56 protein-coding genes (2 of these 56 only partly in view) are annotated in these 55,667 nt (G+C 74.9%); 23 read left to right on the top strand and 33 right to left on the bottom strand.

The window, feature by feature from the left end; all coding sequences use genetic code 11:
* Positions 1 to 887: the 3' portion of an RNA polymerase sigma factor gene (locus QSK03_RS10140; protein ID WP_285651161.1), read on the top strand. The gene continues 871 nt to the left of window position 1, outside the view; the window shows 887 of its 1,758 coding nt (coding positions 872-1,758); the start codon falls outside the window, past its left edge; its stop codon occupies positions 885 to 887.
* A 105-nt stretch (positions 888 to 992) separates the two neighbouring features.
* Here QSK03_RS10140 and QSK03_RS10135 read toward each other — a convergent pair whose 3' ends face one another.
* The 6 genes from QSK03_RS10135 to QSK03_RS10110 all read right to left on the bottom strand — a co-directional run bounded on the left by QSK03_RS10135 (position 993) and on the right by QSK03_RS10110 (position 4,057).
* Positions 993 to 1,652: a hypothetical protein gene (locus QSK03_RS10135; protein ID WP_285651159.1), complete on the bottom strand. Its 660-nt coding sequence runs from the start codon at positions 1,650 to 1,652 to the stop codon at positions 993 to 995.
* Positions 1,653 to 1,799: 147 nt separating this feature from the next.
* Positions 1,800 to 2,150 carry a hypothetical protein gene (locus QSK03_RS10130; protein ID WP_285651157.1) on the bottom strand — a complete coding sequence of 117 codons (351 nt, stop codon included), beginning with the start codon at positions 2,148 to 2,150 and terminating at the stop codon, positions 1,800 to 1,802.
* An 84-nt stretch (positions 2,151 to 2,234) separates the two neighbouring features.
* Complete coding sequence (locus tag QSK03_RS10125) at positions 2,235 to 2,576, bottom strand: hypothetical protein (RefSeq protein WP_285651154.1); 342 nt, start codon at positions 2,574 to 2,576, stop codon at positions 2,235 to 2,237.
* The gene (locus tag QSK03_RS10120) at positions 2,573 to 3,307 is read right to left on the bottom strand and encodes a hypothetical protein (RefSeq protein ID WP_285651152.1); all 735 of its coding nucleotides are present in this window, start codon (positions 3,305 to 3,307) and stop codon (positions 2,573 to 2,575) included. The genes QSK03_RS10125 and QSK03_RS10120 overlap by 4 nt, the downstream gene beginning before the upstream one ends.
* Before the next feature lie 141 nt (positions 3,308 to 3,448).
* Positions 3,449 to 3,760, bottom strand: a complete 312-nt coding sequence (locus QSK03_RS10115; RefSeq protein WP_285651150.1) for a putative T7SS-secreted protein — start codon at positions 3,758 to 3,760, stop codon at positions 3,449 to 3,451.
* A 6-nt stretch (positions 3,761 to 3,766) separates the two neighbouring features.
* The gene (locus QSK03_RS10110) at positions 3,767 to 4,057 is read right to left on the bottom strand and encodes a hypothetical protein (RefSeq protein ID WP_285651148.1); all 291 of its coding nucleotides are present in this window, start codon (positions 4,055 to 4,057) and stop codon (positions 3,767 to 3,769) included.
* Between the two features lie 62 nt (positions 4,058 to 4,119).
* Here QSK03_RS10110 and QSK03_RS10105 point away from each other — a divergent pair, with 62 nt between their 5' ends.
* From QSK03_RS10105 to QSK03_RS10080, 6 genes are all read left to right on the top strand, one after another.
* Positions 4,120 to 4,554, top strand: a complete 435-nt coding sequence (locus QSK03_RS10105) for a DUF3293 domain-containing protein (protein WP_285651146.1) — start codon at positions 4,120 to 4,122, stop codon at positions 4,552 to 4,554.
* A gap of 32 nt (positions 4,555 to 4,586) precedes the next feature.
* Positions 4,587 to 4,991 (top strand): nitroreductase family deazaflavin-dependent oxidoreductase, encoded by a 405-nt coding sequence (locus tag QSK03_RS10100; protein WP_285651144.1) that lies wholly within the window; start codon positions 4,587 to 4,589, stop codon positions 4,989 to 4,991.
* The gene (locus QSK03_RS10095; protein ID WP_285651143.1) at positions 4,991 to 5,722 is read left to right on the top strand and encodes a uracil-DNA glycosylase family protein; all 732 of its coding nucleotides are present in this window, start codon (positions 4,991 to 4,993) and stop codon (positions 5,720 to 5,722) included. The genes QSK03_RS10100 and QSK03_RS10095 overlap by 1 nt, the downstream gene beginning before the upstream one ends.
* A 2-nt stretch (positions 5,723 to 5,724) precedes the next feature.
* Positions 5,725 to 6,309: a nucleoside/nucleotide kinase family protein gene (locus QSK03_RS10090; RefSeq protein ID WP_285651142.1), complete on the top strand. Its 585-nt coding sequence runs from the start codon at positions 5,725 to 5,727 to the stop codon at positions 6,307 to 6,309.
* A 35-nt stretch (positions 6,310 to 6,344) separates the two neighbouring features.
* Positions 6,345 to 7,409: an EcsC family protein gene (locus QSK03_RS10085; RefSeq protein ID WP_285651141.1), complete on the top strand. Its 1,065-nt coding sequence runs from the start codon at positions 6,345 to 6,347 to the stop codon at positions 7,407 to 7,409.
* A gap of 125 nt (positions 7,410 to 7,534) precedes the next feature.
* A complete protein-coding gene (locus tag QSK03_RS10080; RefSeq protein WP_285651140.1) occupies positions 7,535 to 8,218 on the top strand; it encodes a hypothetical protein in 684 nt (227 codons plus the stop codon).
* A gap of 147 nt (positions 8,219 to 8,365) precedes the next feature.
* Here QSK03_RS10080 and QSK03_RS10075 read toward each other — a convergent pair whose 3' ends face one another.
* Positions 8,366 to 12,910: a PDDEXK-like endonuclease domain-containing protein gene (locus QSK03_RS10075; RefSeq protein WP_285651138.1), complete on the bottom strand. Its 4,545-nt coding sequence runs from the start codon at positions 12,908 to 12,910 to the stop codon at positions 8,366 to 8,368.
* 176 nt (positions 12,911 to 13,086) lie between these two features.
* On the opposite strand from QSK03_RS10075, the gene QSK03_RS10070 reads away from it, so the two are divergent.
* The 5 genes from QSK03_RS10070 (at position 13,087) to QSK03_RS10050 (ending at position 16,249) form a co-directional block, all read left to right on the top strand.
* A complete protein-coding gene (locus QSK03_RS10070; protein WP_285651137.1) occupies positions 13,087 to 14,268 on the top strand; it encodes a DUF2786 domain-containing protein in 1,182 nt (393 codons plus the stop codon).
* 14 nt (positions 14,269 to 14,282) lie between these two features.
* Complete coding sequence (locus QSK03_RS10065) at positions 14,283 to 14,717, top strand: hypothetical protein (RefSeq protein ID WP_285651136.1); 435 nt, start codon at positions 14,283 to 14,285, stop codon at positions 14,715 to 14,717.
* An 18-nt stretch (positions 14,718 to 14,735) separates the two neighbouring features.
* On the top strand, positions 14,736 to 15,197 hold the full coding sequence (gene soxR, locus QSK03_RS10060) for a redox-sensitive transcriptional activator SoxR (protein WP_285651134.1): 462 nt from the start codon (positions 14,736 to 14,738) through the stop codon (positions 15,195 to 15,197).
* 66 nt (positions 15,198 to 15,263) lie between these two features.
* A complete protein-coding gene (locus QSK03_RS10055; RefSeq protein ID WP_285651133.1) occupies positions 15,264 to 15,674 on the top strand; it encodes a VOC family protein in 411 nt (136 codons plus the stop codon).
* Entirely contained in the window at positions 15,671 to 16,249 is a 579-nt protein-coding gene (locus QSK03_RS10050) for a TetR/AcrR family transcriptional regulator (RefSeq protein WP_285651131.1), read from the top strand. The genes QSK03_RS10055 and QSK03_RS10050 overlap by 4 nt, the downstream gene beginning before the upstream one ends.
* On the opposite strand, the gene QSK03_RS10045 is transcribed toward QSK03_RS10050, so the two are convergent.
* On the bottom strand, positions 16,233 to 17,117 hold the full coding sequence (locus QSK03_RS10045; RefSeq protein WP_285651130.1) for an ABC transporter substrate-binding protein: 885 nt from the start codon (positions 17,115 to 17,117) through the stop codon (positions 16,233 to 16,235). The genes QSK03_RS10050 and QSK03_RS10045 overlap by 17 nt on opposite strands.
* A 64-nt stretch (positions 17,118 to 17,181) precedes the next feature.
* Positions 17,182 to 17,535, bottom strand: coding sequence for a nuclear transport factor 2 family protein (locus QSK03_RS10040; RefSeq protein WP_285651129.1), 354 nt, complete (start codon positions 17,533 to 17,535; stop codon positions 17,182 to 17,184).
* A gap of 70 nt (positions 17,536 to 17,605) precedes the next feature.
* On the opposite strand from QSK03_RS10040, the gene QSK03_RS10035 reads away from it, so the two are divergent.
* Both QSK03_RS10035 and QSK03_RS10030 read left to right on the top strand, forming a co-directional pair.
* Complete coding sequence (locus QSK03_RS10035) at positions 17,606 to 18,475, top strand: LysR family transcriptional regulator (RefSeq protein WP_285651127.1); 870 nt, start codon at positions 17,606 to 17,608, stop codon at positions 18,473 to 18,475.
* 17 nt (positions 18,476 to 18,492) lie between these two features.
* Complete coding sequence (locus tag QSK03_RS10030) at positions 18,493 to 19,260, top strand: EI24 domain-containing protein (protein WP_285651125.1); 768 nt, start codon at positions 18,493 to 18,495, stop codon at positions 19,258 to 19,260.
* Here QSK03_RS10030 and QSK03_RS10025 read toward each other — a convergent pair.
* The 7 genes from QSK03_RS10025 to QSK03_RS09995 form a co-directional block, all read right to left on the bottom strand.
* Positions 19,233 to 20,504, bottom strand: a complete 1,272-nt coding sequence (locus tag QSK03_RS10025) for a DUF2399 domain-containing protein (RefSeq protein ID WP_285651124.1) — start codon at positions 20,502 to 20,504, stop codon at positions 19,233 to 19,235. The genes QSK03_RS10030 and QSK03_RS10025 overlap by 28 nt on opposite strands.
* 11 nt (positions 20,505 to 20,515) lie before the next feature.
* Positions 20,516 to 21,001, bottom strand: a complete 486-nt coding sequence (locus tag QSK03_RS10020; RefSeq protein ID WP_285651122.1) for an SRPBCC domain-containing protein — start codon at positions 20,999 to 21,001, stop codon at positions 20,516 to 20,518.
* Positions 20,982 to 21,374, bottom strand: coding sequence for an ArsR/SmtB family transcription factor (locus tag QSK03_RS10015; protein WP_352231969.1), 393 nt, complete (start codon positions 21,372 to 21,374; stop codon positions 20,982 to 20,984). The genes QSK03_RS10020 and QSK03_RS10015 overlap by 20 nt, the downstream gene beginning before the upstream one ends.
* Positions 21,375 to 21,472: 98 nt before the next feature.
* Positions 21,473 to 22,633, bottom strand: a complete 1,161-nt coding sequence (locus tag QSK03_RS10010) for a TIGR02678 family protein (RefSeq protein WP_285651120.1) — start codon at positions 22,631 to 22,633, stop codon at positions 21,473 to 21,475.
* On the bottom strand, positions 22,630 to 24,135 hold the full coding sequence (locus QSK03_RS10005) for a TIGR02677 family protein (RefSeq protein ID WP_285651119.1): 1,506 nt from the start codon (positions 24,133 to 24,135) through the stop codon (positions 22,630 to 22,632). The genes QSK03_RS10010 and QSK03_RS10005 overlap by 4 nt, the downstream gene beginning before the upstream one ends.
* Positions 24,132 to 28,289, bottom strand: a complete 4,158-nt coding sequence (locus tag QSK03_RS10000) for a TIGR02680 family protein (RefSeq protein WP_285651117.1) — start codon at positions 28,287 to 28,289, stop codon at positions 24,132 to 24,134. The genes QSK03_RS10005 and QSK03_RS10000 overlap by 4 nt, the downstream gene beginning before the upstream one ends.
* 24 nt (positions 28,290 to 28,313) lie before the next feature.
* A complete protein-coding gene (locus QSK03_RS09995; protein ID WP_285651115.1) occupies positions 28,314 to 29,213 on the bottom strand; it encodes a phosphotransferase in 900 nt (299 codons plus the stop codon).
* Positions 29,214 to 29,231: 18 nt separating this feature from the next.
* Here QSK03_RS09995 and QSK03_RS09990 point away from each other — a divergent pair, with 18 nt between their 5' ends.
* Positions 29,232 to 29,963, top strand: coding sequence for a YaaA family protein (locus QSK03_RS09990; RefSeq protein WP_285651114.1), 732 nt, complete (start codon positions 29,232 to 29,234; stop codon positions 29,961 to 29,963).
* A 103-nt stretch (positions 29,964 to 30,066) separates the two neighbouring features.
* On the opposite strand, the gene QSK03_RS09985 is transcribed toward QSK03_RS09990, so the two are convergent.
* The 3 genes from QSK03_RS09985 to QSK03_RS09975 all read right to left on the bottom strand — a co-directional run bounded on the left by QSK03_RS09985 (position 30,067) and on the right by QSK03_RS09975 (position 32,798).
* On the bottom strand, positions 30,067 to 30,885 hold the full coding sequence (locus tag QSK03_RS09985; RefSeq protein WP_285651113.1) for a serine hydrolase domain-containing protein: 819 nt from the start codon (positions 30,883 to 30,885) through the stop codon (positions 30,067 to 30,069).
* 27 nt (positions 30,886 to 30,912) lie between these two features.
* Complete coding sequence (locus tag QSK03_RS09980; RefSeq protein WP_285651111.1) at positions 30,913 to 31,836, bottom strand: serine hydrolase; 924 nt, start codon at positions 31,834 to 31,836, stop codon at positions 30,913 to 30,915.
* Between the two features lie 95 nt (positions 31,837 to 31,931).
* Positions 31,932 to 32,798: a mechanosensitive ion channel family protein gene (locus QSK03_RS09975; RefSeq protein ID WP_285651109.1), complete on the bottom strand. Its 867-nt coding sequence runs from the start codon at positions 32,796 to 32,798 to the stop codon at positions 31,932 to 31,934.
* Positions 32,799 to 33,003: 205 nt separating this feature from the next.
* Between QSK03_RS09975 and QSK03_RS09970 the strand changes: the two genes are divergently transcribed.
* Together QSK03_RS09970 and QSK03_RS09965 are read left to right on the top strand one after the other, a co-directional pair.
* Positions 33,004 to 34,359: a calcium:cation antiporter family protein gene (locus tag QSK03_RS09970; RefSeq protein WP_285651108.1), complete on the top strand. Its 1,356-nt coding sequence runs from the start codon at positions 33,004 to 33,006 to the stop codon at positions 34,357 to 34,359.
* Between the two features lie 20 nt (positions 34,360 to 34,379).
* Entirely contained in the window at positions 34,380 to 35,327 is a 948-nt protein-coding gene (locus tag QSK03_RS09965; RefSeq protein ID WP_285651106.1) for a hypothetical protein, read from the top strand.
* A gap of 349 nt (positions 35,328 to 35,676) precedes the next feature.
* On the opposite strand, the gene QSK03_RS09960 is transcribed toward QSK03_RS09965, so the two are convergent.
* From QSK03_RS09960 to QSK03_RS09945, 4 genes are read right to left on the bottom strand one after another with little or no spacing between them, the layout of a single operon-like run.
* Positions 35,677 to 36,909, bottom strand: a complete 1,233-nt coding sequence (locus tag QSK03_RS09960) for an ABC transporter ATP-binding protein (RefSeq protein WP_285651105.1) — start codon at positions 36,907 to 36,909, stop codon at positions 35,677 to 35,679.
* A gap of 4 nt (positions 36,910 to 36,913) precedes the next feature.
* Entirely contained in the window at positions 36,914 to 37,747 is an 834-nt protein-coding gene (locus tag QSK03_RS09955) for a carbohydrate ABC transporter permease (RefSeq protein WP_285651103.1), read from the bottom strand.
* 2 nt (positions 37,748 to 37,749) lie between these two features.
* Positions 37,750 to 38,691 carry a carbohydrate ABC transporter permease gene (locus tag QSK03_RS09950; protein ID WP_285651100.1) on the bottom strand — a complete coding sequence of 314 codons (942 nt, stop codon included), beginning with the start codon at positions 38,689 to 38,691 and terminating at the stop codon, positions 37,750 to 37,752.
* Positions 38,688 to 39,989, bottom strand: coding sequence for an extracellular solute-binding protein (locus QSK03_RS09945; RefSeq protein ID WP_285651094.1), 1,302 nt, complete (start codon positions 39,987 to 39,989; stop codon positions 38,688 to 38,690). Before QSK03_RS09945 ends, QSK03_RS09950 begins: the two co-directional genes overlap by 4 nt.
* Positions 39,990 to 40,185: 196 nt before the next feature.
* Here QSK03_RS09945 and QSK03_RS09940 point away from each other — a divergent pair, with 196 nt between their 5' ends.
* Both QSK03_RS09940 and QSK03_RS09935 read left to right on the top strand, forming a co-directional pair.
* On the top strand, positions 40,186 to 41,235 hold the full coding sequence (locus QSK03_RS09940) for a LacI family DNA-binding transcriptional regulator (RefSeq protein WP_285651092.1): 1,050 nt from the start codon (positions 40,186 to 40,188) through the stop codon (positions 41,233 to 41,235).
* A complete protein-coding gene (locus QSK03_RS09935) occupies positions 41,232 to 42,524 on the top strand; it encodes a DUF4032 domain-containing protein (RefSeq protein WP_285651089.1) in 1,293 nt (430 codons plus the stop codon). The genes QSK03_RS09940 and QSK03_RS09935 overlap by 4 nt, the downstream gene beginning before the upstream one ends.
* Before the next feature lie 14 nt (positions 42,525 to 42,538).
* Here QSK03_RS09935 and QSK03_RS09930 read toward each other — a convergent pair whose 3' ends face one another.
* The 3 genes from QSK03_RS09930 to QSK03_RS09920 all read right to left on the bottom strand — a co-directional run bounded on the left by QSK03_RS09930 (position 42,539) and on the right by QSK03_RS09920 (position 45,791).
* Positions 42,539 to 44,176, bottom strand: a complete 1,638-nt coding sequence (locus QSK03_RS09930) for a glycoside hydrolase family 13 protein (protein ID WP_285651087.1) — start codon at positions 44,174 to 44,176, stop codon at positions 42,539 to 42,541.
* 32 nt (positions 44,177 to 44,208) lie between these two features.
* Positions 44,209 to 44,676: a hypothetical protein gene (locus QSK03_RS09925; RefSeq protein WP_285651085.1), complete on the bottom strand. Its 468-nt coding sequence runs from the start codon at positions 44,674 to 44,676 to the stop codon at positions 44,209 to 44,211.
* 80 nt (positions 44,677 to 44,756) lie between these two features.
* A complete protein-coding gene (locus tag QSK03_RS09920; RefSeq protein WP_285651082.1) occupies positions 44,757 to 45,791 on the bottom strand; it encodes an alpha/beta fold hydrolase in 1,035 nt (344 codons plus the stop codon).
* Positions 45,792 to 45,898: 107 nt separating this feature from the next.
* On the opposite strand from QSK03_RS09920, the gene QSK03_RS09915 reads away from it, so the two are divergent.
* Positions 45,899 to 46,306 (top strand): HNH endonuclease, encoded by a 408-nt coding sequence (locus QSK03_RS09915; RefSeq protein WP_285651079.1) that lies wholly within the window; start codon positions 45,899 to 45,901, stop codon positions 46,304 to 46,306.
* On the opposite strand, the gene QSK03_RS09910 is transcribed toward QSK03_RS09915, so the two are convergent.
* The 5 genes from QSK03_RS09910 to QSK03_RS09890 all read right to left on the bottom strand — a co-directional run bounded on the left by QSK03_RS09910 (position 46,303) and on the right by QSK03_RS09890 (position 50,667).
* Positions 46,303 to 46,935, bottom strand: a complete 633-nt coding sequence (locus QSK03_RS09910) for a TenA family protein (protein ID WP_285651076.1) — start codon at positions 46,933 to 46,935, stop codon at positions 46,303 to 46,305. The genes QSK03_RS09915 and QSK03_RS09910 overlap by 4 nt on opposite strands.
* Positions 46,936 to 47,142: 207 nt before the next feature.
* Entirely contained in the window at positions 47,143 to 47,973 is an 831-nt protein-coding gene (locus QSK03_RS09905) for an aldo/keto reductase (RefSeq protein ID WP_285651073.1), read from the bottom strand.
* 49 nt (positions 47,974 to 48,022) lie between these two features.
* Entirely contained in the window at positions 48,023 to 49,591 is a 1,569-nt protein-coding gene (gene asnB, locus QSK03_RS09900) for an asparagine synthase (glutamine-hydrolyzing) (protein ID WP_285651070.1), read from the bottom strand.
* Positions 49,592 to 49,714: 123 nt separating this feature from the next.
* Positions 49,715 to 50,332 (bottom strand): NUDIX hydrolase, encoded by a 618-nt coding sequence (locus QSK03_RS09895; protein ID WP_285651067.1) that lies wholly within the window; start codon positions 50,330 to 50,332, stop codon positions 49,715 to 49,717.
* Positions 50,329 to 50,667 (bottom strand): DUF3024 domain-containing protein, encoded by a 339-nt coding sequence (locus tag QSK03_RS09890; protein ID WP_285651065.1) that lies wholly within the window; start codon positions 50,665 to 50,667, stop codon positions 50,329 to 50,331. The genes QSK03_RS09895 and QSK03_RS09890 overlap by 4 nt, the downstream gene beginning before the upstream one ends.
* Positions 50,668 to 50,815: 148 nt before the next feature.
* Between QSK03_RS09890 and QSK03_RS09885 the strand changes: the two genes are divergently transcribed.
* Genes QSK03_RS09885 through QSK03_RS09875 form a run of 3 tightly spaced genes read left to right on the top strand, consistent with a single transcriptional unit; the run spans position 50,816 to position 52,798 of the window.
* A complete protein-coding gene (locus QSK03_RS09885; RefSeq protein WP_285651062.1) occupies positions 50,816 to 51,325 on the top strand; it encodes a hypothetical protein in 510 nt (169 codons plus the stop codon).
* Positions 51,326 to 51,343: 18 nt separating this feature from the next.
* Positions 51,344 to 51,925, top strand: a complete 582-nt coding sequence (locus tag QSK03_RS09880; protein WP_285651060.1) for a peroxidase-related enzyme — start codon at positions 51,344 to 51,346, stop codon at positions 51,923 to 51,925.
* 9 nt (positions 51,926 to 51,934) lie between these two features.
* Positions 51,935 to 52,798 carry an NAD(P)-dependent oxidoreductase gene (locus QSK03_RS09875; RefSeq protein WP_285651059.1) on the top strand — a complete coding sequence of 288 codons (864 nt, stop codon included), beginning with the start codon at positions 51,935 to 51,937 and terminating at the stop codon, positions 52,796 to 52,798.
* 42 nt (positions 52,799 to 52,840) lie between these two features.
* Here the strand turns inward: QSK03_RS09875 and QSK03_RS09870 are convergent, their stop codons facing one another.
* Both QSK03_RS09870 and glxA read right to left on the bottom strand, forming a co-directional pair.
* Positions 52,841 to 53,830: a glycoside hydrolase family 6 protein gene (locus QSK03_RS09870; RefSeq protein WP_285651056.1), complete on the bottom strand. Its 990-nt coding sequence runs from the start codon at positions 53,828 to 53,830 to the stop codon at positions 52,841 to 52,843.
* A 262-nt stretch (positions 53,831 to 54,092) separates the two neighbouring features.
* Positions 54,093 to 55,667 carry the 3' portion of a radical copper oxidase GlxA gene (glxA, locus tag QSK03_RS09865; protein WP_285651053.1) on the bottom strand. Its footprint extends 384 nt past the window's final position, so 1,575 of the gene's 1,959 nt are visible here — the last part of the coding sequence; the start codon falls outside the window, past its right edge; the stop codon is at positions 54,093 to 54,095.

The raw sequence follows: 55,667 nt of genomic DNA, 5'->3' as shown, positions 1-55,667 counted from the left end.
CCACCTTGACGGCCGCGTCCGTGGCCGCTCTCGGCGCCGCCGTCGCCACGGCCGCGCACCACACCGCGGCTCCGGAGACGACGGGCGGGAGCTCGGCTCCGCTGCCCTCTGGACCCGGTGCCGCGCCCAGACTCGGCGCCGCCCTGCCGCCCGTGGGAGCGGGCGCCACGCCCGCCGCCCCGGCCGGCGACGCCGCCCTCGACCTCGGCCTGGGCGACGCGACGTCCGCCGGTCCGGCGCCGGCGGGACCCAGCGGTCCCGTCGCGCCGTCCCTGGCCGCGGGCGTCAGCCTCGCCCCGGCCGGCGTGCCCGGCGGGACGCCGCGCGCCGTGCCCGCGGTACCGCGCGCCGACGGGCCGCCGGCGTCCTCGGCGGGCTCGCCCCAGCCGTCCACCGCGAACCCCGGCCCGAGCACCCAGCCCACCCAGCCGTCGCAGCCCTCCGGTGGCAACGGCGGTGGAGGCGGCGGGAACGGCGGCGGTGCTGGCGGGAACGGCGGCAGCAGCGGCAACAGCGGCGGTGGCAACGCCGGCGGCGGTGGCGGGAACACCGGTGGCGGTGGTGGCGGCGGCCAGGCCGGCGACGGTGGTCACGGCGGCGGGAACGCCGGTGGCGGCAACAGCGGTGGCGGTGGCGGTGGCAACGGCGGCGGCAACGCCGGCGGGGGCCGGGGCGACGACGGGCCTCCCCCGCGCGCCGGCGCATCGGCCGGTGGCCGCGGCGGCGATCGGGGCGACGCCGGTTCTGGTGGCGGCGGCGACCGGGGCGGTCAGGGCGGTGGTGACCGCGGCGGCCAAGGCGGCGGCGACCGTGGTGGCCAGGGCGGTGCTGCTGGTGGCCAAGGCGGCGGCAACGGCGGCGGTCAAAGCGGTCGCGGCGGGCGCTGACCGCCGAGTACACCCCGCGATGCTTCGAATTCCGAAGCCTTCCTCAAAACTGTTGCGCACCCCCGCCGCCCGTCCTGGGGCTGCCGTGGCTTGATCCGGGAGAGATCATGCTTCCGGGACCGTCGCGTCGAGGAGCCGGAGGTCGGCGACGTAGATCGCCTCGTCGGTGACCCGGTCGGGCGCCGGGACGGTCTCGAGACGCACGGGGTCCACCGGGCGGTACGTCGTCCGCCGGTACCGCCGCATCTCGCGCACCCGGTACCTCCGGCGGCACAGCGCCACGGCCTCGCCGTGCTCGGTGCCTACGGCGAGCTCCGGCTCGAGGTAGAGCGCGCCCTCGATCCACAGTCGGCCGTCGACGGGCTCGGAGGCCGCCCAGTTCAGTGGGAACAGGCGGCCCGCCACGTCGAACACGTCCACGTGGCAGGAGCACTCCTGCGCCGACACGGGCGCCGTGATGACCTCACCCCGCCCGTCGAAGCAGCCGAACTCGTCGACCGTCCAGGCCTGGCGGTCCGACAGCGCCGGCAGGTGGCCGCCGGCGTAGATCGCGGGCGCGACCTCGGTCTCGTCGCCCACTGCCAGCGTCAGCGCCCCGGCGGCGAGGTGGTGCGGCAGGAGCTGGACGGTCAGCTCGCCGTCAGGATGCTCCTCGCGCAGCGCCCGCCGACCCAGCGTGCGGCGCACGACGGCGTCCACGTCCTCGTGGTGGCGGCCGGCCACCGTGCGCTCCTTGCTCCGCCGCGATCGCGCGGGTTTCACCATGTCGCCTCCTCGGCTCTCCTCTGGTTGGAGTGCCGCGGGGCTCCATCGGTTCCGCGGACATGGCGCCTGTGGACAACCGCGCGGGGAGGGTCGAGGGGTGGCGGAGATGCTTCGGTTTCCGAAGCATCCGCAGCAACGTCGGGCGCCTCAGCCCGACCGGACCTGCGCCGGCAGGGCGAAGCTGCAGGGCTCCCACGGCACGAGCGCGACCTCGCCGGCGAGGGCCCGGTCGATGTAGCGCCGGAGTGCCTCGGCCGCGGCGGACGGCTCGAGTGCCCAGGCGTCGAAAGCACCCGGCGGGTCGGCAACGGGCTCGCCGCAGACCAGGGAGCCGTCGCGCACCAGATCGACCAGCAGGGGTCCGGCGCGACGCAGCAACGGCAGCCGTCCCTCGCCGCCCTCGACGACCTTGACCAGCGCGATCGCCTGGAAGATGTCGAGCCAATCGTCCTCGGCCTCGTGCAGCAGATCGGCCTTGAGCTCGTCGCCCGTCGTCATCTCCCGCCCGCCTTCGGGGTGTGGACCTTCACCATCGTGGACGGGAGGTCGCGATGCTTCGGAAACCGAAGCATCCTCGCCGGCCTATCCGCCCTCCCCCGGCGCGAACAGGCAGGGTTGCCACGGCTCGAACGGCGTGGTGCCGGCGACAACCTGGGCGACGTACTCCTCGAGGAACCTCGCCGACGCCTCAGGGGCCGAAGGCCAGGGGACAAACGCCCCGCGCCCGGTCCCGACGTCGCCAGGCACCAGGCGTCCCTCGCGGACCAACCGCGCGACGAGACCGCCGGCGCGGCGGAGGAGAGCGAGATCGTCGTCCCCACCTTCGGCCAGGGAGACGATGCCGATCGCGTGGCCCATGTCGATCCAGTCGACTCGGGCCTCGCCGACGATGTCGTCCATCATCGCGAGGTCAGCGTCGCTCATCCGTCCTCCCTCCTCGGTGTGTGGACGCGAACCTGGTGAGCGCGTCCGGCGTTGATGTCGACCGCGGGATCGTGCGGTGGAGTCGACGACGTCGCGCGGTAGGTCATGTAGGTGCCGTCCGCGAGCAGGACCACGGTCCTCCCCTCCGAGGTGTGGACCACCTGGCCGCCGTCGGACAACACCCGGAAGATCCCGTCGATCTCGGCGACCGTATCGACCTCGCGCACCGGGAACTTCGGGCTCCGCGCACTCCCCCGCCGCCCGATCAGCACACCCTCGTTCGCCGCGTGCTCGGCCGCCGTGAGACCGCGGTACCGACCCAGGGGCGCACCGGAGGAGTCTGCCGGGTCCGCCGCCTCCATCCCGGCCGCGCGGACCGCGCGCGACGCCCGCCCCGCCGCGCCCGCACCGCCGAGGGCGGAGAGCCCGAGGCCGGTGAGCACGCCGCCCGCCCAGCGCGTCGGGTTCGTGGCCACCTCGCGCGGGTTGACCGCCTGCTCGATGGTCTCCGCGGGGTGCGTGACCGCGTGGGCGACACCGGTGGCGAGGTCGCCCCACCCGCCGACCGCCTCGGCCGGCTCGACGAGGAAGCGCGTCGGGTTGACCTGCCAGAGCAGCTGGCCCGTGGTCGCGAGCTCCGACCACGCGCCGCCACCGAGATCGCCGAGGAACCCGCCGATCTGTTGGGCGATCGAGGGCATCGCCGGGGCGAGGTCACGGGCCCGCGCCACGAGCGGCGCCGCGCGATCCCCGGCCTCGGCGACGGCGGCGCGGGCCGCCCGCAGACGTTCCGTCGCCGCGACCCGGCCGGCCTCACCTGGGTCGACCTGCTCCGGGCCCCGGGGCTGCGCGCTGAGCGCCTCGGCTTCCTCCTAGGTCTGCACGGCGGCGACGGCTTCGGAACGCGCCCACGCCAGGACCTCCGCGCAGTCGTTGACGGCGTCGGCGGCGGCGAGGAACGCCTCGCCCGTCCCGGTCCATTGCGGCGGCACGGGGTCGAACGCGCGGCGGAAGGAATCGGCCGCATCGCCCTGCCAGTCGCCGGTGTCGATACGACTCAACCCATCCCCGGCGCCGACGAGGGCGCCGCCGAGGCGGGACATCACCGACGCGATGGCCCGCACCGCGTCCGGGTCGCCGGGCACGAGGGCCGCGGGGTCCGCGCGCGACCCGAGCGGCGGCACGCGGGGTCACCGACCCCAGCGGAACTGGTCGACGGCCAGGCCCTCGGCCTCGGCGTACGCGCCGGCGGCGTCGTGGAGCCCGCGGGCGAGGGCGTTGCCGTCGTCGGTGAGGTTGGCCAGGCCGTGGGACCACCGATCGCCGAAGTCGACGACGACGGCCCCGAGGACGTCGTGACCGAACGGTGCGGGCGTCGTCACGAGGTCGGCGACGTCGTGCGCAGCCAGCTCGTCCATCACCGCGTCCACCCCGTGCGCGGCGTCGAGCAGCGCCTGCAGCACCACCCGCACGTCGGCCACGGCCGAGACGGTAGGCAGGCCGGCGCGCGCAGACGTGCCGTTCGGCAGAATTCGACGCCGTCATGAGCCGCGCCGACCGCACCGACGCCTACGCGCGGGCCGTCCTGCGGGTGCCGGACCTCGGGCTCGTCCTCCGGCCCCGGCCGGCGGGCGAGGTCGTCGGCACCTTCCCGTTCACCGCGCCGGTCCACGTCGTCACCGCCCACAATCCGGGGGCCGAGCGGCCCGGGGCGAGGGAGAACGCCGTCCGGCAGGCACGTCTCGAGGCCGCGCTCGACGAGCGGGGCCTGCGGCACCGGCGCACGATCGCCGGCGCCGGGGACGGGAGCCACGCGGAGGAGGGCGCGCTGGTCGTCGGGCTGGACGACGACGACGCACGGGCGCTCGGCGCGGCCTGGGGGCAGGACGCGGTGTTCCGCTGGAGCCCGACCGCGTGGACGGTGCTCGCGTGCGACGAGGGTCCTTCGGTGGAGCTCGGATGGGCGCTCTCCGCATGACCATGGCCTCTCGCAGGGGCAGGATGGCGGGAGTGAGCGACTGGAACCAGCAGATCATCGACGAGTTCCGTGCCAACGACGGGAAGGTCGGCGGCCCGTTCGAGGGCGCGCCGCTGCTCCTGCTGCACCACACGGGACGCACGTCCGGGACCGAGCGCGTCACGCCGATGATGTACCAGGCGGTCGGCGACGCCTACGCGGTCTTCGCGTCGAAGGCCGGCGCGGACACGCATCCGGACTGGTACCGCAACCTGCTGGCCCACCCGGACGTGACCGCGGAGATCGGCACCGGCACGGAGTCGCTGCGGGCCCGCGACCTGCCCGCCGACGAGCGCGCGCCCATCTGGGAGAAGCAGAAGGCCGACTACCCGGGCTTCCAGGGCTACGAGGACAAGACCGACCGGACGATCCCGGTCGTGCTGCTCGAACGGCGCTGATGCCCCGCCCGGTGTGGAACACGCTCGCCCACAAGCGGGGCGAGCTGCTCAGTCGTGACCTCGCCCCGGACGTGCACGCGCAGCGCTGGGCGCAGCGCTACGACGGCGCGGTCGGGGTGCTGAACCGCTGGGTGGACCACGTCCGGGACACCACCTACGAGAACCTGCCGTACTTCGACCCGGCGAGCGCGGGACAGGGGGCGCGCGTCCTCGTGCTGCTTCAGGACCCGTCGGGCGAGGCGGAGGAGGGGTCGGGGTTCGTCAGCAGGCACAACAACGACCCGACCGCGAACAACACCTACGTCGCCAGCGACCGCGCCAAGCTCGGCTACGACATCAGCCTGCACTGGAACGTCGTGCCGTGGTGGGTCGCGAACCCGGCCAAGCCGGTGCGCACCTTGGAGAAGGAGTCGGTGCGCGCGCTGCCCTACCTCGAGCAGATGCTGGAGCTGCTCGACCCCGCGCCGACCGAGGTCGTGGTCCTGGGCCGACCGGCGGCGCGGGCCTGGGCGCGGATCGCCCGCCGGGGCCTGCCGGGCGGGCTGCGGGACGCGACGGTCGCCCTCGCCCCGCACCCGAGCCCACTCGTCTACCCGCGCGTCGACGCCGCCACCGGCCGCGGCAACAGCGACCTCATCGTCGAGGCGATGCGCCTGGCCGGCCAGCGGGCGCGGGGCGAGAAGGTGCGCCCGGCCGCCGGCGGGCCGGCCGGGCGTCGCCGCCCGTTCTGACCGTGACGGACCCGGCGGCCCTCGCCGAGCACCTGCGGGCGCTGCCGCCGTCGGTCGGCGCCACCGTGCTCGTCGGGGTCGACGGGTTCTCCGGAGCGGGCAAGACGGCGCTCGCGCAGGACCTGGGGCACCAGGACGACGTCGCCGTCGTCTCGATCGAGGAGTTCTACCGCGGCTGGGCGGGCCTCGAGGAGGGCCCGGCACGGGCCGTCACGGGGCTCGTCGAGCCGCTCCGCGCGGGCTGCACGCCGCGCTGGGGCGCGTGGGACTGGGAGCACGACGCGGAGGGCCCTCCGCGGGACCGACCGCTGGCCGCGCGCGTCGTCGTCCTCGAGGGCTGCGGGGCCGGGGCGTCGGTGCTGCGGTCGCACGAGGCGCTGACGGTGTGGGTCGACGCGGAGCCCGGTGAGCGCGAACGGCGGCTGCGGGCGCGCGAGGACTGGCCGCTCTACGCCCCGCACCGGGCGACCTGGCGGGCTCGCGAGCAGGTGCTGGCCGCCCACGAGGGTCTGCCCGACGCCGCCGACGTGATCGTCCGGCGGCATCCCGACGGGTCGCTGGACATGCGGACGTCACCTCGTCGATGAGGTCGAACGTCCACCGTGTGGGTACCGTCCCCGGCGTGAGCACGACGACCGACGACATCCCCGCGCCCCCGCCGGACCTGTCGCCGGGCGACGCCGAGCACTGGCGCGAGGTCGTGCAGTGGAAGGACCGCGAGCTGAGCAGCTCGTCGGGCCTGCTCAGTCCGCTGTGGGACGGGGTGGCGGGGGTCCGCGCCGAGGTCACCGGCCTGCTGCGGCGGATCCCCGGGGTGTCGCAGGTCGACGACGGGGTCCAGAACGCGCTCCACCAGCTCGCCTCGGCGGGTGCCGGGGCCGGGGCGGCGACCCTGCGGCGTGACGCGGTGTTCGCCGACTTCCGTGCGCAGGGCCACGAGGTCACCGACTTCAAGGACATCCGCGGGCTCGACATCGCCGACGTGCAGGCCGCGATGCCGCGCCTTGACCTCGGCTACACGGTGTTCGCCGGCGTGCAGGGCGGCGTCACGGGCTTCCTCACTGGCGCCGGTGTGACGGCGGTGGCGGGCGGTACCGGCGGCGCCGGGATCGGCAGCCTGCCGGGGATCGCGGTCACGGTCGTGACGCTCACCGGCGACGCCCTGCTCACCGTCGCGTCCTGCACGCGCGCCGTCGCGCACGTCGCGGCCTATCACGGCTACGACGTGACGAAGCGTTCCGAACAGCTCATCGCCCTCGCCGTGCTGGCCGTCGGGCTCTCGGGCGACGACGAGACGCCCGGGGCCTACCAAGAGGTCATCGAGCTCATCACGGCCAAGTCGCAGGAGAACCAGAAGCGCAAGCAGCAGCAGGCGCAGATCAAGCGGCTCGGCTCGGCGGTGCACCGGCGCCTGCTGAGCCAGATCGGTCAGCGTGAGGCCGCCCAGCTCGTGCCGGTCCTCGGCATCGGCGTGGGTGCGGTGCTCTCGGCGCGGCTGCTGGCGAAGGTCGTCGACACCGCCGTGCACCTCTACGGCGAGCGCTTCCTGCACGACAAGTACGAGCTGCCCTTCGGCGTCGACCTCCCGTTCGACCCGGCGACCTACCGGCCCTACGTCGACGGGGAGCCCGACGACGGCGGCGACGACATGGACGACGAGGGCGACGAGATCTTCGCGGGCTCCTGATCCACGGAGCCTGACGCGCCGGTCACCCGCTCGGCGCAGCGTCCAGATCCCGTTCATCTCGCGGCCATCCGCCGGGCAGGTCGCCGACCGCTGCGTACCCACACGGCGACCTAGCGTCAGCAGCGATGACCATGCTGCTCGGGACCCCGCCGTCGGGGGTCGACGTCCTCGGAACGCTGCGGGGCTGGGTGCGGGCGCTGCCGCAGCCGGCGGACCTCGCCGCGGCGACGGGGGCGCTCGGCGAGTGGCTGGGGCACGTGGGCCTGCCGGCTCCCGAGGTGTCCGCGGCGCCGGTGCACGACACGGCGGCGCTCGCCCGCGCCTACGCCGTCGTCGGGGCGGTGCAGGCCGGGGCGAGCGGGCTCGTGAGCGGCGTGGTCGGCGCGCGGTGGGCGCCGGTCGCCGGGGCGGTCGCCCTGGCCGGCGCGGTCGGTCTCGACGGCGTCCTGACCACGGCGACGTGCGTGCGCGCGGTGTCCCACGTCGGCGCGCGGTACGGGTTCGCGGCGCGGTCGGACGAGGAGCGCACGGTGGTGCTCGCGGTGGTCGCGACGAGCCTCGGCGCGGCGCCGGGTGTCGACGACGACCGCCGCCGGCTGGCCGCGCTCGTCGTCGTGCGCCTGTCGGTGTCACGGGGGCCGAGCGAGCTCATGCGCCTGCTGCCCGCGGTCGGTCCGGTGCTCGACGCCGCGCTGGGCGCGGTGGTCGGCGCGCGGCTGCTGTACCGCGTCGTCGGCGACGCCGACCGGCACTACCGCGCGCGGTACCTCGCCGAGCGGGACCCGGAGCAGGAGCCCGCTGCCGCGTGATCGTGGTGGCTTTCCTCGCGTTGAACGTCTGCGTGGATGCCAGGCTGCACACCCGTGCGTCGGCGAGCTCCTCGGCGTGTCGCGCGAGCGAGCATGTGGCGATCCTGGCGTCACACGCCAGGAAAGCCGCATCGCTCGAACACCGGCTCAGCTCTCGGACCCCGCGGCGACGTGGGCGCGGACGTCGGCGATCGAGGTGAACACCTGGTAGCCGAGCGCCTGCAGGCGGTCGCGGGCGGGCTCGGCGAGGTCGGGGTCGAGGACGACGGGCGGGGCGAGGGCGCGGCGGCTGATGCCGGTCGGCCACAGGATCGCGGCGTCCGCGAGCACGCCGCCGCCGCGGGGGTCGTGCACGCGGGCGTCGCGGCGCGGGGGCGGGAAGCCCTGGGCGGCGAGGTCCCCGATGAAGCCCTCGAGGTCCTCGTGCGTCTCCGGCGCCGCCTCGCCGAGCACCGCGCGCCCGGAACGTCCGCGGCGGGGCCGGTACTCGGCGCCCCGTCCCGGCGCCGTCTCGACGACGGCCAGCGGGCCGGTCGGCGCCGACGGCGTGATCCCGGCGGCCGCGGCGGCGTCGAGCACCGGGGTCAGCGCGCCCTCGGGGTCGGCGACGTAGCGGGACTCGGGGACGCGCACGACCGGCCAGCCGCACCGGCGCAGGTCGTGCTCGGCCTCGACGTCGGCGCGGGTCGCCGGGCGGCGCTGCTCGTCGCCGTCGCACACCACGGCGAGCCGCCCGTTCGCGCCGGTGACGACGAGGTCGAGCGTGCGCCCGTGCACCTCGACCTGCGGGACGACCGCGAACCCGAGCGCCGAGAGATCGGCGAACACCCGCTGCGCGAACAGGCTCCCGAACGCCGGGTGCCGGTGGTCGCGGTCGACCTCGGCGGGCGCCGGGCGGTTCTCCGGGGCGCCGGCGGAGCCGACGGGTTCGGTGGCGGTGACGTGCTCGAGCAGCTTGCGGCGCAGGTCGGCCTCGGCGAGGTCGTCGGCGCGCACCGAGTGGAACAGCCAGCACTGGTCGCGGGCGCGCGAGGCGGCGACGTTGTACCCCTGTCGGAAGCGCTCCGCGGTCAGCGCCACGAGCCGCCGGCCGGGGGCGACGACCATCGAGAGCCACACGATGTCGCGCTCGTCGCCCTGGAAGTCCGCGGGCACGCCGACCCGCAGCCGGCGCGCCTCCCACACGGCGACGCCGAGACGGTCGCGCAGCTTGCTCTCGATCAGCTCGACCTGCCCGTGCCCCTGCAGCACGACGACACCGAACGTCGCGCCCGCGTACGCCGGGTCGGCCGCGCAGCGAGCGACGGCGTCGACGAGCGCGGACGCCTCGGCGTCGTTCGTCAGCCCCGACCCCGTGCCGCTGACCTGCGCGTCCGGCACGAACGTCGCCCGCAGCGGCGGCAGGCGGTCGGCGCCGAACTGGCGCAGCGGGACCAGGGGTGCGTCCCCCTCCCCCGGCCCGCTGTAGAACTCCCGCGACGACCAGCCGACGATCTCGGGCATCGACCGGAAGTGCTCGCGGAGCCGGATCGGCGGGCCGAACGTCGCCCGGAACACCGAGAACACGCTGGCCCGCGGCGTGAACTGGCTGCGCAGGTAGAAGGGCACGTCGGGCAGGTCGTGCTCGAGCCGGGCGAAGGCGGACTCCAGCGAGCCGCCGCCGACGTCGGCCGGGGTGCACTGCCGGTCGTCGCCGACCACGATCACCCGCGGCGCGAGCCACAGCAGGAACAGGCTCGTCAGGTCGGCCTGGCTGGCCTCGTCGACGATCACGACGTCGAACGCGTCCGGCCGCGGCGCGACGGCCGAGAGCACCTCGCGGATCGGCATCACCCAGGCCGGGACGGCGTCGCTGGCGACCTCGACGGCCTCGCGGGCCGCGGCCCGGTAGCGGTCGGCGTGGCGTCCGGTGCCCCGCCCGACCGCGGCGATCGACGCGCGGTGGCTCTGCAGCGCGCGCATCTGCTCGGCGCCGACGCGTGTCAGGCACGCCCGCCACGCCCGTGCCGCCGCCAGGCGGGCGGTGGCGCGGGCGAGCTCGACGTCGAGGTCGGCGAGACGGTCCGGAGCGGACTCCGCGGCGGCCCAGGAGCGCACCCGCGCCGCGGCCCGGGCGTGCGCCCAGGCCTGCTCGAACCGTTCCTCACGGTCGGGCCACTGCTCGCCGGCGTGGGCGTAGAGCAGCGACACCACGCCCGGCGCCGCCTTCTCCAGCCGCGCGGACAGGGTGTCGGTGCGGCGCTGGGCACGGGCCTCGTCGTGCGCGGACTCCACCCCGAGCACGGCCTCGGCGTACCCGTCGGCGTCGCGGCGGCGCAGGGTCTCCAGGACGGCGACGAGCTCGGGCGCGCGGCGGTCGGGCGGCGCCCCGCTCTCCAGGCGCTCGACCACCTCGTCGAGCTCGCCGCGCGCGAGGTCGGCGGCGCGGGTGTCGTCGACGTCGAGCGTGAGCGTCGTGAACACCCGCAACCGCGCGAGGGAGTCGATCCGCGGGCGCTGGTCGGGCGGCAGCGCCGCGAGCAGGCGCCGCACGCCGACCGCGGCGGTCAGGACCCGGCCGACCGACAGGCACGCAGCACGCAGCGCCAGCACCTGCTCGACGAGCAGGGCCCGGTACTCGGCGCGGCGCAGTGGGTGCCCGAGCGGGGCGAAGGCCTCGGAGAGCCGATCGGTGATCTCGAGGATCCGCAGGTGGCGGGCGATCGCCTCCGCGCCGGAGACGGTGGCCGGCTCGGCGCCGTGCAGGCGGATCCCGGCCAGGTGGGGCTCCACCGCCTTCTGCTCGTCGGGCTTGAACATCCGTCGTGTCTGCCCGCCGTCGGCGAGGAACTGCGCGAAGCGCTCGAACGCCGGCGCGGCGGCGGCGACGTCGACGCCGTCCTCCACGCGGACCTGGGCGGACCCGGCGCGGCGGTCGTGCTCGAGCACCGCGTCGACGTCGCGCAGCCCGTCGGTCGCGCGGTTCCAGAGGTGCCCGGCGCGCCCGGACAGGACGGCATCGGTCACCTCACGGGCCCACGGGGTCTCGTCGCCGGACTCGTCGAGGTCGGCGAGGGCGTCCGCGACCCGGCGGCTGACCGCGGGCAGGTGCGCCGCCGCGTCCGCCGGGAGCCGGCCCAGCGCGGCCACCAGGTCCCCGGTGTCGCCGGAGGTCGCGTCGAGCCCGCGCAGGACGGTGGCGGCGAGCTCCGCGATGTGCTCCTCGGGCGGCAGCTCGACCGGCGGCGGGAGCAGCTGGCCGGCCCGCGCCCGCCGGCCCGGGGTCTCGCCGGCCAGCAGCGTCCGCAGCTCGGCGAACTCGCCCGCGTCGAGCGGTGGGGTGGCGGGCAGGTCCGCGTCGGGGTCGACGACGTCGGTGAGCCAGCCGTCGCGGTCGTGGGCGTCGCGCACCCGGCGGGCGATCTCGGCGCGCGTCCCCGTCATCCCCGGGCCGAGGTCGCGCTGCACGGCCGTCTCGGCCGCGCGGTCCGCGACGAGCGCGTCGAGCGCGGCGTCGCGCTCGGCGAGCAGCCCGTCGCGGCGCTCGGTGAGGTCGGCGATGGTGCGCTCGGCGTCGTCGGGGTCGAACTCGGTGCTGCGCGCGGCGAGGCCGGCGATGCCCGCCCCGACGCCGGGCTCGTCGTCGCCCTCCGCCAGCGAGATGCACAGGTCGCGCATCTCGGCGGGCAGCTTGTCCCGCAGCACGCGCAGGGCCTGCGCCTTCTCGCTGGTGACGAGCACGCGGCGGCCCTCGGCGAGCAGCGCGGACAGCAGGTTCGCGATCGTGTGGGTCTTGCCGGTGCCCGGCGGCCCCTCCACGACGACGCCCGAGTCGCGACCCAGCCGCGACAGGATGCGGCCCTGCGCCGCGCCGACCGGCAGCGGGAAGAGCGGGTCGGTGACGGGCGGCTCGTCGTGCCCGGCGCGGGCGAGCCAGGCCGCGCGGTCGGTCGGTTCGATGGCGGCGACGAGCTGGGCGAGGCCGACCGGCAGCGGTCTGCTCGGGTCGGCGAGGTCCGCCGTCATCGCGTCGTAGAACGTGCGCAGGGCCGCGGCCCCGCGGCGGCGGGCGACGAGGGCCGGCGCCGGCACGAGGGCCGCCTCGCTCCCGGTCGGGCCGATCCAGTCGTCGCCGCGGCGGGCCGGGATGCGCAGGTGGCGGTCGGCCCAGCCGGCGAGGACGGCGACGAGGTCGGGGGCGAGCGGTGACGTCGGCGCCGCGCTCTCGGGGGGCGCGGCGTCGTCGACGATCCCGGTGCCGGCGAGGAGCTCGTCGTCCTCCCACCGGGACGCGTCGCCGGCCAGCGTCACGACCATCGCCTCGTCGCGGTGCTCGATGCGCACCGGGCGCGTGAGCAGGGGGACGCGCACGTCGTGGCCGGGGGCGTGGAGCAGCCCGCCGGCGAGGACGAGCTCGACGGCCTCGGGCTGGTCGGCGGCGGTCCGCATGAGGTCGAACAGCGCGTCGAACGTCGCGCGCATCGGACCCTCGGGCCGGGCGCGGAGGACCTCGTCGCCGGCCTCGTGGGGGCGGCGCACGGCCGCCTGGTCGGCGACGTCGACCAAGGCGAGCTCGCCGACGTGGTGGCGGGTGTGCCGCACCGGCCGGGCCCGGGCGAGCGCCACCCGGCGCAGCACCCCGACCAGGCGCTGGACCCGGTCGCGCAGGGCCGGATCGTTCTCGGGGCGCTCGGCGGGCGCCTCCTGCGGCACGACCACGCTCCCTCCGGCCCGTTCGTCTGCGGCGGTCCAGAATCGCATCCCGTTCCGGGGCGATCACGCGTGGCCGGTCACGGAGAGGGGAGCGGCGTCGTCCGGAGTGGCGATGGAACCGTGGGAGCGTCGGCGCCGTCGAACCCCGTGACGGAGCGAGACGGGAGGCGGGGCCGATGGACGCGGGTGCCGAGACGACGACGGGGACGGACGATCCGGCCGCGGCGGCGAAGTTCCTCACGGGGCTGGCGGCGTCGGGGAGCCGGCCGGAGCAGGTCGTGGGCGTGCTGCGCGCGCGGTACGGCACCGGGCGGACGGTGCTGGCCGGCGCGGAGCTCGCCCTGCTCGACGCGGCCGACGTGCTCCACGAGCGGGGCTGGGGCGCCCGCGACGTCACCGAGGTCGTGCGCCGGCGGCTCACCGCAGGCCGGGTCGTGCTGGCGGTGGACGTGCTGGGGGCCGCGGCGGCCCGCCGACCGCGGGGGAATCCCTCCGACCTCGAGGGGACGCCGCTGCCCCGCGACGCACCGCTGGTGGCGCAGTGGAGCAGCGTGCGGGGGCTCGTCCCCGACGACGCGCTCGCCGCGAGCGTCGCCCTCGTGGGCCTGATGCGCACGCTGCCCGCGCTGCCGTGGCTCGGCGAGGAGGCCCGCGCGCCGGAGGGGGTCGACGCCCGGGTGCTCGCGCGGGTGCGCGGGCTGCTCGCCAAGGCCGAGTCCACCGAGTTCCCCGAGGAGGCCGAGGCGCTCTCGGCCAAGGCCCAGGAGCTCATGGGCCGCCATGCGCTGGAGCAGGCGCTGGTGGGGGCGCCGGTCGACGCCGAGCCCCGCGCGTCCGCCCGCCGGCTCTGGCTCGACCCGCCCTACGCGAGCGCGAAGTCGAGCCTCGTCCACCAGGTCGCGACCGCCAACCGGTGCCGGGCGATCAGCCTCGGCGCGCTGGACATGGTCACCGTCGTCGGTCACGCCGCCGACCTCGCGACCGTCGAGCTGCTGGTCACCTCGCTGCTCGTGCAGGCCGACCGCGCGATGCTCGCGGCCGACGACGACTCCGTGCCCCGCGCGCGGCGGCGCTCGTTCCGCCACGCCTTCCTGCTCGCCTACGCCACCCGCATCGGCGAGCGGCTCACCGCCGCGGCGCACGAGGCGCAGGCGCACGCCCGGGCGGAGCTCGGCGAGGCCCTGCTGCCGGTGCTGGCGGCGCGGGCGGAGGTCGTCGAACGCACCGTCGGCGAGCTGTTCCCGCGGCTGACGCGGCGCCGGTTCAGCGTCGGCAACGGCGCGGGGTGGACGGCGGGGCGCGCCGCGGCGGACGCCGCCAGCCTCACCCCGGGCCGCGACGCCCTCGCCGAGGGGTAGGCGAGGATGGGGCGATGGCCGGCAACCGCGACCGACGCGCCGCCAAGCAGCGTCGCCGCGACGCCAAGCGGGGCCACGCACCCGAGGCCGCGGCGCGGCCGACCGACCCCGGTCTGCCGCCGGAGTCGCTGCAGGCCCTGCTGCGCCGGGCCGCCGCCGATCTCGCCGAGGGCGACGACGCCGCGCTCACCGAGCTGCGCCACGTGCTCGCCGAGCACCTCGCCCGGCGGCGTGAGCGGGTGCTGGCCGCGTGCGACGCGGTGACGGCCGGGGTCGTCGTTCCGGGGGACGTCGTTCCGGGGGACGTCGACGGCGCTCTCGCCGCCGCTCTGGCCGCGGGGGGCACCGTGTCCTCGTGGGCCGAGCACGAGGGCGCGCGCACCGAGGAGGCGGCGGTGGCGGCGGTGCGGATGCTCGCCGCCTCGGGCCTTGACCTCGACAATGGTTGAGCTTCTACCGTCGTCGGCATGACCGACCAGCACGTGCGCCCGCATCCCGGTCAGGAGCTGTCGGTGGGCGAGGTCGCCGAGCGCAGCGGGGTCGCCGTGTCCGCCCTGCACTTCTACGAGCGCGAGGGCCTCATCCACAGCCGCCGGACGGCCGGCAACCAGCGCCGGTTCCGCCGCGAGGTGCTGCGGCGGCTGTCGTTCATCCGCATCGCCCAGCGGGTCGGCATCCCGCTCGCCGAGATCCGGTCGGCGCTCGACGCGCTGCCCGACGGCCGCACGCCCACCCGCCAGGACTGGGAACGGCTCTCCGCGCAGTGGCGCGAGGAGCTCGACGACCGCATCCACCGCCTCCAGCAGCTGCGCGACGACTTCACCGGCTGCATCGGGTGCGGGTGCCTGTCGATCGACCGGTGCTCGCTCGTGAACCCGGGCGACCGCTTCGGGGCGGAAGGGCCCGGCCCGCGCCGGCTCGTCGGCTGACCTTTGACCACGTCATGCGTCGTGGTTGATCTCTGACCACGACAGGTGACGTGGTCAGGAGGTCCCATGCACTTCAGCACCGTCGGGATGTGCGTGCACGCCGAGGACGTGGCCGCGGTCCGCGCGTTCTACGTCGAGGTCCTGGGCTTCACCGTGGCGATGGACATCGGCTGGTTCGTGAGCCTGCGCCAGCTCGGGCACGACGACCTCGAGGTGTGCGTCGTCCACCGCGACCACGCCCTCGGCGAGGACCTCGCCGGCCCGGTGCGGGGCGTGGTGTTCGCGTTCCTGGTCGACGACGTCGACGCCGAGCACGCGCGCCTGCGCGACCTCGGGGTGCCCGTCGACGTCCCGCCGCGCGCCGAGCCGTGGGGTCAGCGGCGCTTCCTCGTCCGCGACCCGGCCGGCACCGGGATCGAGATCGTGCAGGTCACGGCCCCCGACCCGGCGTGGCTCGCTGCCCAGGCCGCCGGGTGAGCCCGCGCGCCCCCCGCAATCCCGCGCGCCGCGACCAGCTGCTCGACGCCGGGCTCGCCGTGCTCGCCGAGCAGGGGGCGCGGGGGCTGACGTTCCGGGCGGTCGACGCGCGGGCCGCGGTGGCGACCGGCACGGCGACCAACTACTTCACCGACCGCGACGCCCTGCTCGCCGAGCTGGGCGAACGCATCCACGCGCGCCTCGAGCCGGGGGAGGAGAAGCTGGATGCGGCGCTCGCGGGTGCGCCGGCGCCCGCGGTGATGCGGCGGATGCTCTCCCGCGTCCTGGAGCGCCGCGAGGTCTACGTCGCGCTCCTGGAGCTGCGACTCGAGGCCACCCGGCGCCCCGCGCTGCGCGCCTCGCTGACCGCCACGGTCCGCGCGCGCTTCGAGCAGGACGTCGCGGTCCACGAGCAGGCCGGGGCGCCGGGCGGTCGCCGGGCCGTGGCGCTGCTGCACCACGCGATGGAGGGGCTGATCCTCGACCAGCTGACGTTGCCGGAGGCGCTGGGCGATCCGGCCGAGGCCGGCGAGGTGGCCGGTCAGCTGGCGGAGCTGATCACGCGAGGCGTGTGACCCGGCCCGGCGGCGGGGCCGGCACCGCGTCGGGGTGCAGGGCGTGGGCGATCGCCTCGATCCCGTCGACCAGCCGCGGGCCGGCGCGCACGACGTAGGAGGCGGAGTCGACGGCGACCAGCGGGACGCCGGGGAGGTGCGTCCGCACGTCCGCCGCCTGGGCCACCGCGTCGTCGAGCCCGAACCCGCACGGCGCGACGAGCACGACGTCGGGCTCCTGGGCGCGCGCCTCGTCCCACGTCGTCGCGACGCTGCGCCCGCCGTCGATGCCGGCCAGCGGCTCGGCGCCCGCTCGGCGCACCATCGCCGGCACCCAGTGGCCGGGCAGGAACGGCGGGTCGACCCATTCGAGGGCGAGGACGCGAGGTCGGGGTCGCCCGGTCAGGGCCTCGTCGACCGCGCGCAGACGTCGCTGCAGGTCGAGGGTGAGGCGTGCGCCGGCCTCGGGCGCGCCGGCGGCGTCGGCGACGGTGGCGACGGCCGCGAGCACCTCGTCGAGGGTGTGGGGGTCGACGGTGAGCACGCGCGCGTCGAGATCGAGCTCGCCGAGCGCCTCGGACACCGTCGCCTCGGGCAGCGCGCACACCCGGCACAGGTCCTGGGTCAACACCAGGTCGGGCGCGGCGGTCCGCAGCCCCTCGCGGTCGAGCTCGTACTGCGGCAGGCCCCGCGCGGCGCGGTCGCGGACGATCGCGTCGATCTCCCCGGGCGTCAGGCCCGCCGGCAGCGCGGTGTCGACGACGACGGGCCGCCGCTCGCGGATGCCGGCGGGCTCGTCGCACTCGAACGTCACGGCCACGAGATCGTCGGCCAGTCCCAGCGCCCCGACGATCTCCGTGGCCGCGGGCAGCAGCGACGCGATCCGCACGTCCCCGACCCTATGTGAGCAGTTGGCGCCCTCATAGGAGCGCCAACTGCTCACGTACCGCCGGTCAGCCCACCAGCGGGCGGGGGTCGAAGACGGCGCGGATGGTGCGGGCGCGGCCGTCGGCGACGTGGGCCCAGTTGACGGTGAGCAGCGGCGCGTCGGTCTCGATGGTGTGCAGGTCGTAGACGGTGCAGACCTCGGGCCCGTCGACGAAGACGTGCTTGACGTCGACGGCGATGACGATGCCCAGCAGGCCGTGCAGGGCCTTCACGTTGTCGTCGACGCCCTCGACGTGGCCCATCGGGCCGTCGAAGACGACGTTGTCGGAGAGGACGTCGCGCAGCGACTCGGCGTCCTGGCGGCGCCAGGCGTCGAAGTAGGCGGTCATGGTCTCGGCGGGGGTCCTGTTCTCGGTCATGGCTCCAGCGTCGGTCGCGGCGATCCAGAAGTCCAAGAGCTGTCGATGGTTCCTCCGATAAGCTCCGGTGATGGAGCTGCACCAGCTGCGCTACCTCGTCGCGGTCGCCGAGGAGGGCGGCTTCACGCGGGCGGCGACGCGGGAGCACGTCGCCCAGCCCGGGATCAGCGCCCAGATCGCGCGGCTGGAGCGCGAGCTGGGGCAGGTGCTGTTCGACCGGTCGGCGCGCGGGGTGCGGCTGACGCCGGCGGGGGAGGCGGTCCTGCCGCACGCCCGGGCCGCGCTCGCCGCCGTGGCCGCGGTGCGCGACACCGCCGACGACCTGGCGGGCCTCGTCCGCGGCCGGGTCTCGGTGGGCATGGTGCGCGGCGGCGGCGTCGTCGACCTGCCCGGCCTGCTCGGCGACTTCCACCGCACCCACCCCGGCGTCGAGATCCGCCTGGTCGAGGCCGCCACGGACGCGCTGCTCGACGGCCTGCGCAGCCACGACCTCGACCTCGCCTGGGTGGGCCGCGACAGCGAGGCACCGCCCGACCTCGACGTCGACGTCGTCCTCGACGTCCCCCTGGTCGCCGCGCTGCCGGTGGACTCCCCGCTCGGCGACACGGTCACGGCCGCCGAGCTGACCGAGCACCCGGTGATCGCCCTGCCGGTCGGTGCCGGGGTGCGGGCGGCGCTCGACCGCGCGGCCGCCGACGCCGGGGTGACGCTGCGCCCGGCCCTCGAGGCGGGCTCGCCGGCCGTGCTGGTGGACCTCGCCCGTCAGGGGCTCGGCGTGGCCGTGGTCCCGGCGCCGGCCGTCGTGGGCCGCGACGACGTGCGCGCGGCATCCCTGACCCCCGAGGTGCGGGCGCGGATCGACCTCGCCCGCCGCCGCGACACGCCCCTGAGCCCCGCCGCCCGCGCCCTGCTCGCCCGGGCTCGTGACTGGATCCCCTGACCGCGAGAATCGGACAGGTGGACCTCCTGCTCGGGGTACGGCTCTTCGTCCGCGGCGCCGCGACGGTGTTCCGCACGCCGCGCCTGCTCCTGCTCGGCGCGATCCCGGCGCTGATCGTCTCGATCTTCTACGTCGCGGGGATCGTGGCGCTCGTGGCGTGGCTCCCGGAGCTCACGTCCGGACTCACCCCGTTCGCCGACGGGTGGTCGGGGACGGCGCGCACGATCGCGCGGGTCGCGGCCGGCGCGGCGCTCCTCGGGGCCGCCGGGGCGGTCGCCGTGGTCACGTTCGTCGCGGTCACACTCGCCGTCGGCGGGCCGTTCTACGAGAAGCTCGCCGAGACCGTCGACGAGCAGGTCGGCCCCGTCCCGGCCACGACGGAGCCCTCGTGGGCGCGCTCGATCGCCCGCGGCGCCCGCGACGGCCTGGTGCTCGTCGGGCTCTCGGTGCTCGCGGCGATCCCGTTGTTCCTGCTCGGGCTCATCCCGGTCGTCGGTCCGGTGCTGGCGCCGGTGTGCGCCGCGCTCGTCGGCGGGCGGCTGCTGATGATCGAGCTCGCCGCGCCCGCCCTGCAGCGCCGCGGCCTGGACTTCGGCGACCGCCGGCGGCTGCTGCGCACGCGGCGACTGCTGACGTGGGGTGTCGGCATCCCGACCTACCTGCTCGCCGCGATCCCGTTCGTCGCGATCATCGCCGTCCCCGCCGGCTCGGCCGCCGCGACGCTGCTCGCCCGCGCGCTGCGGGGCGAGCCGACGGGTCAGGAGCGCCCCGCCTCGAGGACGTGAGCGGCGAGCAGGTCGTCCATCACCCGCTCCTGCTCGACCGCCAGTCCCGCCTCCCGCACCGCGCGCTGCAGCTCCGGGTCCCAGGGCGTCGGCGGCACGGCGTCCCGGTCGACGGTCGGGAGCTCGACGTCGGCGTGCGCGACGTTGGTGCGGTACTCGTCGGCGGTCATCCGCCACGGCTCGATGCCCCGGTCGTGCAGCCGCGACGTGATGCGCAGGCCGCCGGCGTCGATGTCCCCGTGGTGGCGGACGACGGCGCCGGCCGCCCGCAGGGCCTCGAGCAGCGCGAGCGCACCGCCGGTCGGCTCACCGGCCGTGCAGACCAGCGGGGCCGCGAGACGCTGCTGCGCCGCCGCCTCGAGCAGGCGGGGGTTCTCCACCGACAGCACCACGCACCCGGGCGGCACGGCGACCTCCAGATCGCGCACGGTCAGGGTGGTCAGCGGTGCGGGGGCACCGGCGGCGGTCATCGCCCGGACGCCCGCCGCGACGCCGTCACCGAGCAGCGGCAGGTGCCAGGTCAGGGTCGGCGCGGAGACGACGTCGCCGGGGAGGCCCGCGGCGGTCCAGAGGTCGGCGTCGTCGCGCTGCGCGTCGCCCGCCCGGTGTGCCAGCGCCGCCCGCACCCAGCGGCGCTCGACGGTGCCACGGTCGAGGCCGTGCGCGGACCCGAGTACGCGGGCGGCGATCTCGCCGCGGCTCCGGCGGCGATCCGCCTGCTCCAGGACGCGGGCCACGACGTCCACCGCGCGGCGCGCCTGCTCGGCGTCGGGCACCCAGCGCCGCACGGACAGCGCCCACGCGTCCACCCACGGCTCCGGACCCAGTCGCGCGCGGGCGTCGTCGCGCAGCACCACGTCGCGGTCGTCGCGACGGGCACGGTCGTCCTCGCGGGCCTCCTTGCGTCCCGCTGGGCTGTGGCCCGCGGCGGCGAGCACGGCGAGGAGGTCCGTGCCGTGGGCGGCCAGACCCCCGTCCAGGGCCGCGAGATCGAGACGGTGACGTGTCGTGGGGAAGCGGTGTCCGAGGATCTCGCCGAGACGCGCGTGGACCCGCGCGTCGAGGCCGCGCGGGAGCGCGACCGGCCGCCGGTCGGCCAGGCCGCGCCGATCGAGCGCGGCGGCGATCTGGCGCCACAGCGGGTCGAACGTGGCGTCGAGGAGGACGGGCGGGACCGTGGCGCCGGCCGCGAGCTGGTGGCTTTCCTGACGTCCGGTGTCAGCGTGGACGCCAGGCTCAGACACGCCGTGCCTCGTCACGCGGGCTCGTACGCCGACCAGTCGGGCATCGGGGTGCCGGCCAGGGCGGCGGCGAGGCGGTCGAGGTACCAGCGCCAGCCGGCGTCGAGGTCCGACGCGCTCAGGCCCTCGGGCAGCGACTGCGCGAAGACGAGGACCGCGCCGTCGCCGTCGGGCTCGACGCGCAGGTCGAGGTGCCAGACGCGGTCCGCCTCGTTCTCGGGGAACTCGACGGCGAGCCGGGTGGGCGGCTCGCAGGCGGTGATCAGCACGTCGACGGGCTCGGCGACCTCCCCGCCCGCGTCCGCCTCGCCCGTCATCGTGAAGGCGACGGTCCGGCCGACGCCGGGCTCGCCGGTCCACGTCCCGATCCAGCGCCCGAGGCGCTCGGACTCGGTGATCGCGGCCCAGACGTCCTCGACAGGGTCGGGGTATGGGCGGCGCCAGACCAGCGTCGTGGCGCCGTCGGGTTCGGTGCGGGTCTCAGCCGGCGGTGTCGGCACGGTCGTCTCCCTGGTCGGGGTTCTCGGGGTTCTCGGTGGCGCGGCGGGCGCGGCGCCCGCGGCGGATCTCGGTGTCGAGGGCGTCGAGCCGGCGCGCGGGACCGGGGACCGGCAGCGGCCTGAAGCTCTCCAGCCAGGCGTCGAGCTCGGCCAGCGGGCGGCGGTCGAGGGCGTAGATGCGGTGCTGACCCGCGACCCGCGACGTCACGAGCCCGGACTCGCGCAGCACCCGCAGGTGGCGGCTGATCGCCGGCCGGCTGATGGGGAACGCCTCGGCGATCTCGCCGGCCCCGATCTCGCCGTCCGCGAGACGCTCGACGATGGCCCGGCGGACCGGGTCGGCGAGCGCCTCGGCGGGGAACACCCCCGACATGTAACCAGAGGCTTCATTAACCGTCCAGCTACATGTCGGGTGATCGAAGTCCCGATACGGACGCTGAGCGTCTGCGACGGCACTTCGCTGACAAACCCTCAGAGCAACGTCGGCTGCTCGTCCTCCTCGTCGCCCTCGGCGACGGTGACCGCCGGGACGTAGCGGGCGGCCGCCGGCAGCACGCGCACGGCGCCGGACGCCTCGCGCACCACCAGGCGCATGGACTCGAGCAGCCCCACCACGTCGAGGGAGAACCGCTCGGGGTCGCCGATCGCGGCCTTCGACCAGTACCGCCCGTACTCGCCGACCAGCTCGCCCAGCACCTCGCGCACCGACGGCCAGGCGATCGGCTCCGGGTCCTCCGCGGGCCGGAACTGGTAGATCAGCTCGCTGACCAGCAGCAACGCCGCGTGCGCCACCGTGCCGCTGCCGGGGAACGCCGTGTCGGAGCACCCGCCGTCGACGTCGAGCGCCGCGACGCCCTCGGCCCGCGCCTCGAGCACGAGCCCGGTCCGCGCCTCGATCCGCCGGGCCTCGTCGGCGGCCCGACGGCGCAGCTCGGCGAACCGCGCCGGCTCGAGATCCTCGGCCAGGACCACGGGGTCCTCGACCAGCCGGCGCCGCACCGTCGTCGTGGCCGACCCCCGCTCGCCGGCACGCTCGACCAGCTCGTCCGCCGTCTCGGCCCCCATCAGCGCCGCCGTCGGCAGCAGCGCCATCCGGTCCTGGCGCACCTCGAGCAGCGCGTCGGCGTCGGCGTCGTGCTCGTAGCTCGCGACCCCGCGGTCGAGCTCGCGCAGCATCCCCTGCGCGATCAGCCACCGCAGGGCCGTTACCAGGGCCCGCCGGGACGCGGGATCGGTGTCCTGGACGACGCCCGCCTCGGCCGCCGCGGAGTGCACGGCGTTGACCAGGTCCCGCAGGCTCGTCCGGTCGGGGCCGCTCGTCGTCGCGGCGAGCACCAGGGCGAGCGCGGTGTACTCCGCCGACGTGAACGCCCGCGGGGACGTCGAGACGGTGCGCAGCGGCCGGTCGGTCGGCACGTGGCCGGTCTTCACCAGGCGCGCGGTGTCGGCGGTGACGACGAGCCGGTAGGTCAGCTCGGTGGAGAACCAGGCGTCGAGCGCGTCCGCGTGCCGGCGGATGATCGCGAGCAGGTCCGGGTCGGACTCGACGGTGCGCCACGGCCGGGCGAGCAGCGCCCGGGTGGCGACGACGAGCTCGGTGTCGCGCTGCGGGTCGGTCCGCGGTGCGGTCACGCGGGCTCCACCGTCAGCGCCAGCCCCTCCAGCCGCAGCGACCCGCCGTGCGTCGGCACCGTGGTCGTCTCCCCGGGCGTCCGCGTCACCACGCACCGGACGCCGTCGAGCGCCACCGACCCGGACGCCGCGGCCGGGCCGAGGTCGGCGACGGCGCGGGTCAGGACCCGCTGCAGCTCGCGCAGGGCGGGCTCGGAGAGCCGGTCGGCGAACGCGGCGGCGCCCGCCTCCAGCAGCTCCGCGCGGGCCGCCGCCGCCCGTTTCTCGACCTCGGCCCGCCGGGCGAGCAGGTGGCGACGCTCCTGGCTGCGGTCGGCGACCCGCGAGGTCCGGCCCCGGCTGGTCGTGTCACCGCGCTCGCGCAGCGACACGGGCACCGGGGCGACCGGCGCGTCCCACCACGAGATCGACGACGAGACCGGGTCGGTGTCGTCGCCCCCGGCCACCCCGAGGTGCCGGGCGCCGTGGAGACCGAACGCGGCCGCCGCCAGCTCGTGGGCCCGCGCGGCGTCGGACCGTCCGAAGAACATCGCGAGCCGCAGGAAGTCGACGCGCCGCGACGACCCGGCGGTGCCGGTGCGCGAGAGCCGCGTGAGGTTCTGGGTCAGGGTCCGGACGGCGTCGACCGCGTCGCGCTCCAGTGTCTGGACCCGCGACGGCCGGCCCGGAGAGGAGACGAACCACGACGCCAGGTTCTCCCAGTCCGCGACCGCCGCCCCCGGCTCGCGGCGCACCCGCACCGCCGAGAGCCCGGCCGCCGCGACCCGCGCGGCGAGGCCGTCCGCGGCGCGGTCGACGATCGTCGCGACGCGGGGGCCCACCGTCTCGAGGAGCGCGGCGATCGGCCGCGCCGCGCGGCGCAGCGTCTCGAGCCGCTCGCCGACGTAGCCGACGAGGACCTCGGAGAAGAACGCGAACTCGTCGGCGTCGAGGTCGAACCGCGACTGCCACTGGTTGATCGCCGCGAAGAACTGCGTGATCTCGGCGGAGAACGCGACGTGCGGGTCGAACACGGCACGGACGGACTCAGCGAGGCGATCGGGCGGCGCGGTCGCGGCGTCGAGCCGCGCGAGGTTCTCCAGCCCCACCCGCAGCTGCTCCAACCGCCCCAGCGACACGTCCCGCACGTCGTCGACCTGGGCGAGCACGCCCTCGACGACGTCGTGGACCTCCTGCCCGACGCGGGTGATCAGGTAGCGGTTGCGGCGCCGGTAGTAGTCCTCGACCGTGCCGACCTGCCCCACCGACGCCGAGACCTCGAGGTTCCCCCAGACCCGCAGCTGTTCCAGGCGCAGCGTCACGGTCTGCTCGTCGATCGCCGTGCCGGCCTCGGCCAGCCGCGCGGTGACGTCGGCGGGCGTCAGCTCGGCGAAGAACGTCCCGGCGAACACGGCGAGGATCGCGCGGTAGTCCGGCGACTCGGTGACGTAGGCGAAGACCGAGGTGCGGACGCCCTCCCGAGGGGTCGAGCTCCGCTCCGCTGCGTCTCCCGTTTCCGTCACGCCGACACCGCCAGCGCGGACCCGTCCCAGCGGTAGTGGACGAGCGCGATCGCGCGCAGCTCGGGGTCGCGCAGGACCTCGGTGATCGCGAGCGCGGGGACGTTCGGGTGCGTGCCCCACAGCCGCTCGGACGTGACGACGAAGTCCACGTCGAGGTCCACGAGCAGGCCGAAGAGCTTCGCGTGGTTGTCCTCGGACACCTTGGCGAAGGCGTCGTCGAGCAGCACGAGGCGCGGCGCGCCGACGCCGTGCGGGTCGTGCGCCGCGGCGCTCGCGGCGGCGGCCGAGGCCATCGGCAGCACCGTGACCAGCTTCTTCTCGCCCTCGGACAGCGTGGTGCGACGGGTGAGCAGCTCGTCGGAGCGTCCCGGGCGGCGCAGGTAGATCCGCATCTCGTGCCAGGTCCGGTAGTCGAGGATCTCGCCGATGACGGTGCGGTAGGACGCCTCGGGGTTCTCGGCCCGGGCCTGCTCGACGAGACCCTTCACCGCCTCCCGGACCCGGTCGTCGTCCTCCGGCTTGCGCAGGTCGGGGTGGGTGCCGAGCAGCTCCAGCGCGGTCGCGGTGTCGGCGTCGAGATCGGAGCGCGGGCGCCACTGCAGCTTCACGCCGATGCCCTGGCTCGAGGTGACCCCGCGCAGGATGCGGTTCATGCGGTCGACCAGCTCCCGCGCGGCGAACAGCGCGTCGGCGACCTCGCGGGCGATGCGGCCGTGCAGCAGGTTGCGCAGCGCCTGGTCCTGCTGGGCCGACAGGAGCCCCTCGGCCTGACGCTTCTGGACGGCGACGCGCAGCACCATCTGCGGCAGCGTCGCCCGCGACCCGCTGGTGATGAACACCGCCATCGGCATCCCGTCGGCCGTGCGCCGGCTCTCGATGTCCCGACCGCCGCCGCCCAGCGCGTCCCGCGCGGTGCGCAGGGCCTTCTCCAGCGCGTCCTCGCTGACGTTGTTCCGGGGCGCGGGGAGGCGCTCGCGCAGGGCCGCGACCAGCTCCTGGGCGCCCTCGAGGGTGTCGGCGGATGCGGGGACGGGGTCCGGCTCGCCCTCACCCTGTTCGGCGGCGGCATCGACGCGCCGCTCCGCGGCGGGGAGCAGCCCGGGGGTCTCGACGACGTCGGCGAGACGCCGGCGCGCGACCTTGACGGCGGCCTCGCGCTCGGCCGCCGCCGCGACCGCGCTCTCGACCTGGCCGTCGGCCTGGGCGAGCGCGACCGCGGCCGACTCCTTCGCCCCGCGCGCGGTCTCCAGCCGGTCGGCGATGTCGCGCAGGTGATCGTCGAGCTCCGCGACGCGGGCGGCCACCTTCGCGGGCTCCTCGCCGAGGGACGCCTCGATCGTCCCCAGCTCGGTGCGCACCGACCCGGCGTGGTCGTCGGCGGCCCGGTGCGCGGCGAGGGCGGCGGCGTGGTCGGCGCCGTCCCGCTCCCACGCGGTGATCGCTTCCAGCCACGCCCCGACGCTGCGGTGGGTCCGCTCCCGGGCCGCCTCGACGGCCGCGAGCGCGCGCTCGGCGTCGCCGACGGCCTCGCCCAGCTCCTCGAGCCGCGACGGGTCGGTCGGCAGCCCGGCGTCACCGGCCTCCTGCTGGAGTCGGGCCCAGGCGTCGTCGGCGCGGCGCCGGGCCTCGTCCGCCGCCGACGCCTGCTGGGCGGCCCGGCCCTGGGCCTCCTCGGCGTAGCGGACGGCGCCGGTGGCCGCGGCGACGGCGTCGTCGACGGGGCGGGTCGGGGGCAGCTCGCGGACGAGGGACCGCAGGGTGTCGGCGTGCTCGTCGAGGGCGGCGAGCACCGCGCGTGCGGCGTCCAGACGCTCCTCGGTGTCCGCCGCCCGCGCGGCGAGCTCGGCGAGACGCCGCTCGCGGGCCTGGGCGCGGGCCCCGGCGCCGACGTGCTCGGCGGCGTCCTTGCGGTGCCGACCCCGCAGCGGTCCGGCGCCGAACGACCCGTCGTCGGTGACCCAGAGCCCGGGTCCGGGGGCCGTCCCCACCGCCGCGAGGACCCGCGTGACGACGTCCGGGGGGACCGCGCCGGTGTCGGCCGGGGCGAGCCACCGACCCAGGCCGTCGTCGGGACCCGCGGCGTCGGTCGGCGCCACCAGCAGCTCGCCGTCGCCACCCCGGACCGTCCCGTCGTCGCGCACGTGGGCGGTGAGCAGGCCGGACGCCTCCAGCGCGGCCTCGAGCCCGGCGCGGGCGCCGTCGTCGAGGTCGGGGCGGAAGTCGACCACCGCGGCGAACAGCGCGGCGTCCTCGACGTGCGTGTCGCGCCGCCACGGGGCGCGCGGGAGCGGGAGCTCCGCCGCGGCCTCGACCCGGGCGTGCTCGGCGCGCAGCTCGGTGAGCTCGGCCTCCACCGTCTCGGCGCGGGTGCCGGCCCGCGACCGCGCGTCGGCCAGCGCGGCGGACGCGGCGTCGGCCCGCGTGCGGGCGGCGCGGACGGCACGGTCGGCGGCGGCGCGCAGGTCGTCGTCGGGGTGGTCGCGGTCGTCGTCGCCACCGTGGTCGCGGTGGTCGTCGTCGCCCTCCGGCAGCGACAACCAGCCCGCGGAGCCGTCCGGCTCGGCGGCGGGGACGGCGGCGACGTGCGCCTGGAACCGGTCGGCCCACGTCCCCACGGCGGCGCGGTGCTCGTCCGCGGCCGAGCGGGCCGCGCGGCGGGCGGCGTCGGCCTGCTCCGCGGCTTCCCCGGCCCGTCCGCGGGCGTCGGCCGCCTCCGCCTCGGCGCGCTGCGCGGCGGTCGTCTCCCGGTCGCCGGCGACGGCGCGTTCGCGCAGGCCGCGCACGGTGGTGCGGTGGGTCCGCAGGGCGTCGCCGATCCCGGTGAGGGCCCCGGGCAGGTCGGCGGTCGGGTCCGCGGCGTCGGGGTCCGGCGGAGCGTCGACGGTGGTCTGCCCGCCCTCGTCCCGGCGTGGCTCGGTGAGCAGCGACGGCGCATCGGGCAGCCGGGTGACGACCGCCGTCGCCGAGGCCGTCCGGGCCGCGGTCGCGACCGCCGCCAGCTGCTCGCTGACCCCGGCGAGGTCGGACTCGACCTGTCCCCGCGCCCCGGCCACGCGTGACGCCGCGGCGCGGGTGCGCTCGGCGGCCCGGTCCCGGTCGGCCTCGCGGCCGCGGGCCTGGGTGTCGGCCCGGGCGAGCTCGTCGCGCCGCCGTAGGAGCTCCGCGTGCGCGGTGAACTCGGGCAGGCTGACCAGTCCCTGACGCTCGGCGGTCGCGCGCCGCTCCTCGGCGGCGAGCTCGTCGACGTCGCGGACCGCCGCGGCCTGGGCGGTCCGTGCGCGTTCCGCCGCGGCCCGGTCGCGGTCCAGCCGGCGGGCGGCGGTGCGCGCCACGTCGACCGCGGAGCCCGCGGCCTCGACCTCGGTCATCAGCACGCGGCGGGCGTAGTCGGTGTAGACCTCGACGACGGAGTCGAGCGCCTCGGCGGTGCGCGTGAGGTCGGTGACGTTGCGGCGGTGGTCCTCGAGGTCCTCGAGCGGCTGGGCGGCGTCGTGCACCGCGTCCTCGGGTACCGGCGGCAGGGCCTCGCGCAGCGTGCGGGGGAGGTCGGTGTCGATGCGGTCGCCGACGCGCGGGTTGCGGACCTGGTGCAGCAGCCGGAAGTACGACCCGGGGTCGACGCCGCCGAAGAACCGCCGAGCGATCTCGGCGCGGTACTCGGCGGTCGAGGTGAACACCTGTCCGCGGGTCCCGAGCTCCGAGCGCAGCACGTCGATCGAGAACGGCACGTGGGCCTCGGTGAGGCGCAGGTCGATCCGCACCCGGCGGTCGGTGGAGAACCACCACACCGTGACGCGGTCGGTGCTGCGGTTGGCGCGGATGCCGCAGCCGACGGTGCGGTACTCGCTCTGCCCGTCCTTCTGGCTGCGCGTGAACTCGATCCACAGGTAGCCCGTGCGCTGGGTGTCGTCGTTGTCCGAGAGCATCCAGCTGCGCAGCACACCCCGCTGCTCGCCCGCCGCGTCGATCTTGCGGACGTCGGCCTCGAGCAGGAACGGCAGCAGCATGTTCATCGCCGTCGACTTGCCCGAGCCGTTGACCCCGCGCAGCAGCAGCCGTCCGTCGGCGAAGTCCAGCACCTCGTCCTGGTACTGGTAGACGTTCAGGATGCCGGCGCGGGAGGGCTTCCAGCGCTGTTGATCCTCGGCAGGCACCCGGACGAGGGTACGGAGCGTGGTTCAGGTGCCTGCGAGCCAGTCGGCGTCACCCAGGACGTCGAGGACCTCGCGCGGCGTGTGGGTGAAGCGCGGGTCGACGGCGGCGCCGCGGGTCCAGGTCAGAGCGCGGGCGACGACGGCGGCGCGGCAGGCGGTCTCGGCGAGGTCGATCAGTTCCGCGCGCGGGGCGAGGTCGGTGAACACCTCGAGGTAGGCGTCGCGGGGGCGGGTGACCGCCGGGTCCCCGGTGGCCACGTGGAGCGTCCGGCGCAATGAGCCCAGCGCGACGAGCAGGCTCGCGAAGGGGTGGGCGAGCACCGCGTCGCCCCAGTCGGGGAACCGGCCGTCGACGAGCACGTTGCCGACGTGCAGGTCCTGGTGGTCGACGCTGGACGGGACGGTGCCGTCGAGCCGGGCGGCCCAGCCGGCGACCACGTCCCGGTGGGTCGCGGGCCCGCCGATCGTCGCCACGGCCTCGGCGTAGCGGGCCGACAGCGCGGGCGGCGTCGCGTCCGGGACGCCGAGGGCCGTCATCCGCGGGACGTGCCCGGCCACCGCGCGCTGCAGCCGCGCGTACCGCGAGAGCGCGGCCGTCATCGCGGCGGACGGCTCGACGCCGGTGTCGCGGACGCTCGGGCCGGTATCGGGGAGCAGGAGCCGGCCTCGGTCGGTGTCGACGGCGAGCGGGGTGGCGACGGCGTCGGGAGCGAGACGGGCGAGCAGCGCGTGCAGGCCGACCTCGTGCGCCATCCCCGGCACCGGCTCCTTGAGCCACACCGGTCCCTCGCGCGTCGGGATGCGCAGCACCGTCGACCAGGCGCGGTGCCGTTGCCGGACGGGGCCATCGGGGCGGAGGCCGGTCGTGGCGGCCACCCACGCCAGCACCTCGTGCCGCCACGCCTCGGTGCCGCGCTCGCCCACGGGGATACCGTGCCGCACGTGCTCGTCGTCCTGCCGCCGTCGGAGACCAAGGCGCCCGGCGGCCGCGGGCGCCCGCTGGACCTCGACGCCCTGTCGTTCCCGTCGCTGAACCCGACGCGCAAGGCGCTGGTGGACGAGGTGGTCGCGCTGGCCGCCGACCTGCCCGCCTCGCGGACGGCGCTGGACATCTCCGAGCGCCAGGACGACGAGATCACCCGCAACGCGGCGCTGTGGACGTCGCCGACCGCGCCGGCGCTGCGCCGCTACACCGGCGTGCTCTACGACGCGCTCGAGCCCGGCTCGCTGACCACCGCGGCGCGGCAGCGGCTCTTCGTGTGCTCGGCGCTGTTCGGGCTCGTCGGCGGCACCGACCCGATCCCGGCCTACCGACTCTCGGGCGGGAGCACGCTGCCCGGGCGCGAGGGTCTGCGCGTCACCTGGCGCCCCGAGCTGATGCCGCTGTTCGACGAGATGGACGACCTCGTCGTCGACCTGCGCTCCGGCCCCTACGCCGCGCTCGGGCCGGCGCGCGGGGCCGTCGCCCTCGACGTGCACAGCGAGGCCGCCGACGGCTCCCGGACGGTCGTCAGCCACGCCAACAAGTCGCACAAGGGCCACGCGGCCCGCCTGCTCGCCGCGTCCCGGCGCCGCCCGAAGGACGCGGGCGGCGTGCTCGCCCTCCTCCGCGACGCGGGGCTCGCCGTGGAGCAGGCCGGCGAGAACGCCCTCGTCCTCGTCGTCCCACGCTGACACGAGCGGGCCCGCCTCGGCGTGTCGCGGCAGCGAGCCTGTGGCGATCCTGGCGTCACGTGCCAGGAAAGCCGCATTGCTCGAACTCCTCGGAGTTCGTTGCTCAGGGCCCGGCGAGCTCCGCGAGGACCGCGTCGGAGAAGGTCGGCCAGGCGGATTTCGCCCAGTCGCCGAAGTCGCGGTCGGTGAGGGCCACGCACGCCGCGCCGGCGTCCGGGTCGACCCACAGGAACGTGCCGGACTGGCCGAAGTGCCCGAAGGTGCGCGGGGAGTTCGCCGACCCCGTCCAGTGCGGCGACTTCCCGTCGCGCAGCTCGTAGCCCAGGCCCCAGTCGTTCGGCTTCTGGTGCCCGAAGCCCGGGATCGTGCCGTTGAGCCCCGGGAACTGCACCGACGTCGCCTCGGCCAGGGTCGAGGTGTGCAGGATCGTCGGCATTTGGAGCTCGGCCGCGAGGCGCAGGAGGTCGTCGACGGTCGAGGTCGCCCCGTGGCCCGCCGAGCCGTCGAGCGTGGTCGACGTCATCCCCAGCGGCGCCAGGACCGCCTCGTGCAGGTAGTCGGCGAACCCGATGCCGGTGGCGTCCTCGATGGTCGAGGCCAGCACCTCGAACCCCGCCGACGAGTACAGCCGCCGCGTGCCGGGCTCGGCGACGACGCGGTGCTCCCCGAACGCCAGCCCCGAGGTGTGCGCGAGCAGGTGCCGCACGGTGGAGCCCTCGGGGCCGGCGGCCCGGTCGAGCGTCACCGCCTCCTCCTCGACCGCCACGAGCGCGGCGGTGGCGACGAGGGGCTTGGTCACCGAGGCGAGCGGGAAGCGCCGGACCGTGTCGCCGCGGGTACCGCGCACGGCGCCGTCGGCGGCGATCACCCCGGCCGCGGCGTGCTCGACGGGCCAGTCGTCGATCTGGGCGAGGCTCTGCACGGCGCCCGACCCTAGGTGTGCTCCCGGTCAGGCCGACAGGGCGTCGCGGGCCGCCGCCGCGGCGTCGTCCAGCAGGCTCTTCGCCGCGTCGTAGCCGCGCGGCTGGTTGGACAGCAGCACGACGACGTAGCGCCCGCTCGCGTCCGGGAGACCGGTCGAGTGCAGGTCGATGCTCGACTGCAGGCAGCACAGCCACCCCTGCTTCGCCGCCGCCGTCCCGCGCCGGGACGGGTCGAGCAGCCCGAAGGCCTGGTCGAAGCCGTCGGCCGCGGTGGGCGCGGCGGCCTCGAGGGACTGCAGGACGAAGTCCCGGTCGGCGTCGGTGAGGCGGGTGAGCACGAAGCTGTAGAGCGTCGCCACGTCGCGCGCCGAGGTCTCGACCTCGCCCCACTGCGAGGTGTCGTCGGGCGGGCTGGTCTCCGAGATCCCGAGCAGCGCCGACACCCGCCGGATCCCCTCCGGCCCCCCGTAGCTCGACCACAGGGCGTTCATCGCGCTGTCGTCACTGAGGCTCAGGGCGCGGCGGAACCGCTGCTCGTCGCCGCCGCTCGTCTGGATCTGGCCGGCCTCCCGGCGGGTGAGGATGTCGACGATCGTGAACAGCTTGGCCACCGACGCAGCGCGCAGCGGGGTGTCGCCGGCGTCGTTGACGGTCGTCGTCCCGGTCGTGCGGTCGAGGACGGCCACCCCGAGGGTGACGTCGTCGCGCTCCTGGGCGGCCGGCCCGGTCGCGTCCACGGCGTCCTGCGCCCGCGACGGCGGGGGTGTCGGCGTGGTCGTGGTCGTCGGCGGCGGTGTGGTCACCACCGGCGGCGGTGCCGCGACCGGCGGGGGCGGGGCCGGCGTCTGTCCCGTCCACGACCGGACCTGCGCGCAACCGGTGGCGAGAGCGGCCGCGGCGAGGAGCACGGCGACGAGACGGGTCCCGCGGCGGAGGCGGCCGACGATCACCCCTCGATCGTGCGCCTCCGACCGCGGGGTCCGCGCGCCGACACACGGCAGTCGCCGCGGACGTCACACGCCGGTCACGCGCCCCCGGCGGGCGGCTAGGCCGCCAGGACCACCTCGTCCGCCCGGAGGGCGGCAACGACACGCTCGGTCATGACCCGCTGCACGGCCCACTGGCGGCCCGGCTTGGTCCGGACCGTCAGCCGCAGCGTCATGCCGGAGGCGGACAGGGACTGGACGCCGAGCACCTGCGGCTTGTCGAGGACGTCGTGGCCGTGCCCGTGCTCGTCGATCCCGGCGGCGGCGGCCCCCTCGGCGATCGTCGCCGCGTTCGTGACGTCGGTGTCGAGGGCCAGCGGCACGTCCACGACGGCGACGGCGTGGTCCTGCGAGCCGTTGCCGACGCGCTCGATCGTGCCGTTGCGCACGTACCAGACCATGCCGGACTCGTCGCGGACCGTCGTGGTGCGCAGGCCGACGCGCTCGATGGTGCCGACGGCGTCGCCGAGGTCGACGTGGTCACCGACCCCGTACTGGTCCTCGAGCAGCATGAAGATCCCCGACAGGAAGTCCTTGACGAGGTTCTGGGCGCCGAAGCCGATGGCGAGCCCGAGCACGCCGGCCGAGGCCAGGACCGGGGCGAGGTTCACGCCGAACTGGCCCAGGACCATCATGAACGCCGTCCCGAAGATCAGGATCGTGGCGGCGTTCTTGATCACCGAGCCGACGGTGCGGGCACGCTGCGCGCGCCGGGCGGACCCGAAGGCCTGGATGCGGTCGGCGTCGGTCACCCCGCGCCGCCTGCGCAGCAGGCTGAGCATGCCGGGCAGGCCGGCGCCGGCGGAGACGTGACTGATGACGCGGTTGACCACGAACCGCAGCACGACGGCGATGACGACGATGACGGCGACGGTCACGCCGATGCGGATGAGGGCGTCGACGGACAGGGCAGGCAGGGGTGACACGGCAACCACCTCGGGGGAGCGGGGAGCGATCGGGCTGGGATGCCGGCACGACACCGTGCCGGAGAATGCGGGACGTGACAAATCGCCTGGGCAGCGGGCCGACGTGCCGCCGTTCGACGCCGGGACCCGCTGTGCCGGCGTGATCGGGATGTGAAAGGGCGCGTCGAGCGGGTGCCGCAGCAGGGAGCGGGGTAGAGAAACGGACATGTCGACCAGCAGCCCCGGCGCGACCCGTCGCGGCGACCGTTCCCCCCTGCTGGTGGCGATGGCCGGGGCCGCCGCGGTCCCCGGCCTCGTGCTGCGGTTCGGCGGCCTGCACATCTCGCCGCCGGTCGACGCCCTGCTGTTCGGTGTCGCGATCGTCGGGGCCGCGTTCCTGCTGTCGTGGGCGGCGGAGGCCGCGCAGGTCGACATCTCGGCCGGCCTCGCGATCGCGCTGCTCGCCCTGGTGGCGGTGCTGCCCGAGTACGCCGTCGACTTCGTCTTCACCGCCCAGGGCGGCGCCGCGTACGCCCAGTACGGCCCGACGTGCCTGCCACCGGGCTCCGCCGAGCAGTCGCCCTGCGGGCTCGCGCTCGCCAACATGACCGGCGCCAACCGGATCCTCGTCGGCGTCGGCTGGGCGCTCGTCGTGCTGCTCGCGGCGATCCGCCTGCGGGTCGGCGGCGCGGACGCGGGGCAGTCGGGCGGCGCCGGGACCTCGCACGAGCCGGGTCGTCCGACCACGGTGACGCTGATGCGCACCGACTCGGTGCCGCTGGTGTTCCTGCTGGTCGCGACGCTCTACTCGCTGACCCTGCCGCTGCGCGAGAGCATCACGCTGGTCGACACCGTCGTCCTCGTCGGCATCTTCGTGCTCTACAGCATCCGCGTCTCGAAGGCACCCGCCGAGGACCCCGACCTCATCGGGCCGTCGGCGTGGATCGGCCGGATGGAGGCGCCGCGACGCCGCACCGGTTACATCGGCCTCTTCGTGGTCTCCGCCCTGATCATCGTGGCGTGCGCGGAGCCCTTCGCCGACTCCCTCGTCGAGACCGGCACCGAGCTCGGCATCAGCCAGTTCTTCCTCGTCCAGTGGCTCGCGCCCCTCGCCTCGGAGGCCCCGGAGCTGCTCGTCGCGGGCCTGTACGCCTGGCAGCTCAAGACCACCGACGCGCTGGCCACACTCGTCTCGTCGAAGGTCAACCAGTGGTCGCTGCTCGTCGGCACCCTGCCGATCGTGTTCGCGATCTCGGCGGGTTCGCTGCACGGCCTGCCGGTGGACGCGGTCCAGCGCGAGGAACTGCTGATCACCGCGGCGCAGTCGCTGTTCGCCGTCGCGCTGCTGGTCACGCTGTCGATCACGGTCCTGGGTGCGCTCAGCCTCCTCGTGCTCTTCCTGGCCCAGTTCGTGCTGGCCGCGACGCTCCCGGCGGCGCTCCAGGAGGCCGAGCTCCTCATCGTCTCGGGCATCTACCTCGTCGCGGCGATCGTGCTGTTCGTGCTGCGCCGGCAGGCCGTCGTAGCGCTGGTCAAGGACGGCTTCCGCACCCCGTACGCCGAACTGACGGAGTCGAAGTGACGCGTCGCAGGCTCGCCGTCATGTTGGTGCACGGCGTCGAGAGCGCCGGGGAGCAGTACGCGGTCCGGGCGACGGCCCTGCTGCGCGAGGAGTTCACCCGCATCGCGGGGGTCCCGGCCGACGACGCGCTGGTGATCGAACCGACGTTCTGGGCGCCGGTGTTCGAGCCCGGCCAGGAGGCGCTCAGCGACCGGATCGGCGGCCGGGGGACCCGCCGGCTGGCCGGGATCCTCGACGGCCTCGCCGCCCGCGCGAGCCAGGGCTCGACCGCGGCGCTGCTCGCGGCCGCGTCGACCGCGGGCCTGCGCTGGCTGCCGGGACTCGACGACGCGCACTTCCCGACCCTGCGCTGGCTGATCGTGCACTACCTCGGCGACGCCGTCGCCTACCACTCGGGCCGCGACGGCACCGGGCACTACGAGCACGTGCAGGAGATCCTCGCCGGCTCCCTGCACGAGCTCGCGACGAAGGCCGGCGGCGATGCGCCGCTCGCCGTCCTGGGCCACAGCCTGGGCAGCGTCGTCGCCAGCGACTTCCTCTACGACCTGCAGGGCGTGCCCACGGGGACACCGCTGGCGCCGCAGGCCGCCGCCGCCCTCGGCGACACCCCGCTCGAGCGCGGGGAGACGTTCGGCTGGTTCTACACGCTCGGCAGCCCGCTGGCGCTGTGGGCGCAGCGCCATCCCGGCTTCGGCGAGCCGCTGGCCGTGCCGCACCCGGACTTCGCCCGGCGCCACCCGGAGCAGGGCGGCGAGTGGGTCAACGTCTACGACCCCGACGACGTGATCGCCTCACCCCTGCGCCCGCTCAGCGAGCGCTGGTCGAAGGCGGTGTCCGAGGACCGGCGCGTCGACGTCGGACCGTGGTGGCTCGGCTGGACCCCGCTGGCCCACCCGTACTACTGGAACGACCGCCGCGTCGTCACCCCGATCGCCTCCCAGCTCGCCCAGGCCTGGCACCGGCTCTGAGCCTCACTCGCCCCGGCCTCCGGCGTCGGTGATCCGGCGGCACTCCGCGGCCCTGACCGGGTCCGGCGCCACGACAGTGTGGGCGTCGACCGGTTACTGGCTGGTATCCCTCGCCTCGCGAGGGATACCAGCCAGTAACTGAACCTCGACGACGAGCGCGCGCCCACTCGCGACCGAGTCGCACGTTCCGCATGATCAACGACCTCGGCCGCCTGCCGACCGTGCCACTCGCCTCGGCGGGACGTCGCTGTGGGCTCGCGCCGGCACACTCCCCGACGAGATGCCCGCTACCAGCCGGCGGACAGACCCCGCTGGTGACACTCCCGCGAGATCGAACTGGAGAGCCCCGTCAGACCTTCGCCCGCCCGACCTGCTCGACGCGGTCCTCCTCGGCCATCTCGGTCAGTTTCCGGCCGGCCTCGGCGTCGCGGGTGAGGTTCTCGCCGGTCTTGGGGTCGAAGACGTGCACCTTGCGGGTGTCGAGCCAGAACTCCGCCTCGCGGCCCTCCCGGATGCGGCTCGTCGAGTCGATCGACACCACGGCCTGGGTGCGCAGCTGGTCGGAGTCGAGCTCGCGCGAGAGCTCCTTGAGCTGCTCGGCGATCTCGGCCGGCGCCTCGTAGGGGATGTAGGCGTACTGGGCGTCGCCGAGCCACTCGGTGACGTCGACGCGCGCGGTGAACGTCGACCCGTGCGGCTTCTTGGCCTCGTCGATGAGGCTCGCGTCCTCGAAGTACTCGGGGCGGATGCCGACGAGCAGCAGGTCGTGGCCCCGGATCTTCTCGGCGCGCTCGGCGCCCAGCTCGACCGTCCCGAACGGCGTCGACAGGCTCGTGCCGTCGACGCTCGCCGGCAGGAAGTTCATCGGCGGCGACCCGATGAACCCCGCGACGAACAGGTTGACCGGCTGCTCGTAGAGCTCGCGCGGCGAGGCGACCTGCTGGATGACGCCCTTGCGCAGCACGCAGACGCGGTCGCCGAGGGTCATGGCCTCGGTCTGGTCGTGGGTGACGTAGACCGTGGTGATGCCGAGGCGGCGCTGCAGGCGCGCGATCTCGGTGCGCATCTGCCCGCGGAGCTTCGCGTCGAGGTTGGACAGCGGCTCGTCGAACAGGAACGCGTCGGCCGCCCGCACGATCGCCCGTCCCATGGCGACGCGCTGGCGCTGGCCGCCGGAGAGGTTCGCGGGCTTGCGCTGCAGGTGCTCGCGGAGCTCGAGGACGCCGGCGGCCTCCTCGACGCGCTTGCGGACCTCGTCGTCGGGCACCTTCGCCAGGCGCAGCGGGAAGGCGATGTTCTCGTAGACGCTCAGGTGCGGGTAGAGCGCGTAGTTCTGGAACACCATCGACAGGTTGCGGTCCCGGGGCGCCTTCTCGTTGACCCGCGCCCCGCCGATGACCATGTCGCCCGAGGTGATGTCCTCGAGCCCCACGATCATCCGCAGCAGCGTCGACTTCCCGCAGCCCGACGGCCCGACCAGGATCATGAACTCGCCGTCGGCGATGTCGAGGCTCACGTCGTTCACGGCGGGGTAGCCGTCGCCGTACTGCTTGACGATGTGGCACATCTCGATCGAGGCCATGGTTCTATCCCTTCACGGCGCCGTTGGTGAGACCGGCGACGATGCGCCGCTGGAAGAGCAGGACGAGGAGCACGACCGGGATCGTGACGATCACCGCGGCGGCCGCGATCGGGCCGTTCGGCGACTCGAACTGCGAGGCGCCCGAGAACAGACCGAGCGCCGCCGGCACCGGGCGGGCCGCCTCGGTCGAGGTCAGCGAGATGCCGTAGACGAAGTCGTTCCAGGCGAGGAAGAACGCGATGATCGCGGTGGTGAACACACCGGGCGCGGCCAGCGGCACGATCACCTTGCGGAACGCCTGCCACGGCGTCGCCCCGTCGACCTGCGCGGCCTGCTCCATCTCCCACGGGATCTCGCGGAAGAACGCCGAGAGCGTCCAGATCGAGATCGGCAGCGTCAGCGACAGGTACGGGATGATCAGGCCCGGCCAGGTGTTGTAGAGCCCGATCTGGCGCCAGAGGTTGAACAGCGGCGTGACGATCGAGATCACCGGGAAGATCGCCACGGCCAGCGCGGTGGACAGGATGAGCTTCTTGCCCGGGAAGTCCAGCCGGGCGATCGCGTAGGCCGCGAACATCGACAGCAGGCACGAGACGAACGTGGCGATCAGGCAGATGCCGAAGGAGTTCACCAGCGCCGGGAGGAAGAGCCCGGCCGCGTCGCCGACGAGGATCTGCTCGTAGTTGGCGCCGGAGAACACGGTGGGCAGGAACTGCCCGTTGGCGATGTCGTCGGAGGACTTGAACGACAGGGAGACGATCCACGCCACCGGGAAGAGGCAGTAGACGATGATGACCAGGCCGCCGATCCCCCAGCCGACCTTCTCGCGAGTGGACATCGCTACTCCCCTCGCGCCTGGGACAGATCGACCTTGAAGCCCTTGATGAACAGCACGCTGATCAGCACGACGGACAGGAACAGGAGCACCGAGACCGCCGAGCCCAGCCCGATCTCCACCCGCTCGATGGTCTGGCGGTAGGCGAGGAACGAGACGGTCTCGGTGTTGTTGGCGCCGGCGGTCATGACGAACACCGAGTCGAAGACGCGGAACGCGTCGAGGGTGCGGAAGAGGACCGCGACCATGATCGCCGCCTTCATGTTCGGCAGGGTGACCCGCCGCATCCGCTGCCACCACGTCGCGCCGTCGACCTTCGCCGCCTCCTGCAGCACGTCCGGGACCTGCGCGAGGCCGGCGAGCAGCAGCAGCGAGATGAACGGTGTCGTCTTCCAGATCTCGGCCAGGCAGATGACGAACAGCGACGAGCCCTGCGTCCCGAACCAGTCGGTGTCGGCGGTGGTGCCGAGGAACGAGAACCAGGCGTTCACGAAGCCCGAGTCCACGCTGAAGGCGAACTGCCAGGCGAACGCCGACACCACGGTGATCACCGCGTAGGGGATGAGGATGACCGTGCGCAGGACCGGGCGCAGGCCCCGCAGCGCGTTGAGCATGACCAGCGCCAGCGCGAAGCCGAGCACGAGCTCGACCGCCACCGTGACGACCGTGATCAGCACGGTGACGCCGAACGACGTCCACCACACCGAGTCGGTGAGGATCACGCCGTAGTTGCCCAGGCCGACGAATGCGGAGTTCTGCGGGTCGGTGAGGCGGTAGTCGAACAGCGAGTCGAAGACCGCCTGGACGATCGGGTAGGCCGTGACCAGCAGCATCACGGCGAAGGCGGGGCCCGCGAGGTACCAGCCGAGGCGCCGCTCGGCCCGTGACTTGTCGCTCGTGCTCGAGACCGGGGCGACCGCCTCGGTTCTCTCGACCGTGGTCGTCACAGGAGTGCCTCCTTCCGCAGCACCGCGGTGATGAGGTCCGTCGCCGCCTGGTTGGTGGCGCCGGGCACGACCGCTCCCGGCGGGTGGAAGGTCCGCTGGATGCCGCCGGAGACCTCGGCGTAGTAGGCGGTCTGCGGGCGGGGCTCGGCCTGGGTCAGCGAGTCGCGGATGACCGGGGCCATCGGGAACTCCGCGAGCACCGCCGGGTCGGAGAAGACCGAGAGCCGCGAGGACGGGTTGCCGTTGGAGACGAAGTAGTAGGCGGAGTTCTCGGGGTTCGAGATGCAGGTCGTCGCCTCGTAGGCGAGGTCCGGGTGCTCGCTGAAGGCGCCCACGCCGAGGTTGATGCCGCCGAGCGGCGGCGCGCTGGGTAGGTCCGGCAAGGTGCGCGGGTAGACCGCCCAGCCGTAGTCGTCGGGAACGGACTGCGGGAGGGTGCCCTCCTCGACCCCGGACTTGGCCTTCCCCCAGATGAACGGGTAGTTGACCATGAACGCCGCCGAGCCGGACTGGAAGGACTCTGCGTTGGTGTCCTCGTCCGCGGTCGGGAAGCCGGGCGGTGCGACGCCGGCGTCACCGAACTCCCGCAAGATGCGGGCGGCGTCGATCCCGGGCGGCGCGGTGAGGCCGAGCTGGATGAGCGCGGGGTCGGTCTCGCCGACGTTGGTGATGATGGAGCCGCCGCCGGACTCGACGAGCGCGTTGACCCACACCGTCAGCGACTCGCCCCGCACGCCCTGGGCGGCGATCTGGGTCCGGTTGGCCGCGGCCGCCTGGATGATCTGGTCCCAGGTGACGGGCCGGCTCATGTCGAGGCCCATCGCGGCGACGGCCGCCTTGCGGTACCAGAGCAGCTGGGTGTTCGCCCAGAACGGCACGACGACGAGACGGTTCTGCCAGGTCGACGCCTCGATCGAGCTGGGCACGCGGTCCTCGCGCGCGGCCGCGTCGACCGCCGGAGGCATCGGCGCCAGGAAGCCCGCCTGCGCGAACTCGGGCACGTAGGGCGGGTCGATGCTCATGATGTCGATCGACGAGTCGTTGGCCGCCAGGCGCCGGACGAGCTGCTGGCGCTGCTCGGAGGCCTGGCGCGGCAGCGTCGACGTCGCGATCGTGTAGCGCCCGTTCGCGGCGGCGGTGCAGCGCGCCGCGATCTCGGTCTGGCCGCCGTCGTCCGGGTTGATGTACCAGGTCAGCGTCGGGGGGCCGGCCGGCGCGGAACTGCACGCCGCCGACAGCGCGGCGATCACCGCGATCGCGGCGGCCACCGCGGTGAGCCGCCGTCGTGGGCCTCGCATCGGTCTCCCCTCCCGCACTGCTGTGAGCTGGAAGCGCTTGCGGTGCGAGACTGGTGATACAGGTCTCACAAGTCAAGCACGAAGAGCGACGAACCGAGCGCAATGGGACATCTGGGGCAGCGTCGGCGCATCCCCTTCCGGGGCACGTCGCCGCAGCTCTGGAAGCGCTTCCAGCACCGTGCCATGCTGAACTGCTGTGACCGGGGACACGAGCGACGGGCGGGCGACGGTCCGTCCCACGCTCGACGACGTCGCCCGGCGGGCGGGGGTCTCGGCGGCCACGGCGTCGCGTGCCCTCGGCGACCACCCCCACGTCGCGGAGGCGACCCGGGCCCGCGTGCGGGAAGCGGCCGAGGAGCTCGACTACGTCGCCTCCCCGGAGGCCGCCCGGCTCGCCGGGGGGCCGACGGGCCGGGTCGCGGTGCTCGTGCCGCACCCGTCGCGGTGGTTCTTCGGCGAGCTGCTCGAGGGCCTCGAGGGCGAGCTCCGCGGCGCCGATCTCGACCTCGTGCTGTTCCGGGTCGGCGGGCCCGAGGAGCGCACGGCCTTCTTCGCCCGGCTGCCGGCCCGGCGCAAGGTGGACGCCGTGGTCGTGCTGGCCTTCGCCGTCGACGAGGCCGAGCACGAGCGCCTCGCGTCCCTGGGGGTCGCCGTGGTGGCCGCGGGCGGCCGGGTCGCGTCCTACCCGTCGGTCGGCATCGACGACCACCGGGCGGGACGCCAGGCCATGGACCACCTGCTCCACCTCGGCCACCGGCGGATCGGGATGATCGCCGTCGAGGACGCGGGTCAGCTCGCCCCGGACCCCGACGGGCGGACCTCGGCCTGGCGGGCAGCGCTCGGCGACGCCGGGATCGAACCGGACGACGAGCTGCTGGTCACCGTGCCGTGGGGCGGTGAGGGCGGCGCGGACGGCATGGCCCGCCTGCTCGGGCTGCGCACCCCGCCCACCGCGGTCTTCGCCCACGACGACGAGACCGCGCTCGGGGCGGTCCGCACCCTGCGCCGCGCCGGCCTGCGGGTGCCCGGGGACCTGTCCGTGATCGGCGTCGACGACCACCCCCTGGCCGCGCTCACCGATCTCACGACCGTGGCCCAGCCCGTCCGCGAGCAGGGCCGGCGGGCCGGCCAGATGGTCCTGGCGGCGTTGCGCGGCGGGCTCACCGAGCGGGTCCCGCCCGCCGAGACCCTGCCCACCCGGCTCGTGCTGCGCGGCACGACCGCACCACCGGGAGCACCGCGATGACCGCACCCGATCTTCGTCTCCGCGCCCCGACACCGGGGCTGCTCGCGCTGCCGTGGGACCGGCCGCTCGGCGAGTGGGACCCCGCGGCGGTCCCGCTGCGCGAGCTGCCCGTCGGCCCCAGCCGCCACCTCGTGCGCTTCGTCGAGGTCGACGGGACCCTGTGGGCCCTCAAGGAGCTGCCGCCGCGGATCGCGACGCGCGAGTTCGACGTGCTGCGCCACCTCGAGTCCGCGGGCCTGCCGGCCGTCCGCCCCGCGGGCCTCGTGACCCAGCCCGGCGAGGACTGCTCGATCCTGCTCACCCGCTACCTCACCGGCTCCTGGCAGTACCGGCGTCTCATCGCGCGGCTGCCCCCGAATCGTCCCGCGCAGCGCGCCCGGCTCTTCGACGCGATGGTCGGGCTGCTCGTCGAGCTGCACCGCCACGGCGTCTACTGGGGCGACTGCTCGCTGGCCAACACGCTGTTCTCCCGGGACGGCCAGCTGTTCGCGGCCCGGCTCGTCGACGCCGAGACCAGCGAGGTGCACCCGTCGCTCTCGGACGGGCAGCGTGCCCAGGACCTCGAGATCCTCGAGGAGAACGTGGCCTCGGGGATGACCGACCTCGCGGCGAGCCTCGGGCGCCCGCCCGAGATCGAGGAGCAGCTCATCGAGGAGGCGACCGGGCTCCCGGCGCGTTACGAGGTGCTCTGGAACGTCCTGCACGGCCAGGCCCAGTTCGCGTTCGGCGACCGCTACCGGGTGGAGAGCACGGTCCGCGAGCTCAACGACCTGGGCTACGTCGTCGACGAGGTGAGCCTGGCGCCGGCGGAGGACACCGAGGGCGGCGTCGTCCGGCTCCGCGTCGCGGTGGGCGAGCGCAACCACCACGCCCGCTACCTGCGGGAGCTGACGGGCCTCGAGGTGGGCGAGGGCCAGGCCCGCATCCTGCTCGGCGACCTGCGCGCCCACCAGCGCGCGATCGCCCGCGAGCACCCGGAGCGCCGGATCACCGAGGAGCAGGCGATCGCGAGCTGGCGCCACGACGTGCTGGCGCCGGGCATGCGCCGCGCCCACGCCGCCGTGCGCCACGTCGGCACGCCCGTGCAGGCCTACTGCGACCTCCTCGAGGTGCGGTGGCTGCTCTCGGAGGCCGAGGGCGCCGACGTCGGGACCGCGCGGGCGCTCGCGACGCTCGCCGAGCGCGCCCCGGCCGACTCCGCGGCGCGCTCGGTCGTGGTCGACACGGCCTCGGACATCCCGGTCGTCGAGGCGGACCCCGCCGTGCCGCCCGTGCCGCCCGAGTGGTGAGGCAGCGTCGGTGATCAGCTGACGGCGAGCCACACCGCCGCGTCCGGGCCCAGGCGCCCGCCCTCGAGCGGCACGCTCGCGAGCAGCACCTCGTCGTGGGCGGGCAGGTCGACCGGCTCCAGACCCAGGTTCACCACGCACGCGAACCCCGGCTCGCGGCGCAGGTGCAGCACCGCGTCGCCGGGAGCCGACACCCACGCCATGTCGCCGTCGCCCAGCGCCGGGTGGGCGCGGCGGCGGCGCAGCGCGGCGCGGTAGAGCTCCAGGACCGAGTCCGGGTCCCCCTCCTGACGGTCCGCCGCGTAGTCCGTCCAGCCGGCGGGCTGCGGGAGCCACGGCGCCGTCGCACCGGGAGGGCTGAACCCCGCCGACGTGCCCGCCGTCGCCGACCACGGCAGCGGCACCCGGGCCCCGTCGCGCCCGCGCACCGTGAAGCCGGACCGCTGCCAGGTCGGGTCCTGGCGGGCGTCGTCGGGGATGTCCTCGACCTCGGGCAGCCCCAGCTCCTCGCCCTGGTAGACGTACATACCGCCGGGCAGCGCGGCCTCGAGCAGCAGCGCGGCGCGGGCGCGGCGGGTGCCGAGGACGAGGTCGGTGGCGCCGTCGCGGGCGACCGTGGACGTCGGCACCTCCTCGCGCTCGGTCGTGGGCCGGCCGTAGCGGCTCGGGTGGCGCACGACGTCGTGGTTGGACAGCACCCAGGTCGCCGGGGCGCCCGCGGCCCGCAGGTGCCCGGTGGTGACGTCGATGGCCTCGCGCAGCGCCGCCGGGTCCCACGGGGCGACGAGGTAGTCGAAGTTGAAGGCCGTGTGGAGCCGGCCGGGGGCGACGTAGCGCGCGAGTCGTTCCGGGGCCGGCGTCCACGCCTCGGCGACGAACATGCGCTCGCCGGGGTAGGAGTCGGCCACCCGCCGCCAGGCCTCGTAGATCTCCTCGACGCCCTCGCGGTCCACGTAGGGGTGCCCGCCGGCCGGGTAGGAGCGGCCGAGCTGGTCGCGCGGGTCGGTGAGGTCGGGCAGGGCTGGGTCCTTGACCAGGCCGTGGGCGACGTCGATGCGGAACCCGTCGACACCCCGGTCGAACCAGAACCGCAGGACCGCCTCGAACTCGGCCGCCACCTCGGGGTTCGCCCAGTTCAGGTCCGGCTGTCCGGGGTCGAACAGGTGCAGGTACCAGGAGCCATCAGCCACCCGCGTCCACGCCGGGCCGCCGAAGTGCGAGCGCCAGTTGTTCGGCGGCTCGGCGCCGTCGGGCCCGGAGCCCGGCCGGAAGACGTAGCGGGCGCGGGCCCCGGGCTCGTCGGCCAGCGCCGCCCGGAACCAGACGTGCTGGTCCGACGTGTGGTTGGGGACGATGTCGGGGACCAGCCGCAGCCCGTGCTCGTGCGCGTCGACGATCAGCTTCTCGGCGTCGGCGACGGTGCCGTAGGCGGGCTCGATCGCCCGGTAGTCGGCGACGTCGTACCCCGCGTCGGCCTGGGGCGAGGCGTACCACGGGTTGATCCACAGCGCGTCGACGCCGAGCGCGGCCAGGTACGGCAGGCGCTCGCGGATGCCCGCGATGTCGCCGATGCCGTCGCCGTCCGCGTCGGCGAAGCTGCGGATGTAGACCTGGTAGATGACGGCGTCGCGCCACCAGGGCGAATCGGACATGGAGCCCAGTGTCCCGAACGCCGCGTGAGGCGTCAGGCGCGGACCGTGGCGCGCTCCTGCTCGTCCTCGTCGTCGAACTCGTCGTCGAACTCGTCGTCGACCTCGTCGTCGACCTCGTCCGGGTCCAGGACGTCCTCCGGCTCCGGCGCCTCGTCGATGCCCTCGGGCGCGCGGCGCTCGCGCAGACGCTCGGTGGCGCGACGCAGCATCTCCAGCGCCTGCGCGGCGAGGCGCACGACGAACGCGAGGAAGAGCCGCGCCTGCTCCAGGAGGAAACCGACGGCCGCGCCGACGCGCCCCTGGTCCTCGTCCTGGCGCGGCTCGCGCTCGGCGCTGCGCTCACCGATCCGGTCGGCGAGGTCGTCCACCTTCTCGACGGCGCGGTCGACCAGCGCCGCGAGGACACGCCCGGCGAGCACGGGGAGCATGCGCCGGGCGGCCTCGGTCAGGATCGGCCCGCTCACGTCGGAGGGGCGGGGCACGGTGCCGTTGGTGGTCATCACTCCCTGACGCTAGACGTGCACAACCGGTAGGACACTCCGCCGACGGCACCCACCGCCGCGGCACCTGCGCGAGCGATCTACACCGGACGCTTGAGCATCTCCGCGATCGCCGCGTCGATGAACGCGGTGTCGACCGGGTTCTTCCCGCCGCCCGCGAAGTGACCCCACACGCCCGGGATGACGGTGACCTCGCCGCGCGGGATGTGCTGCGACGACCACTCCTCGTCCTCGGGCGGGAAGTAGAGATCCTTCTCGGCCGGCAGGGAGAGCAGCGGGCAGCGGATGGAGTTCAGTGCCGCGACGGTGTCGCCGTCGAAGCCCGGCGTCTGCCCGACGTCGCCGTGCTCCCAGGTCCACAGCATCGCGAGCAGGTTGTTCGGGTCGCGGCCATCGAGCCAGAAGCCCTCCCAGAAGCCTACGAGGAAGTCCTCGAGCGAGGAGTGCCCGAGCTTGCGCCACTCCTCCTGCCAGTAGAAGGCCTGCGAGAACCCCCAGCCGGCGTAGATGCGGGCGAAGGCGCGCAGGCCGCGCAGGGGCAGCCGGTCGGGGGTGTACCAGCCGTCGGCGAAGGTCGCGTCGGCGCGCATCGCCTCGCCGAGGGAGTACAGGAAGACCTTGTTGTGGTCGGCGGTGATCGCGGAGCCGCAGAACGGCACGGCGCGCTGGACCATCTCGGGGTGGCTGACCGCCCACTGGTAGGTCTGGCCCGCGCCCATCGACCAGCCGGTGACCAGGGCGAGGGACTCGATCCCGAAGTGCTCGGTGACGAGACGGTGCTGGCAGGCGACCTGGTCGTGGAACGTGACGTGCGGGAAGCGCGCCCGGTCGTGGGGCTGCGGGGTGTTGCTGGGCGAGCTCGAGAGCCCGTTGCCCAGCATGCTCGGCACGATGATGAACCACTCGGCGGGATCGAGCGCCATGCCCGGCCCGATGAGCCACTCGTTGTCGGTGTGCCACCCCGAGAACCAGGTCGGGTAGACGATCGCGTTGGAGCGGTCGGCGTTGAGCGTGCCGTAGGTCTGGTACGCCAGGTGGGCGTTCGGCAGCGTCATCCCGTGCTGGAGGACGACGTCGCCGAGCGGGAAGAGCTGGGCATCGGTGGGCGGGGGCATCGGCGGGGACCTCCTCGGGCAGTGGCGATCTCCGCGATGGGAGCACGTCGGTGACCGCTGTCACATCGTCCGGACCCGCTTCGTCACGGGACCGCAACGTCGCCGCCGTGCGCTGGTCCGGTGGCACCATGGAGCTGATGCGGCAGCCGGGGCGACGCGAGCGGCTGATCGCCGCGCGCGAGCGCGACGGCGACGCCTGCCTCTGGTGCGCCCGCCCGCTGACGGGCACCGTCGCGGCCACCACCGACCACGTCGTCCCCAAGGTCAAGGGCGGCCCGTCGTGGCTGGAGAACGAGGTCGCCGCCTGCCGCCGCTGCAACGGCGAGCGCGGGCACCGCGGGGCCGTCGAGTGGCTCGAGGAGTGCGAGCGCCGCGGGTGGACGCCCGACGCCGTTCGCCTCGAGCGGGTGCTGGTGTCGCTGGCGGCGGCGATCGCCGAGCGCGGCGGGCAACGGCGGGCGCGGCCGCACCTCGACGCCCAGCTGCGCCGACTGCGGAACCGGGTCGCTGCCTAGTCCCGGTACGCCGCGTCGAAGAAGGCGAGCTCGAGGTCCACGGCGCGGGTGAACGCCGCGGCCATGTGGTCGCGGGTCGCGGCGTCGGCGCCCGCGGCGACGCGGTCGGTCTCGGTGCGCAGCAGGTCCACCCATGCGGCGAAGGCCGGGCCGCGGTGCAGGTCGATCCACTCGCGGTGCAGCCAGTCGTCGGGGACGGGACCGGGTCGGGAAGCCCAGTCGAGGTAGAGCCACTCGGCGACGAGCAGGACGGCGAGCACCTGCCCGTAGCTCGCCGATCGTCGCGCGTCGTCCATGAGCGCGAGGAAGCCCCGGGTGGGCGGGAGCGGCTCGGCGGTCCCCGTGACGCCGAGCCGGGCGAGGGCGCGGGTGAAGTAGTCGTCCTCGTCGCCGGCGACCAAGCCGAGCTGGCGGGCGACGGCCATCCGCGGCTCGGTGCGGTCGGCGTGCGCCACCGCGGCGCCGAGCAGGGCGACGAAGCGGTCGAGGAACAGGGCGTCCTGGGCGAGGTAGCGGGCGAGCACGGCGTCGTCGAGCGTGCCGGACCGGAGCTCGTCGACGAACCGGTGACCGGTCGCGGCCTCCCACGTCGGCGCGGTCGCCGCGCGGAGGTCGTCGGAGAAGCTCATCGCGCCTGCTCCCCTCCTCGCTCTCGGTCGGCGTGTCGCTGCACCGAGCGTGTGGCGATCCTGGTGTGTGACGCCAGCAAAGCCGCATTCCTCGGACACCGGGGGTGGACGTGGCGCGGCCCGGGCATCGGCGGGCGGGGGCTGCCGCCGATGACCGGGCCGCGGGGCACCCCGGCCGCGCGGGAGGGAGGCGGCCGGGGGACGTGCTCAGCGCTCGAACTTGTCGGGGTCGGGCCCGAGACGGCGGTCCCGGTCCATCCCCTTGATCGTCTCCATCTCGTCCGCGGTGAGCTCGAAGTCGAAGATGTCGAAGTTCTCGCGCACCCGCTCGGGCGTCACCGACTTCGGGAAGATGATCGTGCCGATCTGGATGTGCCAGCGCAGCACCACCTGCGCGGCGCTCTTGCCGTGCGCCTCGGCGATCGGCGCGAGCTCCGGGGAGTCCAGCAGGCCCTTGCCCTGGCCGATCGGGCTCCACGCCTCGGTGGCGATGCCGTGGCGGTCGTCGTAGGCGAGCACGGCGGCCTGCTGCAGCTGCGGGTGCAGCTCCACCTGGTTGATCGCCGGGGTCGTGCTCGTCTCCTCCTTCAGCCGGTCGAGGTGGTGCGGCTGGAAGTTCGACACCCCGATCGCGCGGGTCTTGCCGTCGGCGTAGGCCTGCTCGAAGCCCTTCCACGTGTCGACGTACAGCGCCTTGCCGGGCAGCGGCCAGTGGATGAGGTAGAGGTCGACGAAGTCGAGCCCGAGCTTGCCCAGGCTCTCGTCGAGGGCGCGCTGCGAGTCGTCGTAGCCGTGGTTGCCGTTGTTGCACTTCGTCGTGATCCACAGCTCGTCGCGCGGGACGGACGACTTCGCGATCGCCTCGCCGACCTCGGCCTCGTTGCCGTACATCTGCGCCGTGTCGATGTGGCGGTAGCCGATGTCCAGCGCCGTCGTCACGGACTCCGCCGTGTCCGACGGGTCGATCTGGAACACGCCGAACCCCAGCTGCGGGATCGTCGTGCCGTTGTTCAGCTCGATACCGGGGACATCGCTCATGAGAGGCGAATACCCGAGGTGGTGCGAGCCTCAACCTCCGGACAGGGCCTCAGGCTGTGGCGAACGCGCCGAGGGTGCGATCGGGGCGCACACCCGAGAAGGAGCGGTGCCACGTGCGGTAGTACGCGATCTCCTCGTCGCTGCGCAGCGCCCACCCGTGCTCGACCGTGGGGGGCTCCGCGTCCTGCGCGCCCTCCTTGGCCTTCTCCTTCTCGACGAGCTTGGAGAGCACGTCCTTGGCGCCGGAGCCGTCGCCGAACTGCTCCTTGCCACGCCAGATGATGTCGTGCGGCACCATCCCGTCGAAGGCCTCGCGCAGCAGCTGCTTCTCGGTGCGGTCGTGGATCTTCAGCTTCCACTCCGCCGGGATCGCGAGCATCTCGCGCATGACGGTGGCGTCGAGGAACGGGACCCGGGCCTCGAGGCCGTAGTTCATCGTCGTGCGGTCGCAGCGCTGCAGGTTGAGCTCGTGCAGCATCTCGATGGAGCGCACCAGCTCGGCCTGGAGCGCGTCCGGCGTCCCGTACTCCTCGGCGTGCACGTACTCGTAGCCGGCGAACAGCTCGTCGGCGCCCTCGCCGGTGAGCACGACCTTGACGTGCTTCACCGCCTCGCGCGCGAGCAGCAGGTTCGGCACCGCGGAGCGCACCAGCGCCGGGTCGAAGTGCTCGATGACCGTGACGGCCTCGTCGAGGGCCGACTCGAGGTCGTCAGCGGTCGGCATGATCTCGTGGTGGTCGGTGCCGAGGTACTCGGCGACGGCCCGCGCGGCGAGCAGGTCGCCCGAGCCCTCGGTGCCGACGGCGAACGTCGGCAGACGCTCGCCCTTCTCGTCGGCGACCTTGGCGGCGACCGCGGCGACGATGGCGGAGTCGAGCCCGCCGGAGAGGAACACGCCGACCGGCACGTCGCTCATCATGTGGCGGCGCACGGAGTCGGAGAGGACGTCGCGGATGTGGCCGAGGTCCTCCTCGGTCCACTGCTTGTCCGGGGCGTAGCGCGCCGGGCGCACCTCGACCGGGACGGCGTCGGCGAAGCGGACGATGGCGCCCTCGGCGACGTCGTCGCCGTTGACGCCGGGCGTCCAGACGTACCCGGGCGGGAAGGCCTCGACGGCCGGCTGGTCCTCGGGGTCGAAGGCACGCAGCTCGCTCGCGAAGAGCGTCACGCCGTCGAGACGGGCCCAGTAGAGGGGCTTGATGCCGATCGGGTCGCGGGCGACGGCGCCGCGGCCGTCGGTGTGGGCCATCGCGAGGGCGAACATGCCGCGCACCTCGTGCAGGGCCGCCGAGCCGTCACGCAGCACCAGGCGGAAGGCCGACTCGGTGTCGGAGTCGGTCGCGAACCGGACCTCGGAGAGGACGTCGCGGATGTCCTCGTGGTTGTAGATCTCGCCGTTGCCGACCACGTAGGCGGAGTCGGTGTCGTCGGCGATCGGCTGCTTGCCGCCCGTGACGTCCATGATCGAAAGACGCTGGTGGCCGAGCCACGCGGTGTCGAGGTGCACCCGACCGGTGTCGTCCGGTCCTCGGTGGTGGATGCGGGCGAGCATCCGCTCGCATTTCTCGGGGTCGATGTCTCCGTACGCCGCGACGATTCCGCACACGGTGCGTCCCACATCCTCAGTGTTCTCGAGTGGACCACGGGCAAGCCGTAGAGCACATTCCAGGTAACCACTCCTCGCCCACAGGCGCATCGATCCGTCGCATGCGTCACTGCCCTGTAACGATCCGCCCGCCGATCAGCGCCAGGCGAACACCGGCTGCTCGAGGCCGTCGACGCGGGTGGTCCGTCCGTGCAGGGCGACCTCCCGGAACTGCAGCAGGACGGCCGCGGTCGGGGCGTGGATGAAGTGCCCGACCAGCGGCATCTGCACCACCGGGCGCGGGGACTCCTCGATCGTGTGGAAGAGCGGGTCGACGTCCAGCTCGTCGAGCGTGATGTGGAAGAGCTCGGAGACCTCGTCCGGCGACGGCCGCAGGTCGGCCACCGCGCCCGGCGCCGCCATCACGACCGGGGTGATCACGAACCCGGACCGCGTCGGGTAGTCGTCGAGCAGGCCCAGCACGGTGTCGGCACCGAGGCGCAGGCCCAGCTCCTCGTCGAGCTCGCGGCGCGCGGCGGTGACCACGTCCTCGCCGGCGTCGACCGAGCCGCCCGGCAGCGCGAACTGGCCCGGGTGGTCGCGCAGCCGCGACGTGCGGCGCGTGAGCAGCACGCCCGGGCCGCGGCCGGGGTCGTCGAGCACCACGACGGCGACCGCCGCCGCGCGCAGGTCGGGGCGGTGGACGGTGCGCCGGTCGTCGCGGTCGTGGCCGCGGACGCGCGCGGCCACCTCCGCCGCGGAGGGGTGCGTCATCCCCAGAAGATGCCCGTCGGGTCGGCGTCGACGATGTCGAGCAGCGGCGCGGGCGAGCTCGCCTTGGACTCGTCGGGGTAGCGGTGCCAGCGGCCGCTCGAGTCCGGCCAGAGCAGGATCCAGCGCTCCTCGTCGGGGACGAGGCGCAGCTGGGCGATCGGCTCGGTGGTCCAGCCCGTCCCGAGCTCGGGGAACACCGGTGCCCGGCGCGCGGAGAGCGTGATGCGCCCGGCGCGCTCGGTGTAGGAGATGCGCACCTGGTCGCGCTGTCCCTCCGGGACACGGCGCGCGCACCACTGCCGCACGAGCGCGCGGTGCTCCTCGGGGACGTCCACGGCACTCACTCTGACACGGCCGCCCCGGCCGCCGGGAGTGGCCCGCAGCACCTCGTGGACGAGCCCGGACGGGCGACCCGCCCTCCGGGTGACCCCGGGCGCCTGCCACGATGCGCCGACCGCAACGGGTGCAGGGAGGCGAGCGGGCGTGGGCGCTGGGACGGGTCTCGATCGGCGCGCGCGCGTCACCACCTCGGTGGCCACGGCCGTCACGGCCGTCGGTCTCGTGCTCGGTGTCGCGGCCTGCGGCGGCGGGACGCCCGACCCCGCGGCGTCGAGCGCCCCGGCCGCGACCTCCGCCGCGCCCGCGACGCCCGACCCCGCCGTGCGGCAGTACTGCGACACGGTCACGCGCGTGCAGGCCGAGCAGTCCGCGCCCGGCGCCGGCCAGAACGGCGTGCCCGCGTCCGCGGACGCCGCCCGGCGCCAGGTCGCCGACCTCGTCGCCGTCGCCCCGCCCGAGATCGCCGGCGAGTGGCGCACCGTGCAGTCGCTGACGAACCAGGCGCTGGACTCCCTCGCCGCGACCGGCGGCGACCCGTCCCGCATCGACCGGGCCACGCTCGCGCGCCTCCAGCAGGAGGCGACCCCCGCGGTGAGCCGCATCCAGCAGGTCACCCAGGAGCGCTGCGGGATCACCTTCCGTCCCCCGGGCTGAGGATTACCGTCGGAGGCCGTGACCGACGAGCCCATCAGCCGCTTCCCCGTCGTCGAGCTCGACGACCTGCCCGACGACCTCCGCGAGCGCGTCGGCGCGATCGCCGAGCGCTCGGGCTTCGTGCCCAACATCTTCCGCGCCCTCGGGCACCGACCCCTGGAGCTGCGGGCGTTCCTCGACTACCACGACGCGCTCATGGAGCGGGAGTCGCCGCTGTCAAAGGCCGAGCGCGAGCTGGTGATCGTCGCGACCTCCGGCGCCAACCACTGCACCTACTGCGTGGTCGCCCACGGCGCGATCCTGCGCATCCGCAGCAAGGAGCCGGAGCTCGCCGACCACGTCGGCATCAACCCCTACGGCGCCGCGCTCGACCCGCGCCGGCGCGCGATCGTCGACCTCGCGCTCTCGCTCGCGCTGGACTCCGCGTCGCTCTCCGAGGACGACCTCGACGCCGCGCGGGACGCCGGCCTGACCGACGAGGAGATCTGGGACGTCGGGGCGATCACCGCGCTGTTCGCGATGTCGAACCGCCTCGCCCACCTCACGGCGCTGAAGCCCAACCCCGAGTTCTTCGGCATGGGCCGTCAGGCGCGGGGGTAGGCGGCGGACATGAGCTCAAGCGTCGCCGTTCTCGGCATCGGGATCATGGGCGCGGGGATGGCCCGCAGCCTGCTCCGCGAGGGCCACGAGGTCACGGTCTGGAACCGCAACCCCGACAAGGCGAAGCCCCTGGCCGACGACGGGGCCCGGGTGGCCGACTCGGCCGCCGACGCGGTCGCCGCCGCCGACGTCGTGATCACCATGCTGTTCGACACCGACTCCGTCGTCGACGTCATGGACTCCGCCCTCGACGCCGCCCGCGAGGGCGCGGTGTGGCTGCAGACCAGCACGGTCGGCATCGAGGGCGCGCGGCGCCTGACTGCGCTCGCCGAGCAGAAGGGCGTCGCGATCGTCGACGCGCCGGTCATCGGCACCAAGGCGCCCGCCGAGAACGGGAAGCTCGTGATCCTCGCGTCCGGGCCGTCGTCGCTGCGGGAGAAGGTGGCGCCGGTCCTGGACGCCGTCGGCAGCGCGACCCAGTGGGTCGGCGAGGAGACGGGGCAGGGCAGCAGGCTCAAGCTCGCCGTCAACGCCTGGGTCGGCACGATGGTCAACGGCATCGCCCAGTCGATGGCCCTGACGAAGGCGCTGGGCCTCGAGCCGCAGGCCTTCCTCGACGCCGTCGCGGGCCAGGCCGTCGACGCGCCCTACGTGCAGCTCAAGGGCAAGGCGATCATCGACGAGGACTTCACGCCGTCGTTCGAGCTCGACGGCATGATCAAGGACCTCGACCTGATCATCGCCGCGATGGACGACCACGGCACCGACTCGACGCTGGCCCGCTCGATGCGCGACCGGGGCGCCGCCGCCTCCCTCGCCGGTCACGGCGCGGACGACATGGCCTCGGTCTGGTACGGCTACCGATCCTCGTGAGCAGTTGGCGCCCCTATGGGGGCGCCAACTGCTCACATGGTGTCAGGCGCCGGGGGTGTTGTTGGCCAGCTCCAGGGCGTACTGCGGCCAGAAGTCGCCGGCGGTCGGGGCGCCGCGGCAGTCGCCGTCGGAGTCGCCGGGCTCCTTGACCCACAGGTACGCGGCCACGCGCTGCGAACCGGTGTCGCGGGTCGGCGGGGTGCCGAGGGCGCGGCCGGGCGGGTTGCACCACGTCGGCTGGTCCGGGCCGTTGTAGTCGCCGTTGCCGTTGCGGCTGGTGTCGATCACGTAGCGGGCGTTGCCCACCTGGCTGGACACCCGGTCGCCGTAGGCCCGCACCTGGTCGGTGTTCATGAAGTTCGAGACGTTCAGCGCGAAGCCCGCCGCCTGCTCGACACCCGACTTCCGCAGCCCGTCGGCCAGCTTGCCGACGTCGGTCACGAAGCCCGGGTTGCCGGCGTCGATGTAGACCTCGCCGCCCGCCTGCGACAGCGTGCGCACGGCCTCGGAGAGCAGCTCCTCGCGGCCCTCCTGCTGGCCCTCGCCCTCGCAGTTGGTCAGCGTCTGGGGCAGGGCGTCGGGCTCGAGGACGACGACCGCGCGGTTGCCGCCCATGCCGCGGGCGAAGGCGCCCAGCCAGTCGCGGTACGCGCCCTCGTTCTCGGCGCCGCCGCTGGAGTACTGGCCGCAGTCGCGGTTGGGGATGTTGTAGGCCGTCAGGACCGGGGTCCGGCCGGCGGCGCGGGCCTGCGACATCACGCCCGACACCTCGCCCTCGACCCCGCCCTGCTCGCCGGTCGGCCAGATCGCCACGGGCTGGCGGGCGATCTTCTCGAGGGCCGCCGCGTCCTGGGTGCGTCCCTCGCCGCGCCACTGCTCGATCTGCTTGGCCGCCGCCGAGGAGGGGTCGACGAAGAACTCCGAGGCCGCCGGCGGGACCGCCGGGCCCTGGCCTCCGCCGCCTCCGCCGCTCTCGCCGCCGCCACATGCCGAGAGACCGAGCGCGGCGATCGCGGCCAGCGCGCCCGCCATGAGCCTGGTCCTCGTCATCGGTCCGGCCCCGCGGTGCGTGTCCTGGTCCTGCATCATCGATTCCGTCCCGCTCGGTCGTGTCGTCCGGCCTTCTCGCGTCCTGCTCGCGGCCTCTCGGCCATCCGGAGTCAGGCTCTCAGGTGCGTTCGTAGCGCCTCTGTGGGGGGATGGACCGCCCACCGCGGCGAGCTGTCCGCTCGGCGGCCCACCGCGCGTCGCGGCCGTCCCGGCGCGTCGGGGACCCGATCGCGTGCGACACGGGTCACGCCGCCTCGGTGTCGCCGGCCGCCGGCACGTCGACCCAGCGGGCCGTGGACGGGACGCCGCGGTCGTCGACGAGGAAGAGCATGTACCGGCCGGGCAGGGCGATCGTCCGGTCCTCGGGCACCGTCACCGACACGGCGCCGTCGCGCTTCTGCAGGTCCAGCGCGATGGACCGCTGCCCGGTGTCCGTGACGTGCGTGGACGCCATCGGCGCCATGAGGCGCGCGCTCGCGATGCGGGCGGCGTCGGGCGTCGCGACGTCGACCGTCTGCCCGAGCGCGACGGTCTGCGGCGCGTCGGCGATGGTCGGCTGCTGGCCCCGGAACAGGTACGGCGGCGTGTAGATCTCGATGCGCTGCTCGAAGGTGCCCGGGATCGTGCCGGCCGCGTCGTTGAACAGGGGGTCGGAGCCCACGGTCATCACCCGGCCGTCGGGCAGCAGCAGGCCCGCCGAGTGGTAGTTGCGACCCACCTGCGGATCGGCGGCGTTGTCCAGCGTGTTGGTCTGCGGCCGGTAGATGCGGGCGTTGTGGTTGTCCGAGGCGCCCTTGCCGCGGTAGTCCCGCGAGCCGTTGCTGATGAGCAGCGAGTCGTCCGGCAACGTCGTGAGGTTCGGGTAGCGGGTGCCCTCGGGCAGCGACGGGCCCGGCTGCCAGGTCGGGGTCGGGCCGTCGAGGTCGATGGTGTCGATCCGGCCCGTCGAGCGCGGGCTCTCGCCGACCCCGCCACCACCGACGACCGCGATCCGCTGGTCCTGCACCGGGCCGACCCACGCCGAGCCCGCCGTCTCCAGCAGGTCGGGGTCACGGATGCCGGGGACCGGGGTGAGGAGGTTGGTGCGCAGGTTCCAGAACCCGGGTACGCGGCCCTGCTCGGCGGGCCCGTAGCCGGCGTTCGCGCCGGAGTAGAAGAGCACGTTCTCCCGCGCGGTCTGGAACAGCGCCGGGTAGCTCGGGAAGTACTGCGTGAGGTCCTTGCGCTCGGTCCAGCGCCGTGTGACCGGGTCGTAGATCTCGTTCTGCCCGTTGAGGATCTCGCCGGTGCCGTCGAGGCCCGACACCGAGATGACGCTGCCGTTCGCGAGGCCCGTCAGCGTCGGGTACCAGCGCTTGAAGACCATGTCGCCGACGCGCTCGTAGGCCTCGGTGAACGGGTTGAACTCGTAGCTCTGCTCGATGCCCTGGTAGTCCTGCTTCTCCAGGGTCATCGCCTGGCCCAGCGCGTAGAGGTTCTGCGCCTCGGCCGCGGGCACGCCGTTGATCGTGTACTGCTTCGGCCCGACGGCGATGTACTGCGCGCCGACGTCGACGGCCTCGGCGAACACGACGGTCTCGCTGGCCGTCACCGTGGCGCCGCGCCGGGTGGCGATCTTGGCCGCCGGTTGGACGACGAACGGGTGCGTGGCGCGGTAGATCAGGCCCTCGGGCGAGCGGAACTCCGTCCCGGCCGCGAAGTTCTGCGGCGCCGCGTCCGGGTTCTCGTTCTTGACCGTCAGCCCGCCCGCGGCGTGGGTGACCGCGCCGTCGAGGCGCTCGTAGCGCTGGGTCCCGCCGGCGATGAGCAGGTTGCCGTT

Source organism: Actinomycetospora sp. NBRC 106375 (genome assembly GCF_030269665.1).
Lineage (GTDB): Bacteria > Actinomycetota > Actinomycetes > Mycobacteriales > Pseudonocardiaceae > Actinomycetospora.
This window is presented reverse-complemented; position numbering and strand designations above follow the sequence as displayed.

What these genes read in the sequence shown, in the direction of transcription:
- QSK03_RS10135 (WP_285651159.1), bottom strand. Translation starts at nt 1,652, where the DNA reads ATGGTGAAACCCGCGCGATCGCGGCGGAGCAAGGAGCGCACGGTGGCC.
- QSK03_RS10130 (WP_285651157.1), bottom strand. Translation starts at nt 2,150, where the DNA reads ATGACGACGGGCGACGAGCTCAAGGCCGATCTGCTGCACGAGGCCGAG.
- QSK03_RS10125 (WP_285651154.1), bottom strand. Translation starts at nt 2,576, where the DNA reads ATGAGCGACGCTGACCTCGCGATGATGGACGACATCGTCGGCGAGGCC.
- QSK03_RS10105 (WP_285651146.1), top strand. Translation starts at nt 4,120, where the DNA reads ATGAGCCGCGCCGACCGCACCGACGCCTACGCGCGGGCCGTCCTGCGG.
- QSK03_RS10095 (WP_285651143.1), top strand. Translation starts at nt 4,991, where the DNA reads ATGCCCCGCCCGGTGTGGAACACGCTCGCCCACAAGCGGGGCGAGCTG.
- QSK03_RS10080 (WP_285651140.1), top strand. Translation starts at nt 7,535, where the DNA reads ATGACCATGCTGCTCGGGACCCCGCCGTCGGGGGTCGACGTCCTCGGA.
- QSK03_RS10070 (WP_285651137.1), top strand. Translation starts at nt 13,087, where the DNA reads ATGGACGCGGGTGCCGAGACGACGACGGGGACGGACGATCCGGCCGCG.
- QSK03_RS10065 (WP_285651136.1), top strand. Translation starts at nt 14,283, where the DNA reads ATGGCCGGCAACCGCGACCGACGCGCCGCCAAGCAGCGTCGCCGCGAC.
- soxR (WP_285651134.1), top strand. Translation starts at nt 14,736, where the DNA reads ATGACCGACCAGCACGTGCGCCCGCATCCCGGTCAGGAGCTGTCGGTG.
- QSK03_RS10055 (WP_285651133.1), top strand. Translation starts at nt 15,264, where the DNA reads ATGCACTTCAGCACCGTCGGGATGTGCGTGCACGCCGAGGACGTGGCC.
- QSK03_RS10040 (WP_285651129.1), bottom strand. Translation starts at nt 17,535, where the DNA reads ATGACCGAGAACAGGACCCCCGCCGAGACCATGACCGCCTACTTCGAC.
- QSK03_RS10035 (WP_285651127.1), top strand. Translation starts at nt 17,606, where the DNA reads ATGGAGCTGCACCAGCTGCGCTACCTCGTCGCGGTCGCCGAGGAGGGC.
- QSK03_RS10015 (WP_352231969.1), bottom strand. Translation starts at nt 21,374, where the DNA reads ATGTCGGGGGTGTTCCCCGCCGAGGCGCTCGCCGACCCGGTCCGCCGG.
- QSK03_RS09970 (WP_285651108.1), top strand. Translation starts at nt 33,004, where the DNA reads ATGTCGACCAGCAGCCCCGGCGCGACCCGTCGCGGCGACCGTTCCCCC.
- QSK03_RS09965 (WP_285651106.1), top strand. Translation starts at nt 34,380, where the DNA reads ATGTTGGTGCACGGCGTCGAGAGCGCCGGGGAGCAGTACGCGGTCCGG.
- QSK03_RS09960 (WP_285651105.1), bottom strand. Translation starts at nt 36,909, where the DNA reads ATGGCCTCGATCGAGATGTGCCACATCGTCAAGCAGTACGGCGACGGC.
- QSK03_RS09955 (WP_285651103.1), bottom strand. Translation starts at nt 37,747, where the DNA reads ATGTCCACTCGCGAGAAGGTCGGCTGGGGGATCGGCGGCCTGGTCATC.
- QSK03_RS09945 (WP_285651094.1), bottom strand. Translation starts at nt 39,989, where the DNA reads ATGCGAGGCCCACGACGGCGGCTCACCGCGGTGGCCGCCGCGATCGCG.
- QSK03_RS09935 (WP_285651089.1), top strand. Translation starts at nt 41,232, where the DNA reads ATGACCGCACCCGATCTTCGTCTCCGCGCCCCGACACCGGGGCTGCTC.
- QSK03_RS09930 (WP_285651087.1), bottom strand. Translation starts at nt 44,176, where the DNA reads ATGTCCGATTCGCCCTGGTGGCGCGACGCCGTCATCTACCAGGTCTAC.
- QSK03_RS09925 (WP_285651085.1), bottom strand. Translation starts at nt 44,676, where the DNA reads ATGACCACCAACGGCACCGTGCCCCGCCCCTCCGACGTGAGCGGGCCG.
- QSK03_RS09920 (WP_285651082.1), bottom strand. Translation starts at nt 45,791, where the DNA reads ATGCCCCCGCCCACCGATGCCCAGCTCTTCCCGCTCGGCGACGTCGTC.
- QSK03_RS09910 (WP_285651076.1), bottom strand. Translation starts at nt 46,935, where the DNA reads ATGAGCTTCTCCGACGACCTCCGCGCGGCGACCGCGCCGACGTGGGAG.
- QSK03_RS09905 (WP_285651073.1), bottom strand. Translation starts at nt 47,973, where the DNA reads ATGAGCGATGTCCCCGGTATCGAGCTGAACAACGGCACGACGATCCCG.
- QSK03_RS09895 (WP_285651067.1), bottom strand. Translation starts at nt 50,332, where the DNA reads ATGACGCACCCCTCCGCGGCGGAGGTGGCCGCGCGCGTCCGCGGCCAC.
- QSK03_RS09875 (WP_285651059.1), top strand. Translation starts at nt 51,935, where the DNA reads ATGAGCTCAAGCGTCGCCGTTCTCGGCATCGGGATCATGGGCGCGGGG.
- QSK03_RS09870 (WP_285651056.1), bottom strand. Translation starts at nt 53,830, where the DNA reads ATGGCGGGCGCGCTGGCCGCGATCGCCGCGCTCGGTCTCTCGGCATGT.